The organism is Rubripirellula lacrimiformis, from assembly GCF_007741535.1.
In the GTDB taxonomy this organism is placed as follows: Bacteria; Planctomycetota; Planctomycetia; order Pirellulales; family Pirellulaceae; genus Rubripirellula; species Rubripirellula lacrimiformis.
The window spans coordinates 4,267,684-4,325,354 of the sequence record NZ_CP036525.1; the positions used below are offsets into that span (position 1 = coordinate 4,267,684).

At 57.2% G+C, this 57,671-nt stretch carries 39 protein-coding genes and 2 pseudogenes (2 of these 41 only partly in view); 23 read left to right on the forward strand and 18 right to left on the reverse strand.

The features are described 5' to 3' along the window. The 8 genes from K227x_RS14845 to K227x_RS14880 form a co-directional block, all read right to left on the reverse strand. Positions 1-809 carry the 5' portion of an MFS transporter gene (locus K227x_RS14845; protein WP_246146819.1) on the reverse strand. The gene continues 445 nt to the left of window position 1, outside the view, so 809 of the gene's 1,254 nt are visible here — the first part of the coding sequence; it begins with the start codon at positions 807-809; its stop codon lies beyond the left edge, outside the window. Positions 810-952: 143 nt separating this feature from the next. Then, complete coding sequence (locus tag K227x_RS14850; protein ID WP_145170618.1) at positions 953-2,422, reverse strand: DUF1501 domain-containing protein; 1,470 nt, start codon at positions 2,420-2,422, stop codon at positions 953-955. Continuing rightward, positions 2,419-5,112, reverse strand: coding sequence for a PSD1 and planctomycete cytochrome C domain-containing protein (locus K227x_RS14855; protein WP_145170620.1), 2,694 nt, complete (start codon positions 5,110-5,112; stop codon positions 2,419-2,421). The genes K227x_RS14850 and K227x_RS14855 overlap by 4 nt, the downstream gene beginning before the upstream one ends. 205 nt (positions 5,113-5,317) lie before the next feature. Continuing rightward, positions 5,318-6,196: a polysaccharide biosynthesis/export family protein gene (locus K227x_RS14860; protein WP_218933254.1), complete on the reverse strand. Its 879-nt coding sequence runs from the start codon at positions 6,194-6,196 to the stop codon at positions 5,318-5,320. 78 nt (positions 6,197-6,274) lie between these two features. Continuing rightward, on the reverse strand, positions 6,275-10,132 hold the full coding sequence (locus K227x_RS14865) for an AsmA-like C-terminal region-containing protein (protein ID WP_218933255.1): 3,858 nt from the start codon (positions 10,130-10,132) through the stop codon (positions 6,275-6,277). Between the two features lie 12 nt (positions 10,133-10,144). Then, entirely contained in the window at positions 10,145-12,373 is a 2,229-nt protein-coding gene (locus K227x_RS14870; RefSeq protein WP_246145817.1) for a mechanosensitive ion channel domain-containing protein, read from the reverse strand. A 123-nt stretch (positions 12,374-12,496) separates the two neighbouring features. Further along, complete coding sequence (corA, locus tag K227x_RS14875; RefSeq protein WP_145170626.1) at positions 12,497-13,687, reverse strand: magnesium/cobalt transporter CorA; 1,191 nt, start codon at positions 13,685-13,687, stop codon at positions 12,497-12,499. Between the two features lie 88 nt (positions 13,688-13,775). Next, positions 13,776-17,615: a mechanosensitive ion channel domain-containing protein gene (locus tag K227x_RS14880; protein ID WP_246145818.1), complete on the reverse strand. Its 3,840-nt coding sequence runs from the start codon at positions 17,613-17,615 to the stop codon at positions 13,776-13,778. A 367-nt stretch (positions 17,616-17,982) separates the two neighbouring features. On the opposite strand from K227x_RS14880, the gene K227x_RS14885 reads away from it, so the two are divergent. The 6 genes from K227x_RS14885 (at position 17,983) to K227x_RS30585 (ending at position 23,455) form a co-directional block, all read left to right on the forward strand. Beyond that, positions 17,983-19,755 (forward strand): redoxin domain-containing protein, encoded by a 1,773-nt coding sequence (locus tag K227x_RS14885; protein WP_145170628.1) that lies wholly within the window; start codon positions 17,983-17,985, stop codon positions 19,753-19,755. Positions 19,756-19,859: 104 nt separating this feature from the next. Further along, the gene (locus K227x_RS14890) at positions 19,860-20,072 is read left to right on the forward strand and encodes a DUF3565 domain-containing protein (protein ID WP_145170630.1); all 213 of its coding nucleotides are present in this window, start codon (positions 19,860-19,862) and stop codon (positions 20,070-20,072) included. Between the two features lie 414 nt (positions 20,073-20,486). After that, positions 20,487-21,773 carry a DUF3472 domain-containing protein gene (locus K227x_RS14895; protein WP_145170632.1) on the forward strand — a complete coding sequence of 429 codons (1,287 nt, stop codon included), beginning with the start codon at positions 20,487-20,489 and terminating at the stop codon, positions 21,771-21,773. 127 nt (positions 21,774-21,900) lie between these two features. After that, positions 21,901-22,470: a c-type heme family protein gene (locus K227x_RS14900; RefSeq protein WP_145170634.1), complete on the forward strand. Its 570-nt coding sequence runs from the start codon at positions 21,901-21,903 to the stop codon at positions 22,468-22,470. Between the two features lie 95 nt (positions 22,471-22,565). After that, positions 22,566-23,249: an MOSC domain-containing protein gene (locus K227x_RS14905; protein WP_145170636.1), complete on the forward strand. Its 684-nt coding sequence runs from the start codon at positions 22,566-22,568 to the stop codon at positions 23,247-23,249. Positions 23,250-23,278: 29 nt separating this feature from the next. Next, positions 23,279-23,455 carry a hypothetical protein gene (locus tag K227x_RS30585; RefSeq protein ID WP_218933256.1) on the forward strand — a complete coding sequence of 59 codons (177 nt, stop codon included), beginning with the start codon at positions 23,279-23,281 and terminating at the stop codon, positions 23,453-23,455. 232 nt (positions 23,456-23,687) lie between these two features. Here the strand turns inward: K227x_RS30585 and K227x_RS14910 are convergent, their stop codons facing one another. Together K227x_RS14910 and K227x_RS14915 are read right to left on the reverse strand one after the other, a co-directional pair. Then, entirely contained in the window at positions 23,688-24,107 is a 420-nt protein-coding gene (locus K227x_RS14910) for an RrF2 family transcriptional regulator (RefSeq protein WP_145170638.1), read from the reverse strand. Between the two features lie 53 nt (positions 24,108-24,160). Continuing rightward, complete coding sequence (locus K227x_RS14915) at positions 24,161-24,388, reverse strand: DUF542 domain-containing protein (RefSeq protein ID WP_145170640.1); 228 nt, start codon at positions 24,386-24,388, stop codon at positions 24,161-24,163. 181 nt (positions 24,389-24,569) lie between these two features. On the opposite strand from K227x_RS14915, the gene K227x_RS14920 reads away from it, so the two are divergent. From K227x_RS14920 to radC, 4 genes are all read left to right on the forward strand, one after another. After that, a complete protein-coding gene (locus K227x_RS14920) occupies positions 24,570-25,583 on the forward strand; it encodes an NAD(P)H-dependent flavin oxidoreductase (protein WP_145170642.1) in 1,014 nt (337 codons plus the stop codon). Further along, positions 25,580-26,125 (forward strand): c-type heme family protein, encoded by a 546-nt coding sequence (locus tag K227x_RS14925; protein WP_145170644.1) that lies wholly within the window; start codon positions 25,580-25,582, stop codon positions 26,123-26,125. Before K227x_RS14920 ends, K227x_RS14925 begins: the two co-directional genes overlap by 4 nt. A gap of 124 nt (positions 26,126-26,249) precedes the next feature. Further along, positions 26,250-26,885, forward strand: coding sequence for a hypothetical protein (locus K227x_RS14930; protein WP_145170646.1), 636 nt, complete (start codon positions 26,250-26,252; stop codon positions 26,883-26,885). A gap of 136 nt (positions 26,886-27,021) precedes the next feature. Further along, a complete protein-coding gene (radC, locus tag K227x_RS14935) occupies positions 27,022-27,966 on the forward strand; it encodes a RadC family protein (protein WP_145170648.1) in 945 nt (314 codons plus the stop codon). Positions 27,967-28,087: 121 nt separating this feature from the next. Here the strand turns inward: radC and K227x_RS14940 are convergent, their stop codons facing one another. After that, entirely contained in the window at positions 28,088-30,721 is a 2,634-nt protein-coding gene (locus tag K227x_RS14940; RefSeq protein WP_218933258.1) for a DUF11 domain-containing protein, read from the reverse strand. 288 nt (positions 30,722-31,009) lie between these two features. Here K227x_RS14940 and K227x_RS14945 point away from each other — a divergent pair, with 288 nt between their 5' ends. After that, positions 31,010-32,338, forward strand: a complete 1,329-nt coding sequence (locus tag K227x_RS14945; RefSeq protein WP_145169287.1) for an IS1182 family transposase — start codon at positions 31,010-31,012, stop codon at positions 32,336-32,338. 944 nt (positions 32,339-33,282) lie between these two features. Continuing rightward, on the forward strand, positions 33,283-36,096 hold the full coding sequence (locus tag K227x_RS14950) for a DUF11 domain-containing protein (RefSeq protein ID WP_145170652.1): 2,814 nt from the start codon (positions 33,283-33,285) through the stop codon (positions 36,094-36,096). Between the two features lie 3,679 nt (positions 36,097-39,775). Here K227x_RS14950 and gcvP read toward each other — a convergent pair. Next, entirely contained in the window at positions 39,776-42,781 is a 3,006-nt protein-coding gene (gene gcvP / locus K227x_RS14955; RefSeq protein WP_145170655.1) for an aminomethyl-transferring glycine dehydrogenase, read from the reverse strand. 439 nt (positions 42,782-43,220) lie between these two features. Here gcvP and K227x_RS14960 point away from each other — a divergent pair, with 439 nt between their 5' ends. Both K227x_RS14960 and K227x_RS14965 read left to right on the forward strand, forming a co-directional pair. Continuing rightward, positions 43,221-44,435 (forward strand): winged helix-turn-helix domain-containing protein, encoded by a 1,215-nt coding sequence (locus tag K227x_RS14960; protein ID WP_246145819.1) that lies wholly within the window; start codon positions 43,221-43,223, stop codon positions 44,433-44,435. Positions 44,436-44,960: 525 nt separating this feature from the next. Continuing rightward, complete coding sequence (locus K227x_RS14965; RefSeq protein WP_218933259.1) at positions 44,961-45,599, forward strand: hypothetical protein; 639 nt, start codon at positions 44,961-44,963, stop codon at positions 45,597-45,599. 248 nt (positions 45,600-45,847) lie between these two features. On the opposite strand, the gene K227x_RS14970 is transcribed toward K227x_RS14965, so the two are convergent. Together K227x_RS14970 and K227x_RS31525 are read right to left on the reverse strand one after the other, a co-directional pair. Beyond that, positions 45,848-46,216, reverse strand: coding sequence for a tyrosine-type recombinase/integrase (locus K227x_RS14970; RefSeq protein WP_145170659.1), 369 nt, complete (start codon positions 46,214-46,216; stop codon positions 45,848-45,850). Positions 46,217-46,226: 10 nt separating this feature from the next. Further along, positions 46,227-46,556: pseudogene (locus K227x_RS31525) on the reverse strand (hypothetical protein); the annotation flags it as partial. Between the two features lie 473 nt (positions 46,557-47,029). Here K227x_RS31525 and K227x_RS14980 point away from each other — a divergent pair. Together K227x_RS14980 and K227x_RS14985 are read left to right on the forward strand one after the other, a co-directional pair. Next, the gene (locus K227x_RS14980) at positions 47,030-47,413 is read left to right on the forward strand and encodes an MlaD family protein (protein ID WP_218933260.1); all 384 of its coding nucleotides are present in this window, start codon (positions 47,030-47,032) and stop codon (positions 47,411-47,413) included. Between the two features lie 170 nt (positions 47,414-47,583). After that, on the forward strand, positions 47,584-48,138 hold the full coding sequence (locus tag K227x_RS14985; RefSeq protein ID WP_145170663.1) for a hypothetical protein: 555 nt from the start codon (positions 47,584-47,586) through the stop codon (positions 48,136-48,138). Positions 48,139-48,628: 490 nt separating this feature from the next. Here the strand turns inward: K227x_RS14985 and K227x_RS14990 are convergent, their stop codons facing one another. Next, positions 48,629-49,177, reverse strand: coding sequence for an IS110 family transposase (locus K227x_RS14990; RefSeq protein WP_218933261.1), 549 nt, complete (start codon positions 49,175-49,177; stop codon positions 48,629-48,631). Between the two features lie 211 nt (positions 49,178-49,388). Between K227x_RS14990 and K227x_RS14995 the strand changes: the two genes are divergently transcribed. Then, on the forward strand, positions 49,389-49,673 hold the full coding sequence (locus K227x_RS14995) for a hypothetical protein (RefSeq protein WP_145170667.1): 285 nt from the start codon (positions 49,389-49,391) through the stop codon (positions 49,671-49,673). Between the two features lie 398 nt (positions 49,674-50,071). Here the strand turns inward: K227x_RS14995 and K227x_RS31700 are convergent. The 3 genes and pseudogenes from K227x_RS31700 to K227x_RS15005 form a co-directional block, all read right to left on the reverse strand. Continuing rightward, positions 50,072-50,218: pseudogene (locus tag K227x_RS31700) on the reverse strand (IS91 family transposase); the annotation flags it as partial. Next, positions 50,194-50,526, reverse strand: coding sequence for a tyrosine-type recombinase/integrase (locus K227x_RS15000; protein WP_145170669.1), 333 nt, complete (start codon positions 50,524-50,526; stop codon positions 50,194-50,196). The gene K227x_RS15000 and the pseudogene K227x_RS31700, both read right to left, overlap by 25 nt. A 138-nt stretch (positions 50,527-50,664) precedes the next feature. Next, the gene (locus tag K227x_RS15005) at positions 50,665-51,303 is read right to left on the reverse strand and encodes a site-specific integrase (RefSeq protein ID WP_218933262.1); all 639 of its coding nucleotides are present in this window, start codon (positions 51,301-51,303) and stop codon (positions 50,665-50,667) included. Positions 51,304-51,695: 392 nt separating this feature from the next. Between K227x_RS15005 and K227x_RS15010 the strand changes: the two genes are divergently transcribed. The 6 genes from K227x_RS15010 to K227x_RS15035 form a co-directional block, all read left to right on the forward strand. Beyond that, a complete protein-coding gene (locus K227x_RS15010) occupies positions 51,696-52,091 on the forward strand; it encodes a hypothetical protein (protein ID WP_145170673.1) in 396 nt (131 codons plus the stop codon). A 110-nt stretch (positions 52,092-52,201) separates the two neighbouring features. Further along, entirely contained in the window at positions 52,202-52,675 is a 474-nt protein-coding gene (locus K227x_RS15015) for a protein-disulfide reductase DsbD family protein (RefSeq protein ID WP_145170675.1), read from the forward strand. A 56-nt stretch (positions 52,676-52,731) separates the two neighbouring features. Beyond that, a complete protein-coding gene (locus K227x_RS30590; RefSeq protein WP_218933263.1) occupies positions 52,732-53,250 on the forward strand; it encodes a hypothetical protein in 519 nt (172 codons plus the stop codon). 125 nt (positions 53,251-53,375) lie between these two features. After that, entirely contained in the window at positions 53,376-53,837 is a 462-nt protein-coding gene (locus K227x_RS15025) for a DMP19 family protein (RefSeq protein ID WP_145170676.1), read from the forward strand. A gap of 1,130 nt (positions 53,838-54,967) precedes the next feature. Then, a complete protein-coding gene (locus tag K227x_RS15030; protein WP_145170678.1) occupies positions 54,968-55,768 on the forward strand; it encodes a leucine-rich repeat domain-containing protein in 801 nt (266 codons plus the stop codon). Between the two features lie 1,854 nt (positions 55,769-57,622). After that, positions 57,623-57,671, forward strand: partial view of a hypothetical protein gene (locus K227x_RS15035; protein ID WP_145170680.1) — the start only. The gene runs 1,109 nt beyond the window's last position; only the first 49 of its 1,158 coding nucleotides appear in the window; its start codon is at positions 57,623-57,625; its stop codon lies beyond the right edge, outside the window.

The following is a 57,671-nucleotide window of genomic DNA, read 5'->3' on the forward strand; positions in this document are numbered from 1 at the left end:
GCCATCGCCAAGAATGGCAGCGCGGCCAACACGGCTGTTTCCTTCAAATTCAATCCATGCACGTCCATCAAATACGATGGCAACCAAGTCAACAAGAAATACCAGACATAGCCCAGCGAAAACATTCCTAGCGAACTGCCCCACACGCTGCGGTTCATCGCGACCTGTCGAATTCGCGGTCGACCGGCTGGTTGCGCCCCGGCGGCGTGATCCTGTGGGGAACGCGAGGGAATCATTTTGATCCAAGGCACAAGCCACACAAGACTGCCGATGCCCAGCGTGATGAACAGGGCACGCCACCCGAACTGGTCCACCAAAAGTCCGCCAACCAGAATGCTAAAGGCCGGTCCGATTTTGGTCCCGGCGTCGATCAGCGAATTGACGGTCCCTCGTTGTTCTTCCCGGTAGTTTTCGACAACCAGTCGAGAGATCGCAGGATAGGCCGCACTTTCGCCCAGTCCTAACAGCAACCGTACGGCGATCAGCGAGACGAACCCGCCGACAAAACCGGTCAGCGCCGTTGCGATCGTCCAAATCAGGAAACCGCCTGCGTAAACCCACTTGACGTCGTATCGATCGACCAGCCATCCAGCAGGCAACTGCATCAACGCATAGGTCCAAAAGAACACTGACAACAGCAATCCCTTTTGGGACGGCGTCAGCGAAAACTCGGTTTCAATGTCACCAATCGCGACCGACAGCGCGCCTCGATCGATGTAGTTGACCAAAATGGAAGTCACCAACAGAACCAGCAGCACCAATCGATAGCCGCTGATCGATGCAGATGCTTGCTCGGGTTCGTCTGTCACGTTGATTCTCTGTCGAATTAGAAAGCGGCACGGATGGGCAACAAGATACCAGAGATCGATGGCCCGATTGCGAAAGGAACGGACTCAAACGGCGAGACAGCACAGGCCGTTGCACCCGAGCCCTGTTCACCGTCGGTGTTCAACTAGGCGATCACATCATGGATCACGTGACCGAAGTCTTTTTCCAGACGTTGCCGACCGGGAATGACCAGTTCGTGGGGATTCAGCCCGAGTTGGTGCAACACGGTGGCGTGGATATCGGTGACATAATGCCGGTCTTCAACGGCGTGGAATCCCAGTTCGTCGGTGGCACCGTGAGCCATGCCACCCTTCACGCCGCCACCGGCCATCCAGACACTGAATCCGTAGGGATGATGATCGCGACCATTGGACGACTGCGCGCCGGGAGTCCGCCCAAACTCGGTGGCCCACACCACCAATGTTTCGTCCAGCAAACCACGTTGTTTCAGATCTTTCAGCAATGCCGCGATCGGCTGGTCCGTCTGTTTGCACAGTTTGCTGTGCCCCGCCTTTAGGCCACTGTGGCTATCCCACTGCCCTGCCCCACCATTGCTGCCGTGATAGACCTGGACAAAACGAACGCCGCTTTCGACCAATCGACGTGCAGTCAACATCTGCCGACCGAACACCTTGGTCTCGGGTTGATCCAGACCGTATTGCCGCTGCGTCAACGCGGATTCGTCTTGCAACCTGACCACTTCGGGAACAGCTGTCTGCATCCGAAACGCAAGTTCATAAGATCGGATCCGGGCTCGCAGCGCATCGTCATCCGGGAACTGGGATGACGAAAGCTGGTTCAACTGACGCAGCAGATCGAATTCACCGGATTGTTCTTCCAAAAAGACGCCGCCGGGCGGGGCCGCGTATGGCAGCGGAGTTTCCGAATCGATGTCCAGCGGCACCCCGTCGTATTGAGGCCCCAGATAGTTCGCACGATGGCATTCACGACCACCGCAACAATCGGCAACGGGTGTTCCCATCACAACGAACTGGGGCAGGTTGTCGTTGAGCGACCCCAGACCGTAGGTGGCCCAGGAACCAATCGTCGGAAAGAACCCGTCAACACGATGCCGCCCGGTGTGGAATTGCAACTGCGCCCCGTGGTTACTGTCCTCGGTCCACATCGACCGAATCACACAGAGGTCGTCGGCACAGGTGCTGACGTGCGGAAACCAGTCACTGATCTCAATCCCGCTTTCGCCTCGCGGTCCAAAACCAACCTGCAGCGGATAAATCTCGTTGCGGATGAATCCGTTGTTGGGGTCGAAGGCCACCACGCGTTCGTTTGCAAGATAGGGAGAATCCAAGACGTTAGCGTACTTGGTTTCCTTGATCGTTTTTCCGGCTAGCTGAGTCAATTGGGGTTTGGGATCGAAGGTCTCCATGTGGCTGGCACCGCCAATCATGAACAACCAAATCACGCTTTTGGCTTTCGGCGCGATCTTGTTCAGTCCGCTATCGGCGATCGATTCCCCGTTCAACAGGCTGGACAACGCGATGCTTCCGAAACCCAAACCGAGGTCTTGTAGGAAGCCGCGACGGTTACGTTCAGCAAACGCACTGGCTGTGTTCTTTCCGGAATTCATGGTCATCGCACCGTCACAAAATCGTTGTGGTTGAACAGAACGTGAACCAGGTTTTCACGTGCGCGTAGCTTCGCATCGGTTGCGGGCGGCACCGTCGATTTTGCGGTGCCGGTTGATTGCGAAAGTTTCTCGGGGCTGGACAGCAACGTTGCCTGTTGGACCAAGAACGCCTCGCAAGTGGACCGCTCGCTTGGCGTCGGTGGCCGCCCAAGGATCGCCGCATAAGCCTGGCTGACGAACGATGGATCATCAGCGGCTTCGGAACTTAGACGCGTTGCCGTGTTGCGAGCCTGATCGATCGCCAGCGGGCTGTTGGCCAGTGCCAGTGCCTGTTGAGGGACGATGCTTTCGGACCGCCGATAACAATCGGTCGGATTGGCTGCATCGAAGACGACCAGCATCGGCATCTGCTTCTCGTAGGCATGTCGAAAATAGATGCTGCGTCGCAGGATCGTTTCGCCCTTGCCAAAATCAATGTCCTGGCCGCCCATCGTGCGGTCCAAGGTGCCCGCAACCGCCAGCAGGTTGTCGCGAACCTGTTCGGCATCCAGACGGCGAACGTTGGATCGCCAAAAATGAAGATTGTCAGGATCGATTTCGGCGTTCTTTGCAAACACGGGCTGCGATTGCGGCGCCACCGAGGAAGCGAGTCGGTAGGTCTGCGACTGTAGAATCAATCGATGGATGTGTTTCATGCTCCAGTCGTTTTCGACCAATTCGACCGCCAACCAATCCAGCAGTTCGTGGTGAATCGGGCGTGGCGATCGCAGACCAAAGTCGTCGACGTTCTCAACCAAGGGCTCGCCAAAGTAACGCATCCAAATGTGGTTAACGGCAACCCGCGCGGTCAACGGGTTTTCCGCATCGGTGATCCAATTGGCAAGCGCAGTTCGTCGACCACTGCTGGTCGCTGGGTAGCTTTTACCGACCGGCGTGAACTTGTCGTCGGTGTTGACCGATTGAACGGATGCGTCGACAAGGTTCTGTTCCGATTCCGCAAGCTTTTTGGCGGCAGCATCAACAGCTGCCTTCTTCTTCGCCTCGTCCGCTTCTTTGGATTCCTTTGCGTCGGCCAATGCCAACCGTTGCTTCAGCACGTCCAAAAGCGACTGTTCGAAACCGAGTTTGCGCTCGGCATCCGCCGCCTGGACGGCGAGTGTCTGACTTTGCTCGGGATCGCCGTTGGATTCGGTGGACGATTTCGGCGTCGCTACCTGAGCCGTCGCTGCGGCCCAGCGTGATTGAACGGAAAGAAGACTGGCTCGGGCGACAGTCACCTGTTGTCTTGCGATCGCGGCCGATGCACTGTCGGCGTCATAGTCTTGTTTTGCCTCCGACGCGGCGAGTGACTTCCGCGCGGCCTTCAGCTTTCGATCTGCGGCCGCGAGTTCTTCCGTCTGGATGTAGCCGCGCAGGTAGGGTTTCGATGCGAGATCGGAAAGCGGAACCGATTGAATCGCAAAGGGGGCCTTCACGATTTCCGGCACGGACGGATCTAGCGGCCGATCTTTGTCTGGGTTCTTTTCGTTGCCGCGGATATACAGATAGGTTTCCGCATCAAGGTCGGCGTCGTAGGCGCGGGGTAAGCCAAGTTTTCCGGTATCGGGCTGACCGGCCAGCCGTTCGGTCCGGACATGGTGCGGTTGGAAGATGGCTCGGAACGCGTAGTATTCCCGCTGCGAAATGGGATCATACTTGTGATCGTGGCAACGAGCGCATGCGATCGTCATCCCCAGGAATGCTTTGGCAGTGTGTTCCACGGTCGCATCGAGCCAGATATCACGATTGCTTTTGTGGAAGTTCCGCACCAGGAATCCCGTGGCACGCAGCACGTCAAGATCCTCTGACGCGATCTCGTCGCCCGCCAACATTTCCCGGACCATCGTGTCGTAGCCCTTGTCCACGTTTAGCGATTCGATGATCCAGTCACGCCAATGCCAGATGTGACGTTGGCTACCGCGAAGTTCGTTTTTGTAACCGTCCCAATCGCTGTATCGCCAAACATCCATCCAGTGCCGGCCCCATTTTTCGCCGTAGGCCGGATCGTTCAACAAGTGATCGACTCGTTCGTTCCAAGCAGCGTCCGATGGATCCGACACAAAGGCCACTTGATCGCTTTCCGACGGTGGCAACCCGGTCACATCAAAGTGCAAGCGACGCAGTGCGGTCGTCGGATCTGCTGGTTGAACGGGGGCCAATCCGCGCTCACGCCACTTGTCGAACATCAACGCGTCGACGGGATTCGTCGACCACGGATCGGGCACATCCGTCGCCAGTTCGGGTTTGGCGGGCGGTTGGTATGCCCAGTGTTGCCGAGGCGATTCAATGACCTCTTCGTCCGGCGGGCTTGGTGCGCCCTGCTGGATCCACTGGGTCAGTTGTTTAATTTGCAGCGAACTCAGCGGCGTCCCCTCTCCATCGGGTGGCATCCGCAGGTCAGGATCGGATGTCGCCACGCGTCGAATCAGTTCGCTTGCCGCCGGATCATCCAGATCCAACAGGCCGTTGTCGTCTTCGTCACCGCGGATCAGCGATCCCGCATCCAGTCGGATCCCGCCCTCTTGCTTCAGAACGCCATGGCAGGCGCCGCATTTCTCTTGAAAGATCGGCTTGATGTCCGCTTCGTAGTCGACATCCGCTCGGAGGTCCGAGCAGACGAAAGCAAACGCTAGAGCGGCAATGAGGGATCGCGACATAGGTGGGACGTCTGTTGCGCGGGAGGTGGGAACCGCCTAGCGTAACGTCCACGGTAGTGCCGCGTCTACTATTTCTTGACAGAAGGGGCCAGTGAAATCACAGATCGCCCTGAAATTGGAACGGTTCTTCAGGGGGAACATGCCGATTGGCAGCCATGCATCAACGACTGTACGCCTGCTGCCGTCGCGACGCGTTCAACGAATGTCATTTCGACTTATACTCGCGGCAATGAGGACAGCTCTTTTCGTTGCCCCACGACACGCTCTGCTTGACGTCTTCCCAAAGAGTCAGGCTGGGAACGTAGATTCGGTCGCCCGGCATCAATTGATAGTTCGTCGACACATCGCCCAGTTGCAGGATCTGCTGGTAGCACACGGGCATGATCTGACGAGGATTGCTGGCGGTCTGTGGTCGGGTCAGGATGATTTTGTGATCGTTGGAACGATCCGACAATCCGCCTGCTGCGATGATCGCGTCCAGCACCGTTTCGTGACCGACCAACGGATAGGATCCCGGTGCGTTGACCTCTCCCATCACGTAAAACAATCCGCTCTCTTTATTCACTAGCCGTACGGTGACACCATAATCGACGTTGTCATCTTGACCGTCGTCATCGGAACCACCATCGCGGTGCGACGCCAGCGCGATCCGGTGCAGACGTTTCTCGGATTCTTGAGCCGTGACGACGTTCTGCACCCGAGATTGAATCTCTTCGGCAGACATACCGGCAACGGTTAGCCGCCCGTAAGATCCCAATTCGATGGTTCCGTCCTGTTGCACCGTTTGGTCAGCCGAGAGCCGAACCGGCGAATTGAAATCGTTCGGTTCGATCACCAGCACGTCGCCGGCCTCCACGCGGTGTGCTGGCAATGTCAACTTGGCCAGTTCGGTAGGCACGCCGTTGGGATGCCCCGCCGATTGACGCAAATCCTTGGCGTACGAAAGCAATGAGTGACCACCGGCCGAAATCGGCAACCCCATCGACGCGGCGGTACGGCAACCCGACTGAGTCATCAGCGTGGCCGCCAACAACAGCCAAACGGCGATCGTACCGGATGGCCCAAGGATGGCGTTTCTTGACACGCACGGTCGTCCGCGCCGCGTCTGAAGCGATTGATCTGCAAGGGAGTGGTTCATCTCTAAGTATCCTCTGGAAACGTCTTAGCGTCGTTGTGTTTTGGATTGGACGTCGGACAATCGGTCGGCTGAAACGCCAAGACCGGTTGTCAAAAAGAATTGGACGGCTGATTGGCTTAACTGTTTTCCTGGCTGCAAACGCAGCGTCGGGTGGTTGGCCGTGCCGCCAACATGAACGTTGACCACACGGTCCTTTAGCATCTCGTTGGCTCGGACCAGCAAAGCGACCGGCGCGGGTGCTGCCATCATTAAGGGTGAATTCATCAACGAAACCAGACCGTCGGTGGGGCTGTCCGACTTTGTGCTGGCGACCACGTCCATGTTCAAACGTCCCTCGGTCGTCGCAGTCCCGGTCAGGATCACTTGGACGTTGCTTTGGTGCAGCGCCATTTCGTCGATATGGACCAAACCATTTCCGATCCGACCATGCACAGTCCCACCGTCTTGGTCGCGTCCTGGAACCGGCGGCGACAGCGTCATCATCGTGGGAAGCTGGTTCAGGATGGGGATTTCCAACGCCTTGATGTTTTCCATTTGGAAGTCGAAGTTCCCGACCAATTGTTTCGGGGTACGAGCGTTCTTTGCGCGTAGATTGACGGTTCCGTTAACCATTCCCGACGCGGGCGATCCACCTTGCATCAGTTTCGACAAATCAACTTTTTCAACTTGGACCGACGTGTTCATGCTAAGGCTGTTGGCATAACTGCCATCGGACGCGATTCGCACGTTCCCACCACCCGTCGACACGGTACCGGCACGGCATTGCCAGCGCGCGGTTTGGCTGGCCTGCGAAAAGGACCAATGGACGGGGAAGCTGGCACGACGCACCGAGATGCCACCGGCGACCATGTGTTCGGCCGAAACATCGGCGCGACCGGTCAACGTCGGGGCAATGCGCCCACGCAGCCGAACGGTGCCCGTTCCCGAGATCCCCTTCACACCAACGGCAGTCGTGGCTCGCCGCAGATTGACGTGACTGGCAGACAGGTCGAAAAGGCCCTGCGGAACCGAAGAAAAATCAACATCGGCGGTGCCCGATAAACGACCATCAGCAAACCGTCCAGAAACCTCGGTCAATTCGACTCGCGTGGGATGGACCACAAAATTCGTGGAAATGCGATTGGAAAGCTGGCCATGCCCCCAACGAACATCCTCCACCGATCCGGTCACAGTGCACAGGTGCCGCCCGTCCCAAGCCGACTGCTCTCGCGTGACGTCGCCTGAAATGGTCGCGTTCAACAACCGAAGTTCTCGACCAAGTCCGGCGGCGCGAACCAAACGATCCACCGGCAACGAGGAAAGCTTGGCTTGGACCGTCAACGGGATCTTGGATAGCGGATGCTCTGCAGTGCTGAAGTGCTTGATCAATGAACCAAGTCCACCTTCGATCGCGGCACTGAACCGACCGCCGGCCACGTTTCCTTCGCTGCCGATTCCAAGATCGCCCGCACTGATGGAAATGTGAGCGGCGGATACCTCGATCGGCAACTGGCGCAGCGACGCTTGTCGACTTCTTGCCCAGGCGTCACCCGAGAGCGTTTCGATCGATGCGATCGACGTTACCCGGAATCCACCCTCCAGCGACCCCGTGCTGGGAATCGGTTGACCGGTCAACGCGACCAACTTCGGCAGTTCGATCCCCGAAAATTGGCCTGCGACCGTCGTTTGTGTCCAATCCAGGTTCGTCATCAAGGCCGTTGCATCAAATTGCCCGCCCAAGAAGTCATCGGACTGCGTTCCAACGGACAGACCATCCAGGTCAGCGTGCCAATTCAATTCAGCGTCACCGATGCGTCCGCCGGCATAGCTCGCCTCGGTCAACGACGCCTTTCCGGAGGCCAGCAGCGCAAGCGATTGGCCACCGATGTCGGTCCCCACTTCGAACGCGCCGCGAACCGTGGCAAGTCCTCGAGCGGGAAAGCGACTGCCGGAAAATCGCGACAGCAGGTTGCCGACATCGCCGAGTCGAACCTGATCGATGTTCATGTCGCCACGCAATTCAATTCGATCGGCCACGCTACCAACGGTTTGAATTTTGCACGTGCTCCCTCGCCATGAAACCAACAGTGGCGTCATGCGAATCTGTCCGTCCTCCAGACGCGTGCTGAGGTCCACGTCCGAGACGCGTTCGCCAGCGATGGAAACGTCGGTCGACAACAATCTTGTCCCAACCTTCCACCCGGTGGGTTTCGTCGCGGTGTCGAGGGTCGAACTGGCAACGGCACCGAACTTGAACCTACCGGTTGGATGAACGCCTTCGAGGCCCAACTGTTTTCTGACAGCGTCGGTCAGTTCCAAAAACGCCTCGGCCGATGCTTCGATGGGACGATCGCCGATCAAGGACGCAGACACGTCCGTCTGCAGTTTCGCGACGGTAAGGTTGGCACCGTCGATGACGTGAAGTTCGCCCGATGTCAGTTTGGCAACACCTTCGCTGAGGGCAACGGCGACGGTCGCGTCGTTGAGTCGCAGCCCAGCGATCCCCACGCCCGCGGTCGCGACAGAACCTGCGGCAACGTACGTTTCGGGCTCAGCAGCCGTGCCGAGTGGGATCTGAAAACGACCCGACGCTACCAGTTGCCCGATCGCATCGGGTAGTCCTAGCTGACGAGCGATCCGATCGAGTTCAATGACACTCGTGTGGACGTCGCCACGAACCTGGCCAGAAATTTTCGTAAGGTCACGCGGATCAAGAACCGAGTTGGCTGCTAGGTTCGCGGTCACGTCTGGAATTTGAATTCCCTGGAACGAAGTATCACGGACCTGTCCATCTGCCGTTCCATCGAACTGAATCCCGTCCGGTCCCCATTTCCAGGCTAAGCGAGCTGCTGCACCAAGCCTGGATTTCAAGTCCTTGGCAGATGGAATGTGGCGAGTGATCCCATGGACGGGGACGTCACGCAGATTCAAGGTGACCTCGCCGGTCGGATGGATCGCGTTTAGGTCGGCATTCGCCAACACTTCCAGGACTCCGCCGATGGGGTCCGCATGGGCCGCAACCGATAGCCGCCCACCTGCTTGGGTGACAGCCAACTGAAAGTGTCGACAAAGTGTATCGAAGCGACGCGAATGAACATCATCGACCGATACATTCAGCTTCAGACCGTGGCTTCGAATGTCGAGGTCGTTGGCCGGATGGTTGCCAAGCAAGTCAATCTGGATCTGCGCCGACAAGGGCTCGACGGCCAATTCCGCGGGCACCAGTGGCAGCATCGCCAACTGGGCTGAATCGATGTTCAGATCCGCGATCGACAGTCTAGAAACGCCCGCCAACGAATCTGCGTCCAGACGGACGTCGAATGAGATCGGTGATCCTAGAAAGTCTGGGACTGACAGGTTCGCCGCGATCGATTCGTCAAACTTGGCTTTGACCGAGACGCCTTCGACTCGGAAAGAATCGCGACCGTCTTGATGCACCAACAATGCGGCATCGTGGACCAACAGACGAGCGATCGGAATCTTCCCCATGGGTGCGGTGGATTCACTTTCGCCACCACTGGGAAATTTGGATACGAGATTACCCGACTGGTCGAAACGCACCTGCATGACCGGAGCGTCCACGGAAACAAGATCGATCCAGATGCCGTGTCGAATGCCTTGCCAAGGGGACGCGACAACACGAACCTCCCCAACCGATACCTGGACAGCGTTGTCCATCGCGGGCTCAAAGACGCGAATGCCTTGCACGGCGACGGTTGACCATCCAATCGAAACATCATCGATCTGAACTTCCGTTGCCAGTACCCAAGACGCGACTTGGATCCCCAAATGCCGCGTGATCGAGTTGCGTGCAAGCACCAACATCAGCAGGGCGAACCCCGCCACGATGGCAAGCCGTTTTGCGATACGGCTGGTCAGAAGTTTCGTCAATCGATGGATCACGAGAATGCCGACCTACGATCGTGGCAGGCGATTGTTTTCACCACCAACCATTTGGATGGGGATCGGATTGTCGGCCATCAGATGCAGATCCCGTTGTGGGAAGGCAATCGATATCCCGTTTTCGCGAAACATACGATCGATCGCGAGCCGAACTTCGGTTTCGACCTTCCGCATCTGAACGATCGAACGCGCATTGATCCAAAAGTGCACCTGAAACGCCAACGCATTGTCGCCAAAGTCATTGAACCAGACGAAGGGACGCGGCCGATCGTTCACCAACGCATTGTCGGTCGCTGCTTGTTCCAACAGTTGCATGACGAGTTCCAAATCGGAACCATAGGCAACGCCAATGTGAATGGACGTCCGCAGGCGGTCATCGCGACGCGTCAGGTTCACCACATTGTTTTCAAGGAACTTGCTGTTGGGGACAATGATGTCCTGATTTTCGCCAGTTCGGATGGTGGTGCTGCGGGCGCCGATGTTTTTGACATTCCCGTAGGTATCGTCGACCATGATCAAATCCCCGGCTTTGATGGGGCGTTCGGCCAACAGGATCAGTCCGCTGATGAAGTTGTTCAGAATGTTTTGGCTTCCAAAACCAATCCCGATCGCGATCGCCCCGCCCAGAAACGTAAAGACGGTCAGCGGGACATGGGCATACCGCAGGGCGGCTAAACCGAACCCGATCATCAGTGCATAAAACGCAAGCGATTCGATCGCGTGGGCGCCTGCTTCTTCGACACCGATTTTCGGCAGTCGGTTCCCCAAGATGCTGCTGATCAATCGTGCAGCGAAGTATCCAAACAACAGGAACAACAAACTGCTAACAGTCTTCCCGACGGTCAGTGACGTATCATCAATGGACGTGAGTTCATAGTTCCAAAGTCGGTTGATGGTCGTCCAGCTATCACTAATCCATTCGTCCAGGCTACGCGCTGGCGTGCCCGCGATGTCAACCTTTAGTCGGCTTAGAGCGCGGGTTGCACTATCCAGGCTAAGCATGCCTCCGTTGTATAGTTCGACCTGCCGCGACAGTGAATTGTAGGTGGCGTCCAACCAACGCTTCAGTGCCTCTTTCTCGACATCAAGGCCATCGATCCTGCCCGCGACCGCACCTTGAACTTCGCGAGTGTCCAACAGTTTCAACAGCTTCGACTGTTTTTCTCTTGCGATCTGTTCCAGCTGTTCGTTGGTTTCTTCCAACCAAGTTTGTTGATCCTTGCGATTGGCTTGCTTGCTGGCGATCAGGAAACGTCGATGCCAAGCGGTTCGCATCAAGGGCAGTCGCTGCAACCGTTGATTGATAATCGTCTGTTCGACCTGGATGGTCTGCTGAGCTGTCTTGAGCGCTTCGACGCGTTGCACCAGGTCTTCCGACGGACTGGGCTCGGAATCCAGTTCTTGCCGCGCTGCCAACCACCGTCGTTCAGCGTACTGAAGTTCTGATTGGATCAACGAAGCTCGCCGTTTCAGATCGCTCTCGCGAACATCCAGTTCAGCTTGCTTCTCGTTCAAAATTTGTTTCGAAAAGACGACGCTGGCTTTCACGACTTCAAGCTTCGCGTCCTGGATCTTGTTCTCCAGTTCGACGATCGCTTGCCCTGCCTCTTCGATCATCAATTGCTGGCGACTGAGCACCAGGACTTCATCGGCAAGCTGAACCTCTAGCTTCAAACGGTCCGTCTTCGGATCCGATTCTGCCTCGGTGGACTCTTTCAACTGTCGAAATTCGCGTTGTTTCGATTCGACCTGTTCGCGTGCCATGGCGACCGAATCACGGGCTGCCAACAACGATGCTTCGGCGGATTCGCTTTTGGCTTCGCCGCTGTTGCGGGCGTCCTGCAGCTGATCCAGCGCCAAGATGGAATAGGGCGGACCGCCATCGACACCCTCGATTTCGACCCGGCCAAGCTCTGCGTCCAAGCTGACCTGTTTCGACTTGGCGTCCTGGAGCGATGCGGTGGCCGTCTTTTGCTGAGCCATGATGACGTCGATCTGTTTCAACAGATCCACTTGGCTCTCGTCGGCGGCGGGCTTGTCGGGCCCGGAGGGATCGCGCTGCTCGTCTTCTTTTTCGGCTGCCTGTTGCAGCAAGGCGACGCGAAGTTCGGTCGTCACCACATCGTGCTTCTGCTGAATCGACCTGGCCGTCAACGGCTCGGGCGGGTCGGATTCTGCCCACACAGGCAACACGATCAGCATCGATAGCCAAATACCGAGGGCAGCGTCACGAAGATTCATATCGCCATCCATGGCACTAGGAAACGACAACTGTTCACGTGAGCAGGTCGCGTGCCCTGTTAGATAGACCAGTTCGAAATCTTGGGTCAAGTCTGCTTCGGTCCCAATGACGCGATTTCGCCATCAACTCAGCCAGCCTTTGCGATACAGAAACACCAATAAACCGCCTGCCATCAACCCCATCAGCCCCAACGCAAACGGGTATCCAAATGCCCAATGCAGTTCCGGCATGTTCATCGCAGACGCTTCACTGTCGAAGTTCATCCCATAGATTCCGGCCACAAAGCTCATGGGAATGAACAAGGTCGCAATGATCGTCAACACCTTCATCACGTCATTGTTCTTTTCGCCCAGCATCGCGAAGTACAATTCTCGCAGTTCACCGCATGTTTCACGGTCCGTGTCGGCTGTTTCGATCAACTGTTGGACATGGTCTTGGCAGTCGCGGAAATACAGAGCGGTATCGCCGGTGATCAGATCCGTTTCGTTCTGGTTGATGTCGTTCATCGCCAACCGATGTTGATTGACGACCTTGCGGACCTGCAGCAGGTCGCTTCGAATCTCATGCAGGTGCAAGGGCAGGCGGCGATCGTTGGCGGATTCCAACATGGCCCCTGCGGCATCTAGCTTGTGACCGTAGTGTTCCAACACGGGAAAATATCCGTCGATGATCGCATCGATGATCGCATAGGCCAAATAGTCGGCATGGCGTCGGCGAATTCGGCCCAGTTTGTTCGCGATTCGATTGCGTACCGGATCCAGGCAATCACCGGGCCGCTCTTGAACGGTGATCACCATCCCGTCGATCAAAAAGATACTGACCTGTTCGGTTTCGAATTCCGCACCTTCGACGTCACCGGCCACCGGCATGCGTGCGACGAAGAACATCGTGTCGCCGTAGAATTCTAGCTTGGCGTGCTGATGCACATTGATCACGTCTTCCATCGCCAAAGGATGGATGCCGAACATCTTGCTGATCTCCTTCAGCATCACGACATCGCCCACTCCATCAACATTGATCCAAGTGACGTCGTTTCCCGCTTTGGCTGGGATCGGCGGCGGCTGGTTCGGTGATTCGGATTTCGTTTTCGATTCATCTAGGGCAACGGGATCTGATTTACCGCGTTTGCGTGCGTGGACCTGCAGATCCTTGGTCGATTCGACCGTTTGGTCCGTATGCGTTTTGGAATCGTAGTGGATCACGCGGATTCGCCCGCGGACGCTACCTTCGTGTGCCACCATCTGGCCCGGGACAGCACCGACCGTGACGGTGGGACGCCGTTTTCGCCGACTGAATCTGGCTTTAAGGTTCATAGCGGAGGGTCACTAGGGAAGGGAGCAGGCAGAGATGCCCAATCGATGACCCAATCGGCCAGTGGAGGGGCGGCTGAGCGAAAAACATCTAGGCAGCATCACGCAGATGCGTTTCAGCGGCATCGGCGGCCGCACTGGAAGTCGCATTCGGTTCGGGAGTTGGCGTTTCGGTGGCAATGACACGCTGCGAAGGCGCGCCAGCCAAGATCCCGGTCGCCGTTCGCACGTGAAGGTCACGCTGAGGAAACGCGATCTCAATTCCCTCGTCACGAAACGCCAAGTTGATCGCCGTGTGCAGTTGGTGAATCGTTTCCAGCCGATCGTCCATGTTGGCCAGGTAGGTCTTCAGCACCAAGTTCAACGCACTGTCACCGAACCCTTCGAAAGCGGCAACCGACGCTGGGTCTTTCAAAATCAACGGGTGATCGTTCGCGACCTTTAGCAACAGTTCGCGAGCCCGGTCCGTGTTTGTCCCATAGGCAACCCCCACCTCGATCACGATTCGGTTGACCTTGTCCGTCAACGTCCAGTTCAGCAAACGCCCGGTGATGAACTCTTTGTTGGGAACCACATATTCTTTGCGATCCCAGTTGGTGATCGACGTAGCACGAATGCGAATCCGTGAAACGACGCCCGTCACTTCGTCTATCGTTACGATGTCACCCACACGGATCGGACGTTCCAATAGGATGATCAGCCCGGCGACAAAGTTGGCGAAAATCTCTTGCAAACCAAATGCCAACCCAAAGGTCAATGCGGTTGCCAACCACTGGATCTGGGACCATTTCAAGCCGATCGTCGAACAGGCAGCGATGGTGCCGATCATCACGATCGCATAGCTGACCAAAGTCGTGATCGCGTAGCGGACAGACGCGTCCACCGGTAAACGCTGCAGCACGGTGATCTCCAACAGCCCGGGACCATTGCGAGACAACACGACGGTCACGATCGCGATCATGATGGCAAAAGCAAGGTCCGAAACGGTAGCGACTTCTTCCGGGACTTTGCTGATCGTCGCAATCGGCGAAGCCTCCGGATCGGTTCCCTGCGCGATCGGTATCATCGATGGCGATGGAACGCTGGCGAAATTCGCGGTGTCGTTCTGAGTCGATTGCGGCCAGATCGGATAGTGGTCCAGCATGCTAAGTGCGGGTAAAACCTGGACCCAAATCAACCACATCCCCATGATGGCACAAGCCAGTAGTCCGGTGCTGATCAATCGGCGAGATTGAAGACTTTGCGCGGAAATGTCTGCTTGCGGATCATCGGTCACGATGCCGGCAACGGTCGTCGAACGGCCTTCGGTTTGGTTTTCGGTCGCGGTCGAACGTTGCCGCAGCTGTTCGATGCTGAGGTACCGACGACGCATCAAAACCATTCGATGCAAGAGCGATCGGATGACGAACAACGCGGCCATGAACACGCAGGTCGCAAACAAACGCGAAGCCAACACCTGCGCGGTGTAGTGATAACCCGCCAACGCCAGGAAGGCTAACGACAGGGGGATCAACGATGCGGTGACGGCCCAAGTGTATTTCAACCGCTGAATCCAACTGCCCGCACTGCGTTGGAAGTATTCGCGTGCGACACCCTTGGGTGACAGCAGCCGGAAAGCGGCAAACGCGATTCCCAGCATGATGACCGAAAACACAATCCGTTCGGTTGCGTCACGTCCTGGATCGCCATGCGCCAAAGCGGTGGTCACGAACGTCAATGGCAGTGCAAAAAGGGTGAAGCTGCGAATCAGGCGGCGAGTCAGTTTGGTGGTTTCGGGTGACCAGCCAAAGTGTGCGACGCCCAGCCCCAACGGCCGGCAAGTTTGGCGAAAAATCTCCATCGCGCACCACATCACGCTCACCGCTAACAGACCGTGCCCGATCGATTCGGTGAAAGCGGTGTTTTCCGAACCTTCCTTCAAACGCCATCCCACAAACGCACACAGCGCCGGCCAGGCTAGCGAGACGATGATCGTCAGTCCGATAGCCTTCCAAGTCGGCGTGATCTCGCGACAGTTCGCTCGGCTGGCCGCCTTTCCAATCTTGGCAATGCGGGCTCGCATCGGATTCCTTCGCACGATCAAGCCTGCGATCGGAAGCAGCAAGGCAAAATAGATCCAAGGGGCATCCTTTGCATCCGAGACGAACACTGTGCCGGCCTCGGACCATTTCGCCGGAGTCACAAGCCATGTGTCCGACGGGCTGATCCCAAAGTCGGCGGTGATTGCACGTCCGCTGCGAATCCAAAGCACGCGTTCGTCGATGTATTTTTCGTACTCGTACGCGGTGGAAAGGACTTGTTGATCGGTCGTGTCCAATTCAATCAGCGTGTCAAAATACTGGCTGCTAGCTCGGATTAGCGTGTCCAAATACTCGGCTTGGCGGGCAATCAGTTCTTTGGCGGCCGCTTCACGCACCGACGGATCCACCTTTGGATCGATCGCCGATTCGCTCAGCATGCTGGCGATCAAGGCATCGGGATCCCCCAGTTCTTGACGCTGATCTTCGTATTCAAAAATCGCGTACTGAATGTCGTTGATCAACGAGTGGCGTTCGGCAACCGCGGCGCGTCGATTACTAACGTTGGGCAGATTGCTCTTTTGCTTTCGCAGCATTGCACCGACGGAACTGGTCAGCCCGACTGAATCGACCTTCTTTCGTGCCTGGCCGAATTGACGAATCAAGCCGTCATGAACCTCTTCGGCCTCTTTTAAATCCCGCTGAGTGGACGCCAGGCTCTCGGCGACCGCCTTGGCTCGCTCGGCAAGCGATTGGTTATGGGCCGCATGTTCCTTCATCGCCGGTGCCGCTGCGATCGCTTCCAAACGCGCCTTTCGGACCGACTGTTCCGCAGCGATCTCGCGTGCCTGGTTGATTTTTTGTTGAAGCAGCGTGATGCTTTTTTCGGTCAGCGAAGCGCCCATCGTTGCGATGTCGATCTTCAGCCTTAAAATGTCGGACAGTTCTTCGGCATCGAACTTGGCAAGTTCAGCCTCCAATGCTGGAAGCTCTTTCTCTAGCGTGACCCGTCGTGACAGCAGTTTGGTGGCGTACGAGTCGCTGGTCATCGATTGCTCGGCTTGCGCAATCGTTTGCAGTTGGGTCTTGGCATCCGCGATCCGTTCTTGAACCTGGGGGACACGGGCGCGAATGTCTTTCCGCCGTTGGGCCCGAGCTTGGTTTTCCGATTCGGCGGCCTGACGAGCCTTTTTCTGGGACGACAGCAACAGTTCCCACTGGGGCAACAGCTGCTCTAATTCCTTCAGGTTCAGCTTTGGATCTAGCGTCGGCTTCTTATCCTTCAACTCGTCCCGCTGTTGCTTCAAACTATCGACGCGGGCAGCGACCGACTCGGTTTCGGCGATGTCGTGCTTCTCGCTGGCCTCTTTCTCGGCCGCAGACTGCAGATTTCGGATCGCCGCCTGATAGTTGTCCTTGGCTTGGTTGGTTTCCGCGTTGACGACGCCCGATTGAATGATCTCTTGGATTGCATGTTCAATCTGTTCGACGGTCAATGTCGAATGCGTGTTCACCAAAGGCGTCGACGCAGGTGGCACGGCAGCCACAGCGACGGGCTGTACCGCCGTCGCAGGCGCAGGGGCGACCGGTTGCAGTGCGGGCGTCGAAGCAGGCGGAACAGCGGCCTCGGCAGCCGCCGCGGGAACATCCGAATGGGGGGCGGTCACGGTACCGGAAGCCAAAATGATCGGTGCCGACACCGAACGCCACTGTTCGGGAGTCGGATTCGGCTTGACGTCTAGCGTTTGGGAATTGCCTAACGCTGGGGAGTCGTTGGACGTTTGAAATTCGTTGGACGCTTGGCGTACGACTTGGGCCTTGCACGTCAGTGCCCCCATCGCAACGACGCAGCAGGCTGCCCGGATGATCGAAATTCCCAACGGCACGGGGCGAAGGCGATCGAAACTGATCAAGATGGGACACCAATGCTTCATGCATGAGGATGGAAGAATAGGTCGCGCGAAGTCGTCAGTCGCCCGATGTTACGACGCTACGGAATCCGCATAATTCGGTCAACACAGAAGTACGCGGCGAAGGGCGTGGCGAAGCGTCCTAAAGGTGGCCGACTGGCGAATTCCGGACCGGCCGCCTGGCCAGCCTGCGTCGAATGAAACCCCGTCGAAACCGCCCACTGGCGACGAATCACTCGCAAACGCAACAATTTGTTACCGAATCGGTGATGCTAAGGGACGCCAAATCGTCAACAATGGACGATTGAGACGAATTCACCGCATTGAAAATGCAACCATCTGATCAACGAACTGGTTTGAAAGATCACCCATGAACCGCTGGAAACTTGCCGCCTGCGGGCTGACCATCGCTCTGTCGACCATTTCGCTTGGCGCTGACCTGTTGGCTGCCGAAACAGGGGCCGATGCGACCGACCAGCAAGCGACGCCATTGGGGACGCATGTCAGCGACTTCACGCTGGACAATTGTTACGGCAAGTCGGTTTCTCTGGCGGATTTTGATTCGGATCCGATCATTGCAATCGTGTACTTGGGCACCGAATGCCCGCTAGCCAAACTGTACGGCCCCCGCCTATCGGATATCCAAAGCCGATACGCCGATCGTGGTGTTCAGGTGATTGGCATCAATTCCAACACTCAGGACAGCCTGACTGAACTGGCCGCTTACGCCCGACGATATGGTGTGGATTTCCCGGTGCTGAAAGATCCGGGGAATCGAGTCGCCGACGCGATGGGCGCGCAGCGAACTCCGGAAGTGTTTCTGCTGGATCGCGATCGCATCGTCCGCTATCACGGCCGCATCGATGACCAGTATGGCGTCGGTTATTCACGCGAACGTGAAGCCAAGCCCGAGTTGACGTTGGCGATCGATGCACTGTTGGCTGGAAAGCCGGTTCCCGTAGCCGCAACCAAAGTGGTGGGTTGCCACATCGGTCGTGTCAAGCAGATCGAGCCGACCGGCGAAGTGACCTACGCCAAGCACATCGCCAAAATTTTCAACGATCGCTGCGTCAGCTGCCATCGGGACGGCGAGATCGCGCCCTTCAATCTGGGGCAGTACGACGACGTGATCGGTTGGGAAGATACGATCCTAGAAGTCATTGACGACAATCGAATGCCGCCTTGGTCAGCAGACCCGCAGCACGGCAAGTTTTCGAACGATGCAAGGTTGACCGCGGAAGAGCGTGATCTGATCGGCCGCTGGGTCGACAACGGCATGCCCCGTGGCGACGACGCCGATCTGCCCCCCGCACCCGTCTTTGCCGACGGATGGCAAATGGATCAGCCAGAGGAAGTGATCGCGATGAACGATCAGTCGTTCTCGGTCCCAGCCGAAGGCATCGTCGACTATCAGCATTTTGTGGTCGACCCAAAATGGGACGAAGACAAGTACATCGTTCAGGCGGAAGCTCGCCCCCAGCGTCGTGGTGTGGTGCACCACATTTTGGTGTACGTGATTCCTCCCGGTTCGGATCACCGTGACCTGCGTCAGGTATTGGCGGGCTATGCACCGGGAAGCCCACCGCTAGACCTTCAAGATGGCGTGGCGCTAAAAATTGCGGCGGGCAGCAAACTGCTGTTCGAAATGCACTACACGCCCAACGGAACTGCGCAAGACGATCGTAGCTATGTCGGTGTCCGGTTTACCGAGAAGTCCAAAGTGCGGAAGCACTTGGAGGGACGCATCGCGGTGAATACGAAATTCAAGATTCCGCCCGGCGATGACAACCACACCGTGACCGCCGACTACGTTTCCAGACAGGACGAACAGCTGTTGAGTCTGTCGCCGCACATGCACCTACGCGGTAAGTCGTTTCGGTACGACGTCGAATTTCCCGACGGGCGTCGCGACACGATCCTGAACGTCCCCCACTATGATTTCAACTGGCAACTGAAGTACGTGCTGGAGAAACCCCTGACTCTGCCTCGCGGCACCAAAGTGGTTTGCACGGCCGTGTTCGATAACAGCGAAGAGAACCTGACGAACCCAGACCCGTCCCAAACGGTGCGTTGGGGGGATCAGAGTTTCGAAGAGATGATGATCGGATTCATGGATACGGTTCCGGTCGCGGAAGTTCGCTGATCGGTGGTTAGGAAGCGTTCCAAATCAAGGGTTGGGCGGACACTTTTTTCTCGCACGATCCCAAGCCAACCGTGGATCAACGGCACGAAGAAGAAGTCAATCGAATGCGTCAGCCCATCACCGGTTTTCACACCGACGACGACGGACACGGGGTCGCCCAGTTGGCCTGTGGGCACAACCAACATGTGCGGCACGATCCCCCTTGGATGAACCGCGTGTGGGTCACCAGTCCAGCGGGACGACAGTCGATGATTGGGCATCCGTTGCAGTGCCGAAAATGCGAAGAATCCGCACCGCAGGACGATCGACCTGACTGATCCAGGGCAATCGACGGGCCGTCATGCCGATCCGGTTGTCCACCGCTGTCCGGCGAGCGATTCGCAAGCACGCGTGAAACGACGCGGTTGATCGATTCCCCAGTCCATCATGTTCGCAAGCTGCGGACTTTGGCGTGACTAGATTTCGACACGGGGATTTCGACACGGTGGATTTCGACACGGTGGATTTCGACACGGTGGATTTTGGCACGGGGGATTTTGGCATTCCCACAGCGGTTGGGGGCATCCAGCGGGGGGCGTTCGCCAACGACGCAAGACAAACTAAACTGACCTGCGTTCGCCTACCTGGGACGCGGGTTGCAGGATTGCAATCGACAGCGTCTACCGGTTCCTGGCGCGCACTTCCCTTGCTGAACAAACGACGTCTTTGCCGCCCATCGGAACCCCACAATCATGTATCTGTGCAGACAATTTCTCGTTGCAACTGCGTTGCTGTCGTTCGCCGTTGAATCGTCGGCGGAGATCCAGTCATCCGTTCCGATTGCCGGCAATGCTTTTCGATCACCACCGTCGCGAGCCATGGATCGGGATGGCAATTTGCATCTGGACGGATCCAGCGACGTCGATTCGGTGTTCTTTCACGTGGCGCAGCCCGGTGAAGTTTCGCTGGCAGTCAAAGCGAGTGCGGATGGGGGTCAGGCAAAGCTGAAAGCCACCATCGGCGAAACCGTTTTGCCGGCAACGATTGCGGGGGATTCCATGGCCGTCTACCCGCTGGGCAAAGCGACCGCCACGTCGGCGGGCTACCTGCGCGTCGATCTGGTGGGCGTGGATCTGCCAGCGGATGCTTCGATCAAGGTGCGTGAATTGATCGTGACATCCCAGGATGATCAACAGAGTTTCGATTATGTGAAGAGCAACGAAGGCAACATGTTCTATTGGGGGCGACGTGGACCGTCGGTCCATCTTGCCTACCAACTTCCCGCCGACCGCAAGTTGACCTATGCCTACAGCGAGATGACCGTCCCCGAAGGCCAGGACCCAATCGGTTCCTACTTCATGGCCAATGGGTTCGGCGAAGGCTACTTTGGCATCCAAGTGAATAGCCCGACTGAACGACGCGTCTTGTTTTCCGTCTGGAGCCCATATCGAACCGACAACCCTGCCGATATCCCGGACGCGGATCGAGTCGTGACATTGGCAAAGGGAGATGGAGTGCACGCCCAAGATTTTGGAAACGAAGGATCCGGAGGCCAAAGCTATCTGTTGTATCCGTGGAAATCCGGTACGACCTATCGTTTTTTGACCGAGGTCAAACCCGATGGAATGGGGAACACGCAGTACACGTCCTGGTTTAGCGAGAAACAGTCCGGTCCATGGCTTCTGGTGGCCAGCTTTCGACGCCCCAAAACCAACAAGCATTTAACTGGCTTCCATTCGTTCCTCGAAAACTTTTCGCCCGATTTTGGCCACGTGCAGCGATCGGCGAACTACGCAAACCAGTGGGTGCGTGGAACCGACGGTCGGTGGCAGGAGATCACGCAAGCCAAGTTCACGGGCGACGCAACCGCGCGAGGACGGCATCGCTTGGACTTCGCTGGCGGCAATCGCGGCGATGCATTCTTTTTGAAAAACTGTGGCTTCTTCGATGACCAAGTCGACGTTGATCAGGTTTTCGTCCGGTCGTCCACCGCCGATCAACGTCCGGACGTGGACTTCGACGCACTGCCGCGAGGCTAGTTTGACCGAACTGGGCTGAATTGCCGCAGGCGACGTCAAATTGTTGACAACGCGTGTCGCGTTCATTAAACATGCGTCGGACGTGCATGTTTCGCCGTCCTCGCTGTTGCATACTCCGGAGATACCGATGAAACGTCCGATTGTGTTCGCTGTTGCCTTGGCCCTGGTCGCGAGTGTTGTGGTTCCGATGAACCCGAATTGGGTTCAACAGTCGGTGGCTCAGGAGTCAGCCGACGGAAAGAAGGGCAACGCGAAGAAGCCTGGCAAGAAGGCGATTGAACGATCGAAGAAAACGGTGCAGACGTTGGACAATATCTTTAAGCAGACGATCGTGATGGTGACCGACAAATACGTTAACGACGATGATGACTTTGCCGCCGGCAGCGCCGCGGTCTTGTTGTTCAAGAACATCTCCGACAGCAGCAACAACACGATCCGATTGATCGACGCGACGGGCGATCCCTACGAAGCCGACAACGTGGCGAAGACCGAGTTCGAAAAACAGGGCCTGAAAAAGCTGAAACAGGGGGCTAAGTTGGTCGACGAAGTTGTCACCGTGGACGGCAAGCACTACCTGCGATCCCTGACCCCTGTTCCTGTGGTCATGGAAAAGTGCGTGATGTGTCACGCACATTATGCGGACGCGAAAGATGGCGAACCGATCGGTGCGATCAGCTACACCGTGCCGATCGAATAGGCACTGCCCTGAATGTGGCTGGTGGATGCGATCAGCATGCTGAACGCATCGACGGCTTTGACGAGGAAGTTTCCGACTCTTTCGGTGTTCGATCCATGGCGACAGACCCCACGCTTGAATCGATCCAAGTCGGAAAGCCTCGCACGATCTCGGGTGCAAAGCCTTGGGTGACTGGTTTTTTGAAGGATGCGGTCGAGGGCCCGGTCTGGTTAGACACCGAGAATTTGGATGGTGACGGCCAGGCCGACATGGATCACCATGGTGGCCCCCACAAGGCGGTGTGTGTCTATTCGGCGTCCCACTACCCGGAATGGCGTACGCGGTTGAATTTGCCCGAGCTGCCTTGGGGCAGCTTTGGGGAAAATTTCACGGTTGGCGAACTCACCGAACAGGATGTCTGCATCGGTGACGTATGGTCCGTCGGTGGCGCAGTGGTGGAAGTATCGCAGCCACGGCAACCGTGTTGGAAGCTCGCTCGCCGATGGGACATCAAAGACCTGGCGCTGCAGGTGCAGAACACCGGGCGGACCGGTTGGTATTTCCGAGTCCTGACCCAAGGCGTCGTCAGCTCAGGCATGCCGCTGGTCCTAGTCAATCGCTGCTGGGAACGATGGACGGTCGCCGAAGCGAATCGCGTGATGCACATCGACAAACGGGACCTCGATGCGGCGGCCCAGTTGGCAGCGATCCCGCAGTTGTCACCAAGTTGGAAAGCAACCCTGCGAAAACGAATGGACCACGACGAGCCCCCCGACGAATCCAAGCGACTAGGAAATTAGCGGATCCGAAAATCGAACCGAAGCGACCAATGTCGCCAGCCAGTAGCGAGACTCGCCAAGAGTTTCGGCCAACGCCCAGCCGGTACCGAAACTCGCCAAGAGTTTCGGCCCACGCCCAGCCAGTAGCGAGACTCGCCAAGAGTTTCGGCCCACGCCCAACCAGTACCGAAACTCGCCAAGAGTTTCGGCCCACGCTCAGCCAGTAGCGAGACTCGCCAAGAGTTTCGGCCAACGTCCAACCGGTATCAATACTCACCAACGCTTTGTCGATCGAGTGAGCCGTGATCGCGTGAGCGGCCGGGAATCCCCCCAATGCCCGTGGCCTCACGGCCAGCGGCTCACCATTGCCGTTGAAAGACCGACAAATCGCCAAAAGTTTCCGCGAACGTCGAATCATCGAAAGTCTTGACGACTTGCGTTACGGATGATACGTGCGATTCAATTGATATTTAAGAATTGATGTGGGGTGGGGACGACGTCGGCGATCGTGACGGTGGCTAGGTAAGCTTGCTGAACTCGTTCCGCTTCGGCCAAGACGCCTTTCAATCTACAGAACGAATGAATCGCACAGGAATCATCGCTGCCCACACAAGACAACAGATGCGTGTCCGATTCCATCGACGTGATCACTTCCCCGATCGTGATCTCACCCGGGTCCTTCGCCAACTGGATGCCGCCTCCGACGCCTCGCGTGCTGAGCACATAGCCGGCGCGGGCCAGCAGATTGACGACCTTAGCAACATGGTTCACCGAGATGCCGAATAACGATGCGACTTCGCCCACCGTGGCTCGCTGCGTTCGCGTCGCCAAATACATCAGCGTTCGTAACGCATAGTCGGTTTGCGTGGTTAGTTTCATGAGTTCAAACGTTGTCGCGGGAGCGCACTGAAAGATGTATGATGCGGGTTGGTTTAGTGTTGGTGCGTTTCGCTCGCGCCGTCACCGTGCCCAGCGGGTTTGCCGATGACCGATTGCAGACGCTGCAGCACATCCGCCGGACGCAGCCCCTTTTGAAGACAAACGTAGCCGAGCGACTTACCGCCACAACTGACGTCGAGGCCCAAATCCGTAAACACGCACGTCGTTTGCGGATGGTCGATGATCCAATCTGGGATGCTGGTGTCCAGGTCGCAGTTCATTCTTTCGATTGTAACGAAATAACATGTTCAAGCGTAAACCGAATATCGAATTCGCATGCTGCAGAACGGAACTGGATCGTAGCGTCACTTTCAAATCAGACGGCGATGATGGCTGTGTGCAGTTCAGTCAGTCGTTGGTCGCGGTAGTGCCAGTCAGTCATTCGGTGGCAACGAAATCGTGATGAATCAATCTGCATTATCAACGTCGATCTGCGAGATCCTGGGGTGCCAGTTCCCAATCCTGCAGGCTGGGATGGGCGGCGTTGCTCGGGCCCAGCTTGCCGCGTCGGTGTCCAAGGCGGGGGCATTTGGATGCTTGGGGATGGTCCGCGAGTCACCCGCGCTGATCCGGCAAGAGGTCGATCGAGTCCGCACTTGGACGGACCGTCCGTTCGGCGTCAACCTGATCCCATCGGCGACGCAGCCACAGCTTTTCCAGTCGGAACTGGACGAATGTTTGCGGTTGAACGTCCCCACGCTTGTGTTCTTCTGGGATGTCGTTCCCGACGCCGTGAAGAAGGCCAAAGATGGTGGTTGCACGGTCGTGCATCAGGTGGGCAGCGCCGAACAAGCGATCAAGGCCGAAGCAGCCGGTGCAGACATCATCGTCGCTCAGGGCGTCGAGGCCGGTGGTCACGTTCATGGCATGGTCACCTCGCTCGTCCTGCTGCCACAGGTTGTCGATGCGGTGTCCATCCCCGTGGTCGGATCCGGCGGTTTTGGATCGGGACGCAGCTTGGTTGCGGCGCTGGCGTTGGGAGCCGAAGGCATCCATTGTGGGACGGTGTTTGTGGCGACGGAAGAATCTTTCGCTCACGACATCCACAAGCAACACCTTGTCGACGCCGGCGCCCAAGACACGATTCACACCGACGCCTTTGCGATCAATTGGCCACCCCATTCGGCAGTGCGTGTCTTGAAAAGCGAAGTGACCGCCGCCATCGAATCGAAGCCATTCGGACATCAGTCTGAATCGATCGTGCGGCAGCAGATTGCCGAGGAAGAAGGACGCCCCATCTATCTGATGAGCACCGATTCGCCTTTGAAGTCAATGACGGGCGACCTGAACAGATTGGCGATGTACGCCGGCCAAGTGTGCGGCCAAGTGAATTCTGTATCGCCAGCGGAAACTGTTATTCAACGAATGATGGACGAAGCCGCAACCGTGATCCAATCGCTAGGGAACAAAAGATGATTCGTGCCTTGCTGGTTCTATTGGTCGTCTGCTGCGTATTCAAGTTTGCGGCGGCGGATGCCACCGATGGGGACTCGTCGGCCGACGTGGCACGGGAAGTCTCCATCCCCGCAGCCACCACCATCGGTGAGGCTCGGGCACGAGCCAGCCTGCTGCACGAAGCTATGCGTGGGACGTTGCAGGTCGTTCACCGCGACTTTTTTGACGAAGACAATGCACGGGTGATCCCGTCACAGTCACTCGAAGACGTTTTCGAAAGGATGGGCGACAACTTCGGCGTGGATCTAAAGTGGCTCATCGTGGAAACCGATTCGTTGAATTTCAATCACGAGCCCGAGGATGACTTCGAACGATCCGCCGTCAAGGCACTCAAAAGCGGCGTCACGCGACACGAAGCGGTCGAAGACGGACGTTATCGTTTCGCTGGTCCGATCCGACTCGCCTCGCAGTGCCTCAAATGCCATGTCAAGCACCGCACCAGCACGGAAGACCGGACTGCCGGCCTGCTGATCTCGATGCCGATCGTCGCCCAGCAGAAATGAAGCCGCAGGGGTTGATGGCAGTGCTATAATCAAGGCGCGACGGTGAATGGGTTCGCGTGCTGTTTCACCGAGGCCGTCGCGTTGGCTTGATCGCGTGGTAGGGGGGCGGATGATGAAGATTCGAATGATTTCAGTGCGAACGGGGACCGGATTGGCGTGCTTGGCGTTTTGTTTGGCGCTGGCAAGTGAAGGCATGACCCAGGATGTGCAGCGTCGGTCGGCGCTGCGGCCGCGTGCCGACGATGAATCGAAGGTTGCCAATCCATTTCTACCGGCGGCGAAGCCGGCACAGGAAAACGGCGCTGGCCCGATGCAGGACCGCAAGATCGCAGACGCGTTCAAGCAGCGTGCGATCGACGCCGCGAATGGTGGTGGCGATGGAGCCAACCGAAATGGCAGACAGCGGGCAGGGGAGCCGAATGCGGGACCAAACGCAGACGCGCACAACAGACACCGTGGCGATCATCGCCGCCCCGGCCCGCGGTATCCGCTAGGCCCCGGCGTGTACGGCGGCGGATATGGCAACCCCTATTTCTATGGCTACACCTACGGGAACCCGGGCTTCACGATTCCACCGAATTACGGACCTGCCTACCCAGGGATCGGATACCCGTACTACGGTTACTACGGATATCCCGGCTATGGCTATCGCTACGGCGGGCGCACGATCATCCGGCAGTCCACCCAAAAGTCGACCACGCCGGGCAGCAACTACTTTGGCGACCCCAACGCCAGCCACTACTTCCCTCCGATTCCTTGATCCGCAACCTTCGGCATCACGTTCTTCAACCGCGATCGCCAGCTCTGCCTTGGCCTCCAAGCCCACCACCGCCGTTCGGATCGCTTAGAATGATATTCAGCATCTGATCCGCCCGATGTTGGAGGCCAGGGATACCGTGAGCGATGAACGCCGCCAGCGACTGACTGCCGTATTGAATCCGTTAGTCCAGTTGGACGAATTTTCGTCCGAACAGGCAAAGCAAGAATGCTGCGAGTCGCATCCCGGATATGTGACACGGACATTGGGGCAGCTTGTCAGAGACGGCTTTCTCAGTCGCGTCGAAGTGGACGGTCAATTCCGATATCGCTGGACGGCTCCGAGAGAGGCGTTCGAGTCGGTCGCCTGGATCGACTCGCAAATCCATGGGATCCAGGTCAAAGAAACGCCAACCGATGAACGACCGCGTGAAAAACTGATCCGTGCAGGTGCCGCATCGCTATCGTTGGCTGACCTGTTGGCCATCCTGATCCGCGTGGGTGTTGTGAACGAGTCCGCATTGGTCGGCGGGCAGAAGGTCGCCAACCGGTTTGCCGATCGATTGCCCGACCTTTCCCAATGCAGTCCGTTGGATTTGAAAAAGGTGTCACCCGCGGTGAAATCCGACAGCTACTGTCAGATCATGGCCGGGATTGAACTGGGGCGACGAATCGCCACTATCCAAGCGAAGCAAGATCCGGTCGTGGTGAACATCACCAGCACGCGTGAAGCGGTCGAGTACTGCGAGCACGCATTCGCTCGATTGGCGATGGACGGTGTCCAAGAAGAATTCCATATCGTCAGTTTGGATACCAAGCACAAACCGATCCAATCCCACCGCATCACCGTGGGGACCTTGGATGCCAGCTTGGTGCACCCGCGAGAGGTGTTTCGTCCGGCGATCCGGGATGCGGCATCCGCCGTGCTGCTGGTCCACAATCACCCCAGCGGTGATCCCACCCCAAGCCGCGAAGATCACCAGGTGACCGACCGTTTGACCGAAGCCGGAAAGATCCTGGGGATCCAGGTGTTGGACCACATTGTGGTTGCCAAACAAAGCAGCGTTAGCATTCGAGAATGCTGACGCTGCGTCGATCGGTCTGATTTCGTAGCCGCCACGTTATCCGAGTGGGAACGATCCTGATCGGGGAATCAGGATTTCGAATCCACACTGGCGGTCGGATGACCGACGTAGTGATGCGAGATCACTGGTCGGCGTAGACCAGCGTGCTTTCTTCTTTGGTCACAGGCTTCGTTTCGTGCTTGCTGACCACGACGGCTTTGACCAAGTGAGTGCCCTGAGCAACGCCACGGACTCGGACGCGAAACTTCATCTCTTCGCCCGGTTTCAGCTGTGCACGCGGTTGGAAAGCGACCAAGCCACGACCGTCCGTTCCGGCATCGCTGTCGGAATCAATCAGTTCCAATCCAGGTGGCAGCAACAGTTCGACGCGGACGTCTTCGTCGGGTTTCGAACCGCTGTTGTTGACCGTGATTTCATAGCTGGTTTCGGCCCCCATTTCGATCGGGCCACCCGGGTTGGTGATCTGGAAACTCAACTCCGCCAAACCTTCGACTTGAACGGTCTTTTCGCACTTCGCTACCACACCCAGGTCGGCTCGAGCGTCCACGGTCAGTGCCCGTGCGCCTTGTTCGACAGGCAACAGGGTCAGTGGAACGGATCCGCCTGCACCGGCGGCAAGAGTCGCAAGCGACCAGTACACGCTATGACGCGATGGGTCGTATTGGCCTTGCGAATCGGTACTGACAAAGGTGAAACCGCGGTCAAGTTGAACCGACAGTTCGACATTGTTGGCGACATCGGTACCGTTGTTGGCAACTTCCAATTGATAGGTTACCTGACGTTCCAGGTAACGAAGCGATGGACCGTTCAATTCGACAGCCAAGTTGGGTGCAGTGACTTCGACCTTGATCGTGTCTTCGGCACTCAGCCCGTCTTGCGAAACCAAACGGATCGTGTTTTGAACCATCCCAGGCGAAACCGCTTGCAGCCGAAGCACTTGGGTTCGAACTTCGCCGGGAGCCAGAGTACCGATCATGTTGTCCAGTTGTCGCCCCTTGGGGTGCGAAAGGCCTTCGGGAACATCGACTTGCAATGAAACACCTTCGGCGGATCCCGTTCCCGGGTTCGATACTTCCAGTTCGATTTCAAGCTGCTGGCCAATCAAGACCGTATCGAGAGCTCGTTGGACAATCTTCAATTCGGGGCGGGTGCTCATCGTTCGAACCGACGCGGCCGCTTCGAAGGTGACTCGTGCAACGCTTCCCAATTCGCCTTCGGTTTCCGGAACCAATTGCATCGTGACGGTCCGTTCGTCTCCGGCGGGTAGAGCCCCTAATTGCCACATCAACAGGCTGCCCTGTTGAACCGGCGCGGGCGACGCATCGACAAGCCGCATTCCGGCGGGGATACGATCGTGAACTTTTACATCCAACGCTTCGGCAGAGCCGACGTTCTGGACCTGAATGACAAACGATGCGGGCTTGCCAACGGTGACTTCCGCTGGTGCTCGCTTGTGAATGACAACGCTGGGCGACTGGATTCCTTCCAACCGACGATCGCCAGGCGAATCGACGACTGAATTAGGATCGATTTCGACAGCCCCGGTGGGCTGCGCAAATGGCTGAGGTTGATATGCGTTTGCGTCACCGTAGGGCTGGTTGGCCTGGACGCTTGGCTGAGCCGACATACCGCTTGGCAGTGCATTGCCCGTGGGCAGGCTCGCCATCCGTGCGGGCGGCATCGACTGGTCAGCCGCGAAGGTTTGGCCGGCCGGATCTTGCATCATCGGTTGAACGGGTTGCGAAGCTGCGGGATCGGCTTGGTACGCCATTTCGCCCTGGGGGGCGAAGGTACCGGCAGACGATTGTGGCGGCGCGTTCTGCATCGCGAAGTCTTCCGCTGGCGATGCAAATCCTTCGGCCGGTGGTGCGAAACCTTCGGCTGGCGGTGCCGGAGCAGGCATTCCGCCTCGTAGATCGTTGTCTTGCATCGGCTGGTCGCGAAGCAGGTTGCCCTGCGCCATTGCCGATGGATCGCTCATGGGTTGCGGTGCGGCGTAGTCAGCAGGTCCTTCGTTGCCAGTTGCTTGTGGCGTATCGTTGAAGTAGTCGACCTGAGGCGTTTGAGCCATTTTTAGCGTTGGCAATCCGTCGCCCGACATTGCGTCGGCGGGATTGGATCCCATCGGCATCGCGCTGGGGGCCATCACGCTGGGGTCCATCACGACCGGTGCCGATGATTCAGGGTTTGCGTTGGCGTGATCCGTTGGGAACGTCATCGATAGCGAACGCTGCGTGGTGGCCGAAGGATCGTCGTACGCTACCGCAGGTTCGGACATCGCATCCGCGGATGGCATGCTCCAGTCGGTTGCAGCGCCAGGATCGTAGCTGGCTTCGGGGTTGCCCAGCGATGCAGGAGCCGATCCAGGAGCAAAGCCATTGCCTTCCATGGCGACAGCAGGCGCGAAGCCCGATCCGTCACCGCCGGCTGGAATGTCTTCGCTGTGCTGGACCAATGCAACGCGGCTGGTGCCAAACACATCGTCGTGCTGGTCCTGGTCGACCGCAAAGGTCGCAGAAGCCTGCGCGACGCCGCTTGCAGCATCACCATTTGCATCCGATCCATCGGCAGGCTGAGCCAACCAAGTTTCCTCGGACATTCCCGCGATGGGTGCAGCAGGTTCGCCCAACGACGGAGCCTGCGCAGTCCACGAACCGGAACTGTTTTCTTTGTCTTTTTGAGCTAGTGCAGCAGCATAGGCACCAAAAATGATGGTGACCAAACCAGCGCCGAGTCGTACGCCAAACGATTTCATGGGTCGCATTCCTTCGCAAAATTCCTGGCAATTCCTTTGCCGCTGGCCTTTGATATCACAACTTGAGCAAATCTGGAAAGATCAATCAGTGTGAAACTGTTGTGGAATTGCTATCTTTCAAAATCAGGTCCCAAGGCAATCCCCCCGCCCATCACCCTATCGCTGAGCAGCGCCCCAACGGCCCGCGCGTCCACACCCACCCCCCAATCGTTTAACCGCGTGCCCAACGAGGCTGTGAATAATTGAGTTTTGGCTTGTTGGATTTCTACATGGGGCTAAATTATTTGCATGAAAATTCCAACCGATGCTCAGCAGCGTGGTTCCGCTCGCACCCACCGCCCCGAACGCAGCCAAGTTGAGATGCGGTTCTATTCGCTCGACCAGATGGTGGCCCGCGAGCACCGCGTTCGTTTGGTATGGCAGTACTGCGAATCGCTCGACCTCGGACCGCTTTACGAGAAGATCAAATCGAAAGTAGATGGTCGTGGTCGTACCCCGATCGATCCGCGAATCCTCTTCGCCCTGTGGTTCTACGCAACGCTCGAAGGGATCAGTAGCGCCCGCCGTTTGAGCGATTTGACCACCCGCGACTTCCACTACCTGTGGATCTGCGGCGATGTCACGGTTAATCATCACACCCTGAGCGACTTTCGCAGCGGCAACGCCGAGTATCTCGAGAAGTTGCTTAGCGACTCGATCGCCGTGCTGCTGAGCGAAAAACTGATCACGTTGGATACCATCGGGCAGGATGGCATGCGGGTGCGTGCCTCGGCCGGCAGCAGTTCGTTTCGGTCCGAATCGACGCTCCAACAGATGCAAGAGGTTGCCGAAGACTATGTAAAGGAACTCGCCGAGCGATCCGACGAGGAAGCTGCCGCGGCAACTCGGGCCGAACAGGCCGCCCGCAAGCGTGCTGCCGACGAACGACTCGAGCGTATCAAGGCGGCTCAAGAGAACCTCAAAGAACTTGAGCGACGTCGTAAAGAGAAACGATCACGCAAAAGCAAGTCGACCCCACGAGCCTCCACAACGGACCCCGAAGCGGCGCGGATGAAGATGGGAGACGGCGGTTTTCGCCCCGCCTATAACGTCCAATTCGCCAGCGACGGCGACTCTCGAATTGTCGTCGGCGTGAGCGTTGACAATCAGGGCAGCGATCAAGGTGAGATGCTTCCGATGTACGAGTCGATCTGCCGCACCTATGGGGTGACGCCGGCACACTACTTGGTCGACGGCGGGTTCACCAAAGCGAGCGATATCGAAGCGATGGACGCTGCGGGGACGGAGGTTTACGGTCCACTGAAGGACATCAAAAGACAAGTCGCTAACGGCAAGGATCCCCATGCGAGCAAGCCGGGCGATAGCGACGCGATGGCGAGGTATCGAAAGAGGATGGGGACACCCGAGGCGCAGGAGATGTTGAGACGACGTCCATCGATAGCTGAATTTCCCAACGCGGAATGTCGTAATCGCGGTCTTCATCAGTTCCGGGTTCGTGGCCAGAAGAAAGCAATGGCCCAAACGCTTTGGCACGTGCTGGTGAACAACTTCAATCGATTGAACAACCTAGGATTTTTACAAACACTGATGAGGCAATCCTGTACTGCGACGCCTTGAGGTTGGCCTCCGGCCTCCAATCGTTGGACGCATCGCGTCCAACGAAGCTTCAAAGCGATCCACCAAGACAAAAGAACCACCGAAGCTTCAACCTGAAACTTTGACGACGACCGGCAATCCAAAATTTTTGAAAAACCACTTCAAAAACACGGCGTCAAGCCACAACCGGCCAATTATTCACAGTCTCAACGGGCCGCGCGTCCACACCCAACACCCCAATCGTTTAACCGCCCGCCCAACGGGCCGCGCGTCCACACCCAACACCCCAATCGTTCAACCGCGTGCCCAACGGGCCGCGCGTCCACACCCAACACCCCAATCGTTTAACCGCGTGCCCAACGGGCCGCGCGTCCACACCCAACACCCCAATCGTTCAACCGCCCGCCCAACGGGCCGCGCGTCCACACCCAACACCCCAATCGTTCAACCGCGTGCCCAACGGGCCGCGCGTCCACACCCAACACCCCAATCGTTTAACCGCGTCCCCAACGGGCCGCGCGTCCACACCCCACCCCCCAATCGTTCAACCGCCCGCCCAACGGGCCGCGCGTCCACACCCAACACCCCAATCGTTTAACCGCCCGCCCAACGGGCCGCGCGTCCACACCCAACACCCCAATCGTTTAACTGCCCGCCCAACGGCCCGCGCGTCCACACCCAGCCCCCAATCGTTTAACCGCGACCTCAACGGGCCGCGCGTCTCCATCACACGGACAATCCACAGGCCTGTGATCGCTCGCCAGCCCGGCCTGATCGCTGCCACCGCCACAACCCGAACAGATACCGGGTTCGTGTTGCTTTCCCGCATCAATTCATGTTGCCCAAACGCATCATTGCCCCTACCTGCGTGCTAGGTTTGATTGGGCAGCATCTGCCCATCGCAAACTCCTTACCAACCCGCTCGCTCATCAACAGATGACCCAGCGGATTTTGATAGCAGGCCGATGGATCACACCGCACGGACGACTGACGCGATCGCAACCTACAGGTTACCGGTATACCGGATCCTGATGGTCGCGATTGCGTTGCTGGTCGCCGTCAGCAGTGGATGCAGTCGTCTGCGACTTCCAGCGGTGGACCCAACGGGTTCCTGCCTATTTCGGCCTCTGCCAACGACCACATCCCTCGCTTTGCCCGGATCGGGCGGCGAGGGGTGTGGATGCTTGGGATGCCTCAGCGGATTGAAGGACAGCTGCCTCGGCTGCTGCCTGACCAAGCCGGGATTCAAATTCCCGACACCTGCATTCCCTGAACCAGCCGATCCGCCCGCGTGCCCAACACCGACCAATCCGTCGGTCGCATTGGGACAACAACGCAATGAACCCTGCGTTCCGAGCGCTGCATGTAGCGGATCCTGCGCTACTGGCCCGCGTGCGGTCCTATTGGGCAGCGAGATCGACAAACAGTGCGGCTGTTTGCCCGACCGTGGCAAACGTGGCTGCATTCTGCTGTCACCTACCAAGATTGTTGCCCCTGTGGGCGGCGAAGTCGTTCTGTTGTCAGGCGTCTGCGGTGATGATGGCTATCTGCAAATGAACGAAAAACTTGAATGGATGCTGGCACCCGATAGTGTCGGCAACTTCATTCAGGTCGGCGATGACGAACCCGGCGTGATCGGTCGTTTCGCAGGTTCACGCACACGTCCAGAAAAGAAAGATCCGTCCTACGCAATCGGAATCACCAGCACCAAGAAAACTCTGATCACTCGCGGCAACAACGATCCGCGAGACGATGTGCGTTTGGAAAAGGGTCAGACCTGGATCACGATCTCCAGCCCTAGCGAAGGCGTCAGCCACGTCACCGTGCTGGCCCCCGACAGCGAATGCTGGGACCAACGCAAATCAACCGCCACGATCTATTGGGTCGACGCCACGGCACAGTTCCCAGGCGCGGAAATCGTTCCGGCGGGGACACCTGTCGAACTGACGACTCGCGTGACTCGGTCCGAAAAGACTTTGCCAGCACGCGGCTGGAAAGTCCGCTACGAAATCATGGAACCTGGACTTGCCACGTTCGCTGGCACCGGCGGCTCTTCGGTCGTCGAAGCAACGGTCGATGATTCGGGCAACGCAACCGTCCAGCTAGATCCCGTTCCCGGCACCAGTGGCAGCACGGCTGTCAACATGCAGGTCATCCGGCCCGGCGGAGTCACCGACAACCTTCCGACCCTGACGTTGGGCGAAGGGCAAACGTCCGTGACTTGGTCGTCGCCCAAGCTGGAACTGCGCACCGGTGGACCGGCTGTTGCATCCTACAATACACCCTATCAAGTGGTCGCGAACCTACGAAATCCCGGCAACCAAGCGGCGACCAACGTTCGTGTCGACATCGAAATTCCCCAGGGAACTCGTATCATCGGCACCGATTCGTTCGCTCGCCAATTGCCCAACGGAGTGACGTGGGAAATCGGCACGCTCCCCCCTCAGACCCAATTGGATCTGTTCCTGGACGTGGCGTCCAAGGCCCCCGTCGACTTGATCTTCCAGGCTCGTGCCGACGGATTGGCGGTCCAGGACTCCGTTCGTGTCGACATTTTCCGACCATCGCTGGGCCTCGCCGTCGCTCCCGTCGAAGACCGAGTCGAAGCCGGAATGCCGGTCACGTTCAACATTGATGTGACCAACAATGGCGACCGTCCATTGACCGGGGCCTATGTCACGGCCACTGGTGATTCCTCGATCATCCATGAAAGCGGTGGAACCGGCGTTCGTGACAACAAGGATGGACCTCTTCAGCCCGGTGAAACGTGGCGAAAGAAGGTCGTCTTTACACCGACACAGTCCGGTCGTCGCTGCATTCGAGTCGACGCCTTTACCGATGGCGGGCAGCACGCCACCCAAGACGCATGCACGTTGGTCATCAACCCGATTCCCGAAACACCCAATCTGAAAGTCTCCGTTGACGGCAAGTCACGCGTTGTCGTCGGCGACTCGACCCTCGTTCGCGCTTCGGTGACCAACGATGGTCGCGGTGAAGCACGCAACGTGAACGTCGACCTGATCTTCGATCCCCAACTACAACTGCTTGCGGCTACGGAAGGTGCGGGTGAACAACGGATCGGTCAACGCATCGTCACGTGGAATATTCCCAGCATCGCCCCGGGCCAATTGGTGGTGCTAGAAGGTCAGTTCAGTGCCGTCGCACCGAGCCCCCGATCACGTGTCACCGTGACTGCCGAAAGTGCCACTGGATCACGTGGTACCGATGAATTCATCTTCGAAGTCACGGGAAACAACCAACCGGCCCAACCACCACGTGGCCCCAACCTGCCACCGGCGGGAACGTCACCCGAAATCCCAGGCGGACCAGCACCGCTGCAAGGCACGCCGCCGAACCTGGGACCTGGCAACAACGCACCAGTCACTCCATCGGGCCCCGTCCGAAGCGGACGCCTGCAAACGTCGATCTTTGGCCGCGACAACCCAGTCCGCGTCAACGAACCCATTCGCTACTCGATCAGTGTCACCAACGATTCGAACCAACGTGACGGACAAGTCGGAATCCAGTTCGCTTTGCCGGACGGGATTCGCATGGAACGATTGGTTCCTCGCACGAACCCAGAACTCAGTGACTATCGGATCGATACTGGAGTCGTCTCCTTGCCGTACATCCCAAATTTGGAACCGGGCGAATCGGTCGACTTTGAACTCGTGCTCAGTAGCAACCAGGCACAAACCTTCAACCTCAACGTCGGTGTGCGAAGCTTAAATTTCCCCGATGGTTACGCGGAATCAGTCACCACCCAAGTGATCCCTTAAAGCCAGACAGGCCACCTCCCGGCCAGGGAGACTCAAGCACAAGGCGATAGCCCCGGTTATCAGTAGCGCAAGTCGCCAAGACTTTCGGCCCAGAGACGTGGAATCACCGAAAGTCTCAGCGACTTGCGCTACCAAACGAATCACCGCACCTGCCGAAACGAAGAACGAAGTCGAAACAGCTCGCCGCCCCCATGACCCGCTTGGGCGATAGCCGCCAGCTCAACGTAGCGCAAGTCGCCAAGACTTTCGGCCCGGAAGCGCGAGATCACCGAAAGTCTCGGCGACTTGCGCTACGACACGAATCACCACACCTGCCGAAACGGCAAACGAAATCGAAGCAGATCGCCGCCCCCATGAGCCGCTTGGGCGATAGCCGCGGTTATCCGTAGCGCAAGTCGCCAAGACTTTCGGCCCAGAGACGTGGATTCACCGAAAGTCTTGGCGACTTGCGCTACGAAACGACTCACCACACCTGCCGAAACGAAGAACGAAATCGAAACAGCTCGCCGCCCCCAAGAGCCGCTTGGGCGATAGCCCCGGCTCAACGTAGCGCAAGTCGCCAAGACTTTCGGCCCAGAGACGTGGAATCACCGAAAGTCTTGGCGACTTGCGCTACGACACGAATCATCGCCCCTGCCGAAACGAAGAACGAAATCGAAACAGCTCGCCGCCCCCATAAGCCGCTTGAGCGATAGCCCCGGTTCAACGTAGCGCAAGTCGCCAAGACTTTCGGCCCAGAGACGTGGCATCACCGAAAGTCTCGGCGACTTGCGCTACGACACGAATCATCGCCCCTGCCGAAACGACGAACGAAATCGAAGCAGCTCGCCGCCCCCATGACCCGCTTGGGCGATAGCCCCGGCTCAACGTAGCGCAAGTCGCCAAGACTTTCGGCCCAGAGACGTGGCATCACCGAAAGTCTTGGCGACTTGCGCTACGACACGAATCACCACCCCTGCCGAAACCACGAACGAAGTCGAAACAGCTCGCCACCCCCATGAGCCGCTTGGGCGATAGCCCCGGCTCAACCTAGCGCCCCTGCCGAAACCACGAACGAAATCGAAACAGCTCGCCGCCCCCATGATCCGCTTGGGCGATAGCCACGGTTCAACGTAGCGCAAGTCGCCAAGACTTTCGGCCCAGAGACGTGGAATCACCGAAAGTCTCGGCGACTTGCGCTACGACACGACTCACCGCCCCTGCCGAAACGGCAAACGAAATCGAAGCAGCTCACCACCCCCATGACCCGCTTGGGCGATAGCCCCGGTTCAACGTAGCGCAAGTCGCCAAGACTTTCGGTCCAGAAACGTGGAATCACCGAAAGTCTCGGCGACTTGCGCTACGACACGAATCACCACCCCTGCCGAAACCACGAACGAAATCGAAGCAGCTCGCCGCACCCATGACCCGCTTGGGCGATAGCCCCGGCTCAACGTAGCGCAAGTCGCCAAGACTTTCGGCCCAGAGACGTGGAATCACCGAAAGTCTCGGCGACTTGCGCTACGACACGAATCACCGCCCCTGCCGAAACCACGAACGAAATCGAAACAGCTCGCCGCCCCCAAGAGCCGCTTGGGCGATAGCCCCGGTTCAACGTAGCGCAAGTCGCCAAGACTTTCGGCCCAGAAGCGTGGCATCACCGAAAGTCTTGGCGACTTGCGCTACCAAATGACTCACCGCCCCTGCCGAAACGACGAACGAAATCGAAGCAGATCGCCGCCCCCATGAGCCGTTTGGGCGATAGCCGCCAGCTCAACGTAGCGCAAGTCGCCAAGACTTTCGGCCCAGAAGCGTGGAATCACCGAAAGTCTTGGCGACTTGCGCTACGACACGACTCATCGCCCCTGCTGAAACGACGAACGAAATCGAAGCAGATCGCCGCCCCCATGAGCCGTTTGGGCGATAGCCCCGGTTCAACGTAGCGCAAGTCGCCAAGACTTTCGGCCCGGAGACGTGGGATCACCGAAAGTCTTGGCGACTTGCGCTACGACACGACTCATCGCCCCTGCCGAAACGGCAAACGAAATCGGAACAGACCGCCGCCCCCATGAGCCGCTTGGGCGAAAGCGCCAGCTCAACGTAGCGCAAGTCGCCAAGACTTTCGGCCCAGAGACGTGGCATCACCGAAAGTCTTGGCGACTTGCGCTACCAAACGAATCACCGTCCCTGCCGAAACGGCAAACGAAATCGAAACAGCTCGCCGCCCCCATGCCCCGCTTGGGCGATAGCCCCGGTTCAACGTAGCGCAAGTCGCCAAGACTTTCGGCCCAGAGACGCGAGATCACCGAAAGTCTCGGCGACTTGCGCTACGACACGAATCACCACCCCTGCCGAAACCACGAACGAAATCGGAACAGCTCGCCGCCCCCCATGCCCCGCTTGGGCGATAGCCCCGGTTCAACGTAGCGCAAGTCGCCAAGACTTTCGGCCCAGAGACGCGAGATCACCGAAAGTCTCGGCGACTTGCGCTACGACACGACTCATCGCCCCTGCCGAAACCACGAACGAAATCGGAACAGCTCGCCGCCCCCCATGCCCCGCTTGGGCGATAGCCCCGGTTCAACGTAGCGCAAGTCGCCAAGACTTTCGGCCCAGAGACGCGAGATCACCGAAAGTCTCGGCGACTTGCGCTACGACACGACTCACCGCCCCTGCCGAAACGGCAAACGAAGTCGAAGCAGACCGCCGCCCCCATAAGCCGCTTGGGCGATAGCCCCGGCTCAACGTAGCGCAAGTCGCCAAGACTTTCGGCCCAGAAACGTGGATTCACCGAAAGTCTCGGCGACTTGCGCTACGACACGACTCACCGTCCCTGCCGAAACGAAGAACGAAATCGAAACAGCTCGCCGCCCCCATGACCCGCTTGGGCGATAGCCCCGGTTCAACGTAGCGCAAGTCGCCAAGACTTTCGGCCCAGAAGCGTGGCATCACCGAAAGTCTTGGCGACTTGCGCTACCAAATGACTCACCGCCCCTGCCGAAACGACGAACGAAATCGAAGCAGATCGCCGCCCCCAAGAGCCGCTTGGGCGATAGCCCCGGTTCAACGTAGCGCAAGTCGCCAAGACTTTCGGCCCAGAGACGCGAGATCACCGAAAGTCTCGGCGACTTGCGCTACGACACGACTCACCTCCCCTGCCGAAACGGCAAACGAAGTCGAAGCAGATCGCCGCCCCCATGAGCCGTTTGGGCGATAGCCGCCAGCTCAACGTAGCGCAAGTCGCCAAGACTTTCGGCCCAGAGACGTGGGATCACCGAAAGTCTTGGCGACTTGCGCTACGACACGAATCACCGCCCCTGCCGAAACGAAGAACGAAATCGAAACAGCTCGCCGCCCCCATGAGCCGCTTGGGCGATAGCCCCGGTTCAACGTAGCGCAAGTCGCCAAGACTTTCGGTCCAGAAACGTGGAATCACCGAAAGTCTCGGCGACTTGCGCTACGAAACGACTCACCACACCTGCCGAAACGAAGAACGAAATTGAAGCAGCTCGCCGCCCCCATGAGCCGCTTGGGCGATAGCCCCGGCTCAACGTAGCGCAAGTCGCCAAGACTTTCGGCCCAGAGACGTGGAATCACCGAAAGTCTTGGCGACTTGCGCTACGACATGAATCACCACGTCTGCCGAAACGGCAAACGACGTCAACAGCCCGCGGCCTTGGAACGAAACCCGCGTTCGCGACTACGAATAATCGTCCATCGGCGGGCACGAGCAGACCAAATTGCGATCCCCGTAGGCATTGTCGATTCGGCCCACGGTGGGCCAGAACTTTGCATCACGCAGCCAGGCCACAGGCCAAGCCGCTTGCTGACGCGAATACCCGTGATTCCACTCGTCGTCGGAAACGGCCGCCATCGTATGCGGGGCATGTTTCAGCGGGTTATCCTCGCGGTCCATCGATCCCGTTTCGATTTCACGAATCTCCTCACGGATCGCAATCATCGCGTCACAGAAACGGTCTAGTTCCGATTTCGACTCGCTCTCGGTCGGTTCGATCATCAAGGTTCCGGGGACCGGGAACGACATCGTCGGCCCGTGGAATCCATAGTCCATCAATCGCTTCGTGATGTCCTCGACTTTGACGCCCGCGGTCTTTTCAAAGTCACGACAATCGATGATGAATTCGTGCGCCACGCGTCCATCGCGATCGGTGTACAAGACGTCGTAATGTTCTCGCAATCGCTGGGCCATGTAGTTGGCGTTCAGAATTGCCACCTGAGTCGCTTTGCGGAGTCCGACGCCGCCCATCATCGCGATATACACATAGCTGATGGTCAGGATGCTGGAACTGCCGTAAGGCGAAGCCGACACCGGCCCAATCGCAAACTCGCCCGCGGTATCCGGGCGTTGAATCGGGTGCCCCGGCAAGAACGGCACCAACTGGGATGCCACTGAAATCGGCCCCATTCCTGGACCACCGCCGCCATGCGGAATGCAGAAGGTCTTGTGCAAGTTCAGGTGACAGACGTCGGCGCCGCACTTCCCGGGGCTGGTCAGCCCGACTTGAGCGTTCATGTTGGCGCCGTCCATGTACACCTGGCCGCCATTTTCATGAATCAGATCGCATACTTCGCGAATTGTCGATTCAAAGACGCCGTGCGTCGACGGGTATGTGATCATCAGCGCCGAAAGTTGGTCGCGATACTGAGTCGCTTTGCTGCGCAAGTCTTCGACGTCAACGTCGCCTCGGTTGTCACATTTGACCGCCACCACCTTCATGCCCGCCATCACCGCGGACGCGGGATTGGTTCCGTGTGCCGACGTCGGAATCAAACACACGTTTCGAACATTCGGTTGACCAAGTTTCGCAGCAGCGTGTTCGTGATAGGCTCGGATTACCAACAGTCCTGCATATTCGCCCTGGGCACCGGCGTTGGGCTGCAGACTGACGGCCGCAAATCCGGTGACCTCGGACAACCAACGTTCCAATTCGCGGAACATCTGCGTGTAGCCGCGCCACTGTGTATCGGGTGCAAAGGGATGGATGTCCGAAAATTCCGGCCATGTAACCGGAAGCATCTCGCTGGTCGCGTTCAACTTCATGGTGCACGACCCCAGCGCGATCATCGAATGCGCCAGCGATAGGTCGCGTCCCATCAATTTGAAGATGTACCGCAGCAACTCGGTTTCGCTGTGGTAGCGATGAAAGACTTCGTGGGTCATGAAGGCGCTTGTCCGCGACAGCGAACCGAAGTCTAGCATTCCCGCATCGTCGGCTTCGGCCAGAAGTTCATCGACATCGAAGCCGGTAAAGTGACCAAAGTTGAAAGCGGCCAATAGATCCGCAATCAACGCGCGGTCGACGGTTTCGTCCAAGGTCACGCCCAACGATCCGTCGTCGTATTCACGCAAGTTGATCTGGCGTTCGCGTGCGGCATCCGCGACTTGACGTGCCGCGTGCATTCGTCCTTTGCCGAGACGGATGCGGATCGTGTCAAAAATCGGCCGACGTCCGTCGCTGGCATTCGGATCGGTCGCATGGCCGTCGATGGAGTGCCCGAGTCGCTGCAGCCCGCGAGCGAGCGCACATGTATAGGCCTGAGTCCGGGCCGCGATCTGGCGAAGTCCGTCGGGCCCATGATAGACACCGTAGAAAGAACTGATGATCGCCAACAAAGCCTGCGCCGTGCAAATGTTGCTGGTTGCTTTGTCGCGGCGGATGTGTTGTTCGCGAGTCTGAATCGCCATTCGCAGCGCCCGGTTTCCGTGCGAATCTTTGGAAACACCGATCAGTCGGCCGGGCAACTTTCGGGCGTACTTGTCGTGCGTCGAAATGAACGCCGCGTGTGGACCACCAAGCCCCATCGGGACACCGAACCGCTGAGCGCTGCCGACACAGATGTCCGCCCCCCATTCGCCGGGCGGTTGCAAAAGAGTCAGTCCAAGCAGGTCTGCCGACGCGACCACCAAACATCCAGCCTTCGCCGCGCGTGCGGCCAGATCGCTGTAGTCGTGAATCTGACCGTCGGTGGTCGGGTACTGAACCAGCACTCCCCCCAAGCCGCCCTTACCGTGTTCGAAATCAATCTCGCTAAGAGGGCCGATTTTCAGTTCAACGCCCAATCCTTCGGCACGGGTCTGCAGCAACGCCAGAGTCTGCGGATGACATTGATCACTGGCATAGAAACCGCACTTCTTGTGGTTGCTGATGGCGATACACATGCCCATCGCTTCGGCCGCCGCAGTGGCTTCATCCAACAGGCTTGCCCCGGCCAGCGGCAATCCGGTCAGGTCAGCGATCATCGTTTGAAAGTTCAGCAGCGCCTCGAGACGGCCCTGGGAAATCTCCGCTTGGTACGGTGTGTACTGGGTGTACCAGCCCGGGTTTTCCATCACGTTGCGGAGGATCACCGGTGGCGTCACGGTCCCGGTGTATCCCATCCCGATACAGGATCGATAGACGCGGTTCTTTGCCGCAATCTGCTTTAATCCCGAAAGAAATTCGGATTCGCCCCGTGGGGCGGGAATGTCCAGGGGTTGGTCCAAACGAATGTTGGCTGGCACCGTGGAGTCGGAGAGTTCGTCCAAGGTCGAAAAACCGAGTCGCCCCAACATGTCCGTCAATTCGCCTTCCGACGGACCAATGTGCCGACGAATGAATCCGTCAGCAAAATCCAGCAACGTTTTCGCGTCTGCGTCGCCAAGGTGGGAAGCGGCAGGGCTATCAGAAGTCGATGCTGTGCTCATCGTCAGCGGTCCGGAAGAATGGCCTGGGAATCAAAGATCGGGGTCCCGCACGAATCGCGTACCCCGCGAAGCCGTTCCATCGTAAACCCCAGACCGCAACTTTGTCACCGGCACCAATTCTGGACTCACCACCACCATCCCCTTTGAAAACAGCCAAGGGATTAGGATCAAAACGGCACGGGCGTAATCACATCCAGCAAAAGGGATCCACGGCGCGCGTCGAAGGCAGTGCGACCCGGCCGTGGGATTCGCCAGAATTCCCCATGCCGCATCCCCCCCTAAAATTTCGGGGAAACGTCGCTGCAGGCGGCCTACCGCTGGCGCGGGGGCGATCCACGAATCACACCCGCGATCCGGAGGCTTGCAAAATTCGCGGCATCCTTCGACCATGCGTGCCAACCTGCAACCGCATTTCGACGCAAGTCTGACGAGGTGTCCCATGATCGAGCTTTCATCGAATCACGCCAGACGACTGGTCGTCGCCCACCAAGGTCTGCACAAAAGTCATGCATTTGGACGCGGCACTTCGGCGCTGTCCGCTTGCATCGAACGCTTAGGTTATATCCAGATCGACACAATCTCCGTCGTTCATCGTGCCCATCACCACACCTTCTGGACACGGGTTCCAACCTATCGCGAAGCCCAGTTGGACACACTGCAACGGGAACGCAAGGTGTTCGAGTACTGGTCGCATGCGGCGGCCTACCTCCCCATGCAGGACTACCGGTACTGTCTGCCCTACATGAACGCAGTCGCGTCGGGGCAAAAGAAACACTGGTACACGCCAGACCGAAAAGTCATGGCAGCCGTGATGCGGCGGATCCGATCAAGCGGCGCCGCGATGGCCCGAGATTTCGAAGCATCAGCGGACGACAAACAACACTTCTGGGGCTCGAAAAAGCCCGCCAAGATTGCGCTGGAACAACTGTTCATCGAAGGAAAGTTGATGGTCAGCCACAGAGAAGGCTTTCAGAAAGTCTTTGACCTAACCGAACGTGTCTTGCCACCAGGCCTGGACACCACCACGCCCAGCAACGAAGAGTTCATTCGTTACTTGGTACAGCGAACCATTCAGTCCCAAGGGATCGTGACCGAGACCGAAATCGGTTACCTGCGAAAGGGAACCAAAGCGGACATCAAGAAACAGGTCCAGCAGATGTTGGCAGACGGCGAAATCGCCGAAGTGTCCGTCGCCGGAAAGCCAGAAGTCTATTACTCTCGCGAGGACTGCATCCACAAGGCCAGCAAGGTACGCGTCGCCAAGAAGGTCCGTCTGTTATCCCCCTTCGACAACTTGGTCATCCAACGCAAGCGAGTGACCAACCTGTTCGACTTCGACTACCAGATCGAGTGTTACGTTCCCGAAGGCAAGCGAGTGTACGGATACTTTTGCCTTCCCATCCTGTACGGTGACAAATTGGTCGGTCGACTCGATCCCAAGGCCGACCGAAAGAACCGAACCTTGATCGTTCGCAACCTGGTGATCGAAAAAACGATCAAGGATGTCGACGCATTCGTTGACCAACTGGCTCGGGCGATCGACTCGTTCGCCAGGTTCAACGGCTGCGAACGCACGACCGTCCAGCGCGTGAATCATAAGAAGATCGCCGCGGCGTTGGCTGACCAGTTGTCTTGCAGTGACGACCCGCAATGACTGGGAAGACGTGGAATAGGCTCTCCGCCTGTTTTCGCTCACGCCGGTAGGATGCCCGCACCCCGTCGTTAAGCACCAGCACCTAGCTCGCGAACTGGATCCCTCGCATGGTTCCGGTGGCGCTGGCGAAGGTGTCGAAATCCAGACCCAACCGCTGCGGCACCGTTCGTCGCGACAGTCACCGTCTGTCTGGGCATTGTCCAGTCCGCCATCGCGAATCTGATTGCCCCAAACGGCCGTTTCACGCAGGGAACTTGCGATTTCCCTGCAATCCGGAATCCATTCCAGCGTTTGGCGGAAAATGTGCTCCGCTGGCGCATCAGCGACCGGGAATGCAGTGCCAATCTTTGGCCCTAGAACGAGGTATCTCGAACACTTCTTATCTCCGCGTTGGCGTGCCTACGCCGCAATAGCAACAGAGACCGAAGTGGGGCGCTGTCGGGTATACCATTCTGCCGTATGGGTACGGCGTAAGTTAGACTGCTTGGCTCGTTCCCGTACGAACAAGCCAAGGATGCCTGCACGATGCGATTTGAATGCAACTCGATTTTCTACCCCAAGCCGACAGATCCGACTCATTACTTTCGAACCAACGAAATGAACGTATGGTGCTATACCGACGGTGACGAACCTGTTGTCGCAGCCCGACTGGCCGTCGACTACCTGGACATCGCTCGCGCCGTCAGTGATGGCCAGAGCATCCTCCACGTCTGTGATGCGGATTCTTCGGCCTGGATGCATGTCTACGAAGCAACCATCGAACCGGACATCCACTTTCTCGGAATTCGCGAGGACTTCGGATTCGATGATCCCATTCACGGTCTAGTCTTTATCCATGGTGCGGTGTTTCATCCGGACCTGCTGCTGTGGAGACGTTTCATCATTGATTCTGTCTGCCGCATGTACCCTGAAGATACCGCGACAGTGATGTGGAAGCACACGACCGACTTGGCCCCGAATGAGTTGGCCAGTATCGGATTCCGAAAAATTGCAGGCTCCAAACTGCTGTTCCGTCCCAATATGCTGGAAAATGCATATTCTGCTTTGGACGACGATCGAGACCCGATGGACTTGGTCGTGGCGGATAACGCTCAAGATTCCGTCGACGATCAGTGGGCAAGTCTTGATGATTCCGGTTCGTCCCATTTTGACGAAGAAGAATGACCAGTGCATGCGGCTAAGATCGCCCCTTCCCCACCGTTCGTAGTACCGGCTTCAGCCGGAATCCCCTACCACCCCAACCTCAACACACACACCCAATTCCGCCTAAAGGCGGTACTACCAACAAAGCCAACGCCGATAGCCCCACCGTTCGTAGTACCGGCTTCAGCCGGAATCTCCTACCACCCCAACATCATCACCAGCCCAGCCTTGCAGCGGCCAATTCACATCGGGGATTCCGCATCAGCGGTTCAAGCAACGGCATTTCCCAACGCAGCCTCACCAGCCTTCGCCCCACCGTTATTCAAGCCGCGCTGCTGGCCGGCTTCTTTCAAACGATCCAGCGGACTAACAACCACGACCCCCGGCCGGTTCATGACGTGCGTATAGATCATCGTGGTTTTCACGTCGCTGTGCCCGAGCAGTTCTTGAACCACGCGAATGTCCGTGCCGGACCACAGCAAATGGGTTGCGAAGCAATGTCGAAAAGTGTGACTGGTGACATGCTTGTGGATGCCCGCCGCATCGACCGCGACTTTCAAATGTCGCGGGAACGTTTCGCAGTGCAAATGGTGCCCCGTGAAAAGCGGTGTTCTGAGTCGACGCGGCGACATTGCCATCGACGGCCAAGTCCGTCAAGTGAGCTTCCACGTCAGACGGGCCGATCGATTGAAAGTCGGCCAAGCACGTCAGTCCACGATCGGCCATGAACGCTTTCACTTTGCCGACGTAAGACCGCTCGGTCTGCATTCGCATCCCGTCCTTGCGAAGCGTACGGCGAAACTGCCCGATGGCATCGGGTTCGTTCGAGTCAATCACGTGATCGGGCGAAAAGTCCCAATCGGCCTGTTTGTGGCGCTGATGAAATCCGGCAAACTGCTTGAACCAGATCTTCGCCCATTTCAGGTCTTGCTCGGCCTGAGTTGGCTTGGAGAACATATCCACTGGCGACACTCCCATCTCGCGTAGATTCGATCGAAGTGACCGCAGGTCGCGATCACTCCCCCCTCAGCAATGGTCTGTCCGCGGCACCGGAACCAAGTCACGGGCGTGTGCGCAAGCGCACACTATCCGGTGGCGGTCGTGCAACCGTGTAGCCAGCAGAGAATGCGGAGAAGGCACGGAAACGACCGACTCATCGAATGCTGTCGTTTCGCGATTGCATCCCCCGTCTGGACCGGTGACAATAAGGTTCCGGCCGTGAAGCCCATCGGCACCAACCGGTGATAATAAGCTTGGTCGCCACCCGGCCTACCGAAGGTCCAACCGGTGATAACAAGTCAAAAACTCCTATCATCACCCACCGTAAAGGGTGAGAAACAAGTTATCCGACTGAGCCATCTCGTTCGCCGGCTCTCACTTTGACGCCAACACAACTAATGAAGTCGTTCGTAACACGCTCGAGATTCACTGCGTTTAGTATTCTCGTCTGTTTGCTCGCCGTTTGCGGCTGCTGGTCGGCCAAGCACCAGGGTATTACTCTCGTCGTCGCGTTTCCCGCTTCGGCCGATGTAAGTCCCGGTTCGCCCGTCGAATACAATGGAACACGTATCGGAACCGTCGGTGATGTTGAATTGACCGACGACGGGAATATCCGTGCCGAGTTGCTCTTGGCCGCGGACACGACGATCACTCACGCATTGGCTCCCGTTGCGTTTCCTCGACGTGCTGGTGTCGCTGCATCGCCGGTTGTATTCTCTCCTGTTTCGAGCGATGAATTGGCGTCGATTTACGGCGATGATTTGCTAACGATTGACTCTAACTACCAGGACGGAGAGTACTCTTCCTTCGGTCGTGTTTTCGACCCGCAGGGCTGACTGCCTTTCGCAAATGCCGACAAAGCGGATAACAATGCCGTGGACACGGAGGACGGCATCGTGTTTATACATATGGAAAATCTACTCGCCGTCCCCGGTCACGGCGGACGTTATTTGGAATACATGTGCCGCGACTTAGATTCTCAATTCGAGCGTTATTGATCGCTGTTATGCTTTCTGCTGCTGGAATTGTTCTGTATCAACGGACGATCGGTCGGGATCCGATTCGCCGAACAAACAACTCACGTTGGTTTGACGATGGCATTGGTGTTGTCAAACGTGTCTATACCGGTGCTTGGGATTCGCATGATGTGGTTTGGGGGCCGGGAACGCATTTAATACTGGACCAAGGTTCTTTCGACACTCGGTCAACAGGTGGCGGCAGTTTTCGGGCTTCATTGCAGATGCCAAAAGATCCGAAAGTCGGCGACGTCATCGCTTTCACTCCAATCCCTGCCGATCGCGCATCGGTTACTTTCTCAAGTGAATACCGTGAAACCTACACTTTCATGTTGCCAGGAGAATTTACTGCGTTTCAATTCGGGAATCCGCTTATGGATTGGATGCCCAGCAACACCGAATCGAGTGCCGAGCTTAAAATACTGGAAATGACGACTGAGACTGTTTGTCTTCATATCACATTGCATGCAGTCTTGCCAGATTTCATGGACCTTGACCTCAATCGCGACTTTACCGTCACCCGCAATTCGACAAAAACCAAATAACCATGACATCGCTTTACGCTTGCTTGTCAAGCGTCAGTGACGATTGGCGGCAAGCGAGCCGATTTATCGAGCTCGCGTTAAGCCGCGATGCTCGTGAAAATGTTGACCCGCAGAGTTGACTTCCCCCTTTAGTCACGCAACTTTCCGTTGATTTTCTTCGCTTCGTTTTCGCTTCGCTGGTTCGTTCTTCCGAGTCGCTCGCTGAACCGAATCCTACACTGGCAAAGTTCGCATTTGGGCTCTCCGACGGGGAGCTCCGATGATCTTACTCGTTGGCCATGTTGTAGGAAAAAAGGCGACCGATGTGACGGGACTCAAGCGGCTAAGCTCGGTCAGTGTGCACCGATCATGTTGTTCGTTTTCACGATCAACTGATCATGGCATGGTGGTCATCACCGGTCGCCGTGGTTCGATAGCGGGATCGAAAAAGGTTCCTCTCTATTGCGCGTGTGTGTGAATCGTTGAGATCACTCGCCTAAATGGTGTTTCTCTAAGCGGCCTTTTTGTGCTGGCTGGCCATCACGAACACGCGGCTCCGATCGAACGCTTGGCCGCTGTTGTACCAGCCGTAAAACATTTTCAGGATCTTGCGCATCACGCAGACGCTCGCTTTCTGTCCGGGCACCGTCAGCACCGCTCGCGGATCTCTGGCGTCCGTCTTGCCATGATCGCCGAACTGAATCGCTCGGAACTTGGCGACCGCCTCGCCATGAACGAGGCATGTTCGCATGGCCATGCTTGTTGTCAATTGCAACAAGCGGCGGTGATAGACACCGGTCGACTCACAGATGACGCGAACTTCATCGTAGCCATGCTCGGCTGCTTCGTCGCGGATGTGCCGGAGCGTCTTGCGAATCTCACCGCTGGTGTTCTCACACTGGTCGCTCAATATCAGACCTGGCAGTTCCATCGCCCAGTGCAGCGAATCGCTGCCGACGTCAAACGCGACATTCACGAGCCGCAGCGAAGTGGAATCGGCCTGGCTCGAATTGAATCGATTTCTTGCTTTTGTCGAGGTCGAGAGTGTTGTAGAATTCATCTGGCTTCTTTCGCATGTATTGTCGAACCGCGGTGTCCGCATCGTCGGTTACGACCGTTAAACAGTTGAGCGAGTCCTCGTGACTCGGCTCGTTTACTACAGCGAGAGAAGCCATTTTCGTTTCTCAACTCGAACAAGTCCACCTAAGAGTATGTGCACCACAGTCGGCGAATTTAATTTGTTTTGATTTCACGTCACCCGCGCCGACGAGGTGACCACTGCCGTTATCCAGCTCAAAAGCAGCTCTTTTGGAAAGTCGTGGCAACTCAAAATGAATGTTGTACTCGAGAAGTTTGATTCTGGGTGGGTTGGTTTGTCACTCGCGCTTGGGCGTTCGGAAATCGACGTGCTGATTCAGAAATTGAACGAACTGAAATCTGGCGAACTTGACCACTTCCACTTCCGATGTGATAACTTTGACGCCAGCGAAGGCGTTGCTGATTTTGAAATTACAACAAGTGGCGCTGGCGATGTGAATAACTTGATAATTGAATGACGCGATAAGGACCGCCATGTAGCATGTATGGCCGACTCATCAATTTTGGTGCGGTGCGAGCCGACGCTGGATCTCCAATAAGGATTTGACATCGCGAGCTTGCGAGCCGATGTTCAAGTCGTTTGTTCAAGAAGCACGGAGGTTAGCGCCGGTGGTTACTTGGGTTTTGCTTCCGGTTGCGTCTTCGTGTCGAGTTCCCACGTCGTCATTGGCGAGATTGCTGGGCCAGTTTCTGGTTCGTCTTCCGCTGATGTTGATGATATTGGCCGCAGTTCAGTGCTCCTGAGCATCGTTGATGCTGGGTTTTCTCGATCGTTATTGACGTTGCCGCGCACCTTCAGCCCCCGCCCTCCCGGTGACGCTTCGAATGATTCATGACGCTGCTTTGAAGTTCTCATTTATCCACTGTCGAAATATGTCAGCGAATGTTCGGGGATGATCCCGTCCGATTGCAGCGACTCGTAGGTCACCTCCACCACCCGCAACTGGCCGCCACAGACGGCACACCGAAGCGGCGCGGTCAGTGGTTTCTCTTGCGGTGCGTGACTTTCTTGCCCAGCTTCATCGTTCCGGTGATCTTGGAGATGGCTTCCTGAACGGTCGTTTCAGACATCGGGTTCTTGGCCGTGCTGATCTCGTGCTTGGCCAGTGAGTGCCCGCGTCGATTGCCGGGGAACAGCAACGACGGATGCCGGTGCGTGCACCAATAGCTTCGCAACAACTTCAGCGTTGAAGGTGGCAGCGGCAGTAAGCGATCTTTGGCTCCTTTCCCGCGATGGATGTGAGCGAACCCGCGAGCGGCATCGATGTCACCAACCTGCAAGCTCAACGCTTCGTTGAGCCGCAGTCCCATGGTGTAAACCGTCCAAAATTGTCACGGGGCGCTCGAAAAGGGACCACCTGTGGGCGCCTAAAACGCCCCCCACCCAAATGGATAACGCAAGCCAATTCGTTTTTTGGATTTACAGCCCGTTGCCCCGTCCTCGGGGCTTTAAATCCGAAGAACGAATTTGCGGACACACCTCAAATGGGTGGGGGCACGAAAAGCGCCCATTGCTGGTCCCATCGAGGCGCCCCGTGACACCAAAAAGAAGAGCAATGCTGCCAGAGCTTGGTTTTGCGTCCCCGCAGTAACTTCACCGACGACTGCTAGCTCGGTTAGGAAATGCCCAATTTCGGGCTCGCCATATTTGTCCACATTTTCGTCGTCCAAGTGGCGAATGAAACGAACGAGCCATCCGACGTAGGCCTGTTCGGTGGACTTTGGGTGATGGAGCACCCGCATTCGCGCTCGCATTTTGCGTACAGCTGCGGGTTCATTCGGATCGATCAGTCCTGGCAAGCCTTCGCCAGGCATACCGCCTCCATTCTCGACTGCCACCCCGGCGCGCTTTTCAAGTTCAGCGAGCTCACCAAGCTTCTGTTTGAAATGAACGAAATCCACCTCGTCATTGCGTAAGACGAGCGCTTGGTACCACTCGACCGCTCGGGCCGCCTGCAATCGCTGCCAGGCTGGCACGCCCCGATCGCGGAGAGAACGGAGGAACGCGAGCACCCGGGACGTCTCAACTTTCAGAGGCTCACCGTCATCTTGCTGTAGTCTTGCGTATTCATCGAACCATTGCGGCATCCATGCCAAATCATTGGGATGCAGCTGGGCACGGCTCAATCGTTGACGAAACAGCTCAACAGACATTGGAACATCCTCAGCGAAAGGCACCTCGCATCAGTGAACGTGCGTTCTATCCCCCGCGGAGGGGCAAGGCAAGCAAAAAGTGCTTTGAATCAGAAAAGTTCAATCGAGATTCGGTTCTCTCTTCCCCCTCGCTCGGGCTAAGCGTATTATGCACGGGTCAGCCGGGCATAAAAGCCTTTATCCTCGCCTGACCCAGGCTGTAAAATGTTTAGACCCCGTGTGAGGCGGGGATAATTAATCGTTCCCCAGCAGATGCGCGCCCTCTTTCGATCGTTGCCGTGCCTTTGGTTGCAACTTCTTTCCTTGCACCATTGGACGCAACCCGCATGCGACGCACCGAGTATTTGTTTGACCTCGCCGATTGGCTCACTGATCCACCGAGCGGTGGCCCGATCCAAATGTGGGTTGTTGGTGCGGGGCTTTCCGCGTTGGTTTCGCTTTACGGGATTTTATGCTGCCTGACGCAACGTGCGACGACCCTCAACATCACAATGCGAGGCTTTCAACCAATCGGACGCGGGCTCTGGCTTGAAATCTCTGGCATACATGCGATCACGTTTGGCTTCGTCATCGTGTGCATTGGTCTGTTCATGCATTTCCAATGGTTCTGGGGCAACCACAAGCGACTATTTCCATTTCACGAAGTCGCCAAGTACTGCGCGGCGTTAGGCCTTGTTGTTGCCATTCTCGCACATGCCTACACTATGATTACCCAGACATGAATGAGGCGGGGAACAAAGCCGTGAACCGGAGCGGCGAAGTCGAGCGATTTTACAATGGACTATCTTTCGTCGCCGCCCGGTTACGGCAGACGTTCCCCGACTGAAGCATTATGACACTAAACGCAATGCAGACCTGGCCGCTTCTCATAGCGTCCGCGTTCCCTGCCACGCTGCAGTCCGCCGAGCCCAAGGCATCCCCCAAGTTCCCCGCTGCGATTCGCACCGTTGAATCCAAGCCGGAATCGCTGACGAACTTCACTGTTCGGCTAACAGCCGATCGTGGCGTCGACATCTATGCACACAACCCAAAGAACGACGCCTGGAAACACGTCGCCGCGACACTGACTATCCACGACGCGAACGGCGACACTGTAGACGCACGCGTCACATATCCCGATGGAACAAAGATCGAATCCGGATTTCTTGGCGATCTATACGTCTACCGCAACTCGGTTGACATTGTCCTCGCAATCGCCGACGGCACTGTCAAGCTTCCACTCTCATTGACGCTTGAGGGTGCTGGATACAACCGCCTTCGATATTACTGTCTCGGAAAAATGAAACTGCAGGCCGTTCACAAGTAGCCAACAATCGCGGGGAACCATGCCGTGCACCGGAGTACGGCATCGCGCGTTTACTAATGGGAGATCAACTCGCCGTACCCGGTGACGGCGGCCGTTCGCCGACAAAAGTGCCTGTTTTGACCGAGATCCAACCGAACGACTATGCATCGGCGTTGGATGCGGCAATCGCAAGCCGTTGGTACCTTTTGACGTTCCTGCTTCCGGCATTGGTTTACTTGGCCCCCGCTGTAGTTCGGTGGCGATACATCTTGTGGCTCATACCAATTGCTTTCATTGCCTCATGCGTCGGGTACTTCGTCTACTGGCGCTCCATCGATTGGGCGTTGATGGACTACTATCGACGGACCGGGTACTTCAACTCAGCTGACACCTGGTACGTCTTCATGCCGATCTTTCGCGGTATTCCGAACGTTTTGGTTGCTACAACCATCTGCACGCTCGTAGGATGGGGGATCTCGCGTCGCCCGAAACGGCGAACAGAGTTAAGCATCGCACCGACAGCACCTCCCGGATCACGTGAACCCGTCAATGCGACCGGCAATCCATACGAAGCTCCTCGCACAATGCCCGAATAGCGGCGAACCATCCGATGCACCCGAGTCGCCGAGTCGGGCGTTTTGACAATGGAAGATCTCTCGCGGCGACCGGGTGATCGGTAACGTTCCCCGACTGAATTCGAGACCGTTGCGACAACGTTTGAATGATCGACGAATCTGACTCTGAGCTGGTGGGTGATACGGTCGAGCGGATACTGGACCTTCACGGTAACCAACTCGATATTTACTCGATTCCGAAACCGCACCAGATCGTGCTGACAGTTAACCAAGCACACGCTCGTATAACGAACGGCGGATTCCAATTCCTGCTCGAACGAGAAGACGCTGATTTCAACCTCTGCACTCTCATGGCCGAATCACATGCAACGATCGGCGCTGAACGGGGACACCGAGCATTCTCCAAATTTCTTCGTGGCATTCTCTGGATTCGTCCCACGTCCGCGATCTCACGACCGTTCAACAAACTTCGGTTGCCACTCTCGGTTATCAAGGCGTTCCTTGGATTCGAGACCGCCGACACGCTATACTTTGAATCGTCAGACGAAACGTTCGGGTTTCTCGCTGACTACATTCGATCCAATGCTGACGCGTTACCTGCTGGCTAGCGGAGAGATCGCGGGGAACCATGCCGTGCACCGGAGCGGCGGCAGCGCGTTTACTGATGGTTGATTTTACTCTCGCCGCCCGGTGACGGCCGCCGTTCCCCGACTGATTTCGCTTCACTCTCTCTCGCGCATGAATGGACACACAACCATGAATCGACTACTTCCTGTTGCATGCATCTTCGCTCTCGCGTCGTACTGCAATGCGAACGAACCGGCTGAACAACCGGTTACGGAGCAACCAAATTATGCCCAACTTCAGGAGCGAATCGACCAACTTGAACGACGCATTGTCGAACTCGAAAGCCAGCGGAAGCCGCACCGCCAATTTGCGCCTCAGGCGACCCAACCGCCAAACGATCATTTTTACCGTACGCCTACACCAACGAGTCCACCAATCCGCGACCCGAACTCCACACTGCCTTCGCACCCGACGCCCCATCAACCCGCACAAACACCGCACGGTAATGCGCCGCAAAACTGGCAGCGATTCAACTTCAACGGGCAGTGGTTCTATATCGTCCCGATCGAGGGTACGAACCCGCCCGCCACATTTCGCAGCCCGTAGACGCGGCGAACCAAACGATGCAACCGAGCGGCGAAGTCGGGCGTCTTGAAGTGGTTAATCTTCCGTCGCCGCCGGCTGATCGTCAACGTTACCCGACTAAACTTTATGACGCGAATCCCCCAGTGCTAGGTTGCCTGAAACTGTCAATTGGAGTCCTCGCTACGCTCGGCTGCGTTGCCTCCAGTACGTTCGCCGCATTTTGCTGGTGCATGCGGAACACATATTTCCGACCTGTCCACACTGCGATGCGACAAAACGCTGGCGATCCTTACTCAATCGCCGTTCAATGTGGCGACGCTTTGGCGGGTGATCTGCTTGCTGCGTTCTTTGTGCTTGCTGTATGTGGTACGGTACTGCTGGGCGTGGTCGTAACATGTGTGCCCACGATTGACACTGAAACACCCATACACGCGACTGAGCGCACGCATGCACGGCAAAACCTGGCCAGAAATCTCGGGTAACCAATCACATGCACCGAAGTACGCGGTCGGGGCGTTCTACAATGGCACATCAACCTCGCGTACTCGGTGATGTGTGACGTTCTGTCAGTCATGAGGAAGAAACTATGCGAAGTGTTTTGATGTTTGCCATCGCGTTGGCATTCACCTTCTTCTCTGGCATCTCCATCGGTCGGGAGCCATCCCTGCCGAAATCCGCAGAGCTGACGAAAGACGGTGATGGCAATGTCACTGCCGTGCGAATAGCTGGTAAATCGAACCGTGAACGGATTGACTTACCGCGTGAGGCCGTTGAGGCTCTTTCGAAGCTTACGCATTTGCAATCGCTCTCACTCTGGGGGACAACCGTTGATGATGACGACATAGACCATCTAGCTGGCCTCGCAAATCTCCGAACCATTGACCTCACATTCACAGATGTGACGGGCGAGTCGCTACGGGCGCTCTCATCTTTAAAGAATCTTCTATCTATTCGACTGGAAGGATGCGATGTGAAAGACGAGCATCTTGCCCCCGTGACCGAGATGCCGCAGCTTGCGATGCTGTATTTGGGCCGAACGAATGTCACGGACGCTGGCCTTACGCATCTTCGTGGACTCAAAAACCTAAACCTCCTGCAACTCTCCGATTGTACCATCACGGATTCTGGCCTAGCATCGCTTGGTGATCTTCCGGTCATCCAGCATCTCTGGCTATCGAAGACGATTCGATACGGTACCGGGGACCGTAGTAACTTGACGGACAACTCGATCGATTACTTGGCCTCACTGGACACATTGATTGATTTGCAGATCGCCGATTCACAACTCACCGATGCCGGTTTGGAGCGATTGCGGGATGGCCTACCCAAGGCGAAGGTCAGCACGGTTCGAACTGGTGTGAGCTACGTCGATCGCAAGAAGCCGTGACAGAACCATGGGATGCAACGGAGCGGCGGTGGTGCGTTTTTTGGTGCGTTCAACGTCAACTCCCGCCGCCCGCTGATCCCAACCGTTCCCCGACTGAAGAATGATGCTCTATCTGCGAATCCTCGCCATTGCCGCTGTGGTCTGCGTTCGCCCTTGCGATGGAGATGATACATCCGTCCCTCGGTACGAAGCGCTCGCCCTAGTCGTTCAGGCCGCGCACACGACAGATCTTCCTGCAATTGACCGTGTTGAAATTTTTGCATTGTCGTTTGCAGAAGAAGACGGCGATGCCCCCACCGAGTCCAAAGTGTTTCTCGTGCGTCCCGCACCACCGAATGCACTCAATGATTCCGTGGCTCTTGCTTCTTCAGAGATCGCGGTACGCTCGCATGCCTCACGGTCCCTCGTCGGCGTAGACGCCAAGCGAATTGCTGATGATTGGCGGTCGCTGACCTTTGAACCAAATGGTGCATTCTGTCATGTCCCGACGTACGGACTTCGGTTCTTTCGTGACGACAAGCTCATGTTTAGCGTCTCAGTCTGTTGGAAATGTCACAATTTCTACATACCCGCGATCGATTCGCAAACTGGTCGGCCGTCCGTTATGCTGTACGGGTTCGACGACAATGCCGCTGCCAAGAAACTACTAAACGATCTTCGGCGATTGGTCCCGCACCCGAATATTCGACTTCCTCGCCTTCGATGAGTGGTCCAGTAAGCGGGGAACCAGACGATGCACGTGAGTCGCCGAGCTGAGTTAATTGAAGTGGTGAGTCGTTCGCGGCGGCCACGTGATCGTTACCGTTATCCGACTAAAGCGACTCGATGCTTACCGACAACCCATACCGTCCATCACTAGCCGAGTCCCGGCTTCAGAGGCGTTTTGACACAACGCACTGGACGTGCACTGCTTGGCGGTCCCCGCTTCGTAGCGTATGTGCGGTTCTCGCAACGTTCTCTTCGCTCGGAATGCTGCTCCTTTCCGTTGTCACTGTCGAACCAGACACACGTCGCGACGCAACGATCTTGGCGATAGCCTGCGTTACTGTTGGCTCGTTGTCTCTGTTGGCTGTATATTTGCTTCGGCGACGATACGTCAATTGACATTGTCGCTTGCGATTTCAACGCGATTGTCGCTAACTATTTTGTCCGCCCAAAACCGAATCAAGACGGCGGATAACAACGGCATGCAAACGGAGCGGCGGTGATTACCATTTACAAGTGGTTGCATCAACGCCGCCGCCCAATGATGCCAACCGTTCCCCGACTGATGATTACCCACGGTCATGCGATCTCAAAACGCAACGTTTTACGGCGCGGAACCTGAATCCGATGGCGAGCATATTCGCGGTGTTTCAATATCCCGATTTCTCGCTGCTGGACTTTCGCCTCAAGGCTGGACTATCGATGCTGCCGACTGCTGGCGCGACGCTGGCTTCGTGTTGAAGATTCACCGCGCCACGACGAACATGCAAATCATAACAACGCCCTATCCTGACGCAGACAATCGCTGGATACTTCAAATCGCTCCTTCATTTGTGCCCGGTGTTCTGGGCCGGATGCTCGGACGCACAATTTCCGCGTCGCCTGAGGAGCTGCACGAAGTCGCCACCGAATCAAAACGGTATCTGACCGACGCTGGGTTCTACAACTTTCGGTGGTGCTGGGACGATTTCGCTGATTCGGAGGAATGTGCTTGCGATCCGCCGGCACCACCACGATAATTTGCGTGACACTAAGACAAATGCGGGGAACCATGCGATGATACGGAGCGGCGGTGGTCGCCGGTTTGAAGTGGTAAGTCAATCGCCGCCGCCCGCATATCGCTACCGTTCCCCGATGGAGATAATGCAGATGCGACTTGCAATCCTACTCGCCATCGCAAGCATCTGTGCTTCGCCTT

Excerpts from the sequence above, each read along its gene's own strand:
- K227x_RS14900 (WP_145170634.1), top strand. The coding sequence starts at position 21,901 with ATGAAACGTCCGATTGTGTTCGCTGTTGCCTTGGCCCTGGTCGCGAGT.
- K227x_RS14940 (WP_218933258.1), bottom strand. The coding sequence starts at position 30,721 with ATGAAATCGTTTGGCGTACGACTCGGCGCTGGTTTGGTCACCATCATT.
- K227x_RS14985 (WP_145170663.1), top strand. The coding sequence starts at position 47,584 with ATGCTTTCTGCTGCTGGAATTGTTCTGTATCAACGGACGATCGGTCGG.
- K227x_RS15005 (WP_218933262.1), bottom strand. The coding sequence starts at position 51,303 with ATGCCGCAATGGTTCGATGAATACGCAAGACTACAGCAAGATGACGGT.
- K227x_RS14950 (WP_145170652.1), top strand. The coding sequence starts at position 33,283 with ATGGATCACACCGCACGGACGACTGACGCGATCGCAACCTACAGGTTA.
- corA (WP_145170626.1), bottom strand. The coding sequence starts at position 13,687 with ATGAACCTTAAAGCCAGATTCAGTCGGCGAAAACGGCGTCCCACCGTC.
- K227x_RS14905 (WP_145170636.1), top strand. The coding sequence starts at position 22,566 with ATGGCGACAGACCCCACGCTTGAATCGATCCAAGTCGGAAAGCCTCGC.
- gcvP (WP_145170655.1), bottom strand. The coding sequence starts at position 42,781 with ATGAGCACAGCATCGACTTCTGATAGCCCTGCCGCTTCCCACCTTGGC.
- K227x_RS14970 (WP_145170659.1), bottom strand. The coding sequence starts at position 46,216 with ATGGCAATGTCGCCGCGTCGACTCAGAACACCGCTTTTCACGGGGCAC.
- K227x_RS14930 (WP_145170646.1), top strand. The coding sequence starts at position 26,250 with ATGATTTCAGTGCGAACGGGGACCGGATTGGCGTGCTTGGCGTTTTGT.
- K227x_RS14965 (WP_218933259.1), top strand. The coding sequence starts at position 44,961 with ATGCGATTTGAATGCAACTCGATTTTCTACCCCAAGCCGACAGATCCG.
- K227x_RS15010 (WP_145170673.1), top strand. The coding sequence starts at position 51,696 with ATGCGACGCACCGAGTATTTGTTTGACCTCGCCGATTGGCTCACTGAT.
- K227x_RS14960 (WP_246145819.1), top strand. The coding sequence starts at position 43,221 with ATGATCGAGCTTTCATCGAATCACGCCAGACGACTGGTCGTCGCCCAC.
- K227x_RS15025 (WP_145170676.1), top strand. The coding sequence starts at position 53,376 with ATGATCGACGAATCTGACTCTGAGCTGGTGGGTGATACGGTCGAGCGG.
- K227x_RS14855 (WP_145170620.1), bottom strand. The coding sequence starts at position 5,112 with ATGTCGCGATCCCTCATTGCCGCTCTAGCGTTTGCTTTCGTCTGCTCG.
- K227x_RS14885 (WP_145170628.1), top strand. The coding sequence starts at position 17,983 with ATGAACCGCTGGAAACTTGCCGCCTGCGGGCTGACCATCGCTCTGTCG.
- K227x_RS15015 (WP_145170675.1), top strand. The coding sequence starts at position 52,202 with ATGACACTAAACGCAATGCAGACCTGGCCGCTTCTCATAGCGTCCGCG.
- K227x_RS14895 (WP_145170632.1), top strand. The coding sequence starts at position 20,487 with ATGTATCTGTGCAGACAATTTCTCGTTGCAACTGCGTTGCTGTCGTTC.
- K227x_RS30585 (WP_218933256.1), top strand. The coding sequence starts at position 23,279 with ATGTCGCCAGCCAGTAGCGAGACTCGCCAAGAGTTTCGGCCAACGCCC.
- K227x_RS14910 (WP_145170638.1), bottom strand. The coding sequence starts at position 24,107 with ATGAAACTAACCACGCAAACCGACTATGCGTTACGAACGCTGATGTAT.
- K227x_RS14990 (WP_218933261.1), bottom strand. The coding sequence starts at position 49,177 with ATGAATTCTACAACACTCTCGACCTCGACAAAAGCAAGAAATCGATTC.
- K227x_RS14850 (WP_145170618.1), bottom strand. The coding sequence starts at position 2,422 with ATGACCATGAATTCCGGAAAGAACACAGCCAGTGCGTTTGCTGAACGT.
- K227x_RS30590 (WP_218933263.1), top strand. The coding sequence starts at position 52,732 with ATGGGAGATCAACTCGCCGTACCCGGTGACGGCGGCCGTTCGCCGACA.
- K227x_RS14945 (WP_145169287.1), top strand. The coding sequence starts at position 31,010 with ATGAAAATTCCAACCGATGCTCAGCAGCGTGGTTCCGCTCGCACCCAC.
- K227x_RS14915 (WP_145170640.1), bottom strand. The coding sequence starts at position 24,388 with ATGAACTGCGACCTGGACACCAGCATCCCAGATTGGATCATCGACCAT.
- K227x_RS14925 (WP_145170644.1), top strand. The coding sequence starts at position 25,580 with ATGATTCGTGCCTTGCTGGTTCTATTGGTCGTCTGCTGCGTATTCAAG.
- K227x_RS14870 (WP_246145817.1), bottom strand. The coding sequence starts at position 12,373 with ATGAATCTTCGTGACGCTGCCCTCGGTATTTGGCTATCGATGCTGATC.
- K227x_RS14890 (WP_145170630.1), top strand. The coding sequence starts at position 19,860 with ATGCGTCAGCCCATCACCGGTTTTCACACCGACGACGACGGACACGGG.
- K227x_RS14920 (WP_145170642.1), top strand. The coding sequence starts at position 24,570 with ATGAATCAATCTGCATTATCAACGTCGATCTGCGAGATCCTGGGGTGC.
- K227x_RS15030 (WP_145170678.1), top strand. The coding sequence starts at position 54,968 with ATGCGAAGTGTTTTGATGTTTGCCATCGCGTTGGCATTCACCTTCTTC.
- K227x_RS15000 (WP_145170669.1), bottom strand. The coding sequence starts at position 50,526 with ATGGGACTGCGGCTCAACGAAGCGTTGAGCTTGCAGGTTGGTGACATC.